This window comes from Cupriavidus pauculus, from assembly GCF_008801835.1.
Lineage (GTDB): Bacteria > Pseudomonadota > Gammaproteobacteria > Burkholderiales > Burkholderiaceae > Cupriavidus > Cupriavidus pauculus.
Genome location: NZ_VZOW01000040.1, coordinates 1 through 48636 on the forward strand (window position 1 = coordinate 1; position 48636 = coordinate 48636).

Consider the following 48636-nt stretch of genomic DNA (forward strand, 5'->3'; position numbering starts at 1 on the left):
CTGGGCCCGCAGCTGCCGCACCGGCCGCGCCAGCTGCCCCGGCTGCTGCCGCCGCCCCTGCCGAAGCCGCGCCCGCCGCAGCGCCGGCGCCGGTTCCCAATAAGGGCGATACCGCCTGGCTGCTGGTAGCCACTGCCTTCGTGATTCTGATGACGCTGCCGGGTCTGGCGCTGTTCTACGGCGGTCTGGTGCGCTCCAAGAACATGCTGTCGGTGCTGATGCAGTGCCTGATGATCTTTTCGGTGGTCTCGCTGCTGTGGGCCATCTACGGCTACAGCTTCGCGTTCACCGAAGGCAACGCATTCTTCGGCGGCGTGGATCGTCTGTTCATGAAGGGCCTGAACGCCGATGCGGTGACCGCAACCTTCAGCAAGGGCGTGGTGATTCCGGAACTGGTGTTCTTCGCCTTCCAGTGCGCCTTCGCGGCGATTACCTGCGGCCTGATCATCGGCGCCTTCGCCGAACGCGCCAAGTTCTCGGCCGTGCTGGTGTTCGTGGTGCTGTGGTTCACCTTCGCCTACATCCCGATGGCCCATATGGTCTGGTTCTGGCCGGGTCCGGACGCCTACACCGATGCCGCCGCCGGCGCTGCCGCCACGGCCAAAGCGGGCTGGCTGTTCCAGAAGGGCGCGCTTGACTACGCAGGCGGCACCGTGGTGCACATCAATGCTGCCGTGGCTGGTCTGGTCGGCGCGTTCATGTTCGGCAAGCGCATCGGTTTTGGCCGCGAAGCCATCCGTCCGCACAGCCTGACGTTCACGATGGTCGGCGCCTCGCTGCTGTGGTTCGGCTGGTTCGGCTTCAACGCCGGTTCGGGCCTGGAAGCCAACGGCGGCGCTGCGCTGGCCTTCGTCAACACGCTGCTGGCCACCTGCGCCGCAGTGGTGGCGTGGACCTTCGGCGAATGGATCGGCAAGGGCAAGCCGTCGATGCTGGGCGGCGCCTCGGGTGCGGTGGCTGGCCTGGTGGCGATCACCCCGGCTGCCGGCTTCGTCGGCCCGATGGGTTCGATCGTGATGGGTCTGATCGCCGGCCTGCTGTGCCTGTGGGGCGTCACTGGCCTGAAGCGCATGCTGGGCATGGACGATTCGCTGGACGTGTTCGGCGTGCACGGCGTGGGCGGTATCGTCGGCGCGCTGCTGACCGGTGTGTTCGCGGCGCCGAGCCTCGGTGGCGTGGGCATCTACGACTACGTTGCCAACAAGGTGGCCGACGACTACTCGATCGCCGGCCAGGTCTGGATCCAGTTCGAAGGCGTGCTGACCACCATCGTGTGGTCGGGCGTGGTGGCCCTGGTGGCCTACAAGCTGGTGGACATGCTGATTGGCCTGCGCGTGCCGGAAGAAGAGGAGCGCGAAGGTCTGGATATCACCTCGCACGGCGAGACCGCCTACGAAGTCTGATATCCGCGACAGTGTTGTGCTGGAGAGCTGATTGGGAATCTTCTCTCAGGAGTTTTGCCCCGGCCTTGCGCCGGGGCTTTTTTATGTCCGGCGCAATCTGTCCACATTGGCAGAGTCGACAGTCAAACACGTGTCAGTATTCGCAGGGTGCTTAAATCGGATCTTAAAAAGTCTCAATTGTCTTTGTCTGGGAGCGCGCATAGAGTGCCATTGAGGCAGTTTCCTCCACCTGCAGAACGCTCCCCGTATCTGTCAGGCCATTTGAAAGCGCGGCGCCACGCCGCGCTTTTTTTTGCGCCCAGCCATGCGCCCAGCCATGCGCCCAGCCATGCGCCGAGCCATGCGCCCAGCCGCGCCAGCGTTGGCCGTGTGGGGTTTGAAATCGGCGGATCGACCCCATATCCGCTTCCCCTGCCACCGGTCGGCGCATAAGGTTATGCAAGGCTCGTAAGCAGGCCGGAGGCCGTTCCCTTACAATCGGGGCGGACAATAAAGCTGATTCCTAGGATGGATATGGTCCCGCATCTCATCACCGCGCTGAACGGTCCGCTGCTCGAACTGGAAAAGAAGATCCTGGACGCGACGCCGTCCATCGAGCGCTGGTTCAGGCTGGAATGGCAGGAGCATACTCCGCCGTTCTATTGTTCCGTCGACCTGCGCAACGCCGGCTTCAAGCTGGCTCCGGTCGATACGAACCTGTTTCCGGGCGGTTTCAACAACCTCGCCCCGGAAATGCTGCCGCTTGCCGTGCAGGCCGCCATGGCCGCGATCGAGAAGATCTGCCCGGACGCCAAGAACCTGCTGCTGATTCCCGAACGTCACACCCGCAATATGTTCTATCTGCAGAACGTCGCGCGGTTGTCGCTGATCATGCGTCAGGCCGGGCTCAATGTGCGGCTTGGCTCGCTGTCGGAAGAAATCACCGAACCGACGCCGATCGAGCTGCCCGACGGCCAGACGCTGGTGGTCGAGCCGCTGGCGCGCCTGGGCACCAAGGGCCGCCGGCTTGGCCTGAAGGATTTCGATCCGTGTTCGATCCTGCTGAATAACGACCTGTCGGCAGGCATCCCGCCGATCCTCGAGAACATCAACGAACAGTACCTGCTGCCGCCGCTGCACGCGGGCTGGTCGACGCGCCGCAAGAGCAGCCACTTCGCCGCGTATGACGAGGTAGCCAAGAAGTTCGCCAAGCTGATCGATATCGATCCATGGATGGTGAACCCATACTTCGCGCGGACCTCCGGCGTGAACTTCCACGAGCGGATCGGCGAGGAAGAACTGGCCGATGCGGTGGAAGGCGTGCTCAAGAAGATCGCCAAGAAGTATCGCGAATACGGCATCAAGGAAACGCCCTATGTCGTGGTCAAGGCCGATGCCGGCACGTACGGCATGGGCATCATGACCGTGCGCGATCCGTCCGAGATCAAGGGCCTGAACCGCAAGGAACGCAACAAGATGAGCGTCGTGAAGGAAGGCCTCGAGGTCTCCGACGTGATCATCCAGGAAGGCGTGCATACGTTCGAAAAGGTCAACGAAGCCGTTGCCGAGCCGGTGGTGTACATGATCGACCGCTATGTGGTCGGCGGCTTCTATCGCGTGCACACAGGCCGTGGCAACGACGAGAACCTGAACGCGCCGGGCATGCATTTCGTGCCGCTGGCGTTTGCGCCGAACGGCATTCCGGACAGCCACGCCAAGCCGGGCGCGGCCGTGCCCAACCGCTTCTACATGTATGGCGTGGTGGCGCGGCTGGCGTTGCTGGCGGCGTCGGTGGAGCTGGAAAAGACCGATCCGAATCCGATCCTGTAACGCGCGGCGGGCCGCCCGCATGCCGCACGCCCCCGATCCGGCGCGCCCAAAGCCGCGCCGGACGTCTCTTACCTGACGCCACGAGCCATCATGCGCATCCTGTTCATTACCGATCCGCTGGAAACCTTCAAGACGTACAAGGATTCCACCTACGCCATGATGACCGAGGCGGCGGCGCGCGGGCACGAGCTGTATTTCTGCCTGCAATCGCAGCTGTCGCTGTCGGCCAACGTGGTGGAAGCGGTGGTGCGTCCGCTTGATCTTGTCGACGATGGCAAGGACTGGTTCCGGCTGGGCGAGGCCGCGCTGACGCCGCTGGCCACTTTCGATGCGGTGTTGATGCGCAAGGATCCGCCGTTCGACATGGAGTACGTCACCAGCACGTGGCTGCTGGAACTGGCGGAAAAGCAGGGCGCGCGCGTGTTCAACAAGCCGCAGGCCATCCGCGATCATTCCGAGAAGCTGGCGATCGGCCAGTTTCCGCAGTTCATCACGCCGACGCTGGTCACGCGTGATGCTGGCCGCATCCGCGCGTTCCACGCCGAGCACCACGACATCATCGTCAAGCCGCTCGACGGCATGGGCGGCATGGGCATCTTCCGCGTGGGTCCGGACGGCATGAACCTGGGGTCGATCGTCGAGACGCTAAGCGACAACGGCGCGCGCACGCTGATGATCCAACGCTACATCCCGGCGATCAAGGACGGCGACAAGCGGATCCTGCTGATCGGCGGCAAGCCTGTGCCTTATTCGCTGGCGCGCATTCCGCAAGGCAGCGAGATTCGCGGCAACCTGGCCGCCGGCGGCATCGGCCGTGCGCAGGAGCTGAGCGCGCGCGACCGCGAGATCGCCGAGACGCTGGCGCCGGGACTGTGGAAGCAGGGCCTGTTGCTGGTGGGACTGGATGTGATCGGCGACTACCTCACCGAGGTAAATGTGACGAGTCCGACCTGTTTCCAGGAAATCGCCCAGCAGACCGGGTTCAACGTGGCCGGCATGTTCATCGACGCACTGGAGCAGGCCGTCGCCGCCGATCGTCGCTGATCGGCGATCATTCGATGCTGGGGCGCCACAGTGCGGGCGTTCCGCATAAACACGCCGGGAGGCCGTAAGGCTGCCTGCTACAATTCGTGGCAGTCCAACGGATTCACCATCATGGCAGGAATATTAATTATCGCGCATGCGCCGCTTGCATCGGCGCTGCGCGATTGTGCTGCCCACGTCTACTGCGGGCAGCCGCCGCGGCTCGAGGCCGTCGATGTGGTGGCCGACGCCGATCCGGCCGCCGTGCTTGCCGAAGCGCGCCGCTGCCTGGAAGCCGTTTGCGAAGAGAATGGCGCGCTGGTGTTGACCGATATCTTCGGCGCCACGCCGGCCAATATCGCCGCCAAGCTCGCCGATCCGGGGCGAGTCAAGGTGCTGGCGGGCGTCAATTTGCCGATGCTCGTGCGGGCCATCTGCTACCGCACCGAAAAGCTTGACCAGTTGGCCACCAAGGCGCTCGCCGGTGGTGCCCAGGGCGTGCTCCAGGTGGGCACGACAACCGTCCAGAATCAAACCGCTAATCATCCCGACAAATATGCTGCAGAGGGACACCACCATCATCAATAAGCTCGGGCTGCACGCCCGTGCCTCCGCCAAGCTCACGCAACTGGCGGGCAGCTTCAAAAGCCAGGTAAAAATGTCCCGCAACGGTCGCCAGGTCGACGCCAAGAGCATCATGGGCGTGATGATGCTGGCCGCTGGCATCGGGTCGACGGTCACGCTGGAGACGGAAGGTCCCGACGAGCAGGAGGCGATGGACGCGTTGCTGGCGCTGATCGCCAACCGTTTCGGCGAAGGCGAATGAGCTCCGGCGCTACAAGCAGTATTCCTTAACGTTCCTGACGGAGCGGGTCATGCCCTTTGCCTTGCACGGCATTCCGGTTTCGCGTGGGGTCGCCATCGGGCGCGCCCACATCCTGGCGCCGGCTGCGCTCGACGTATCGCACTATCTGGTCGACGAAGACCGCCTCGACGCAGAAGTCGAGCGCCTGCGCGCGGCGCGCGCCACGGTGCGGGCCGAACTGCGCACGCTCAAGCGTGATCTGCCGCGCGAGGCGCCCGAGGAAATGGGCGCGTTCCTGGACGTGCACGCGATGATCCTCGACGACGAGGCGCTGTCGCGCGAGCCCGAGCAGTTGATCCTCCAGCGCCGCTATAACGCGGAGTGGGCGCTGACCACGCGCCTCGAGGAACTGATGCGCCAGTTCGACGAGATCGAAGACGAGTATCTGCGCGAGCGCAAGGCCGACATCCAGCAGGTGGTTGAGCGGATTCTCAAGGTGCTGGCCGGCGCACCGGTCCTGGCGCCCGCGCCGGTGCCCGCGCTGGCGCCGGACGGCGAGGCGGCGCCGGGCGTGATCGTGGTCGCCCACGACATCGGTCCGGCCGACATGCTGCAGTTCAAGCACACGATTTTCCACGGCTTCGTCACCGATCTGGGCGGGCGCACTTCGCACACGGCGATCGTGGCGCGCAGCCTCGACATTCCCGCCGCGGTGGGCGTGAAAAACGCCAGCGAACTGATTCGCCAGGACGACTGGATCATCATCGACGGCGATGCGGGCCTGGTCATCGTCGATCCGTCGGCCATCATTCTTGAGGAATACCGGCACCGCCAGAGCGAGCGCGCGCTCGAGAAAAAGCGCCTGCAGCGGTTGCGCCATATGCCGGCTGTTACGCTCGATGGGCTCGAAATCGAGCTGCTGGCCAATATCGAAATGGCCGAAGATGCCGGCGCCGCGCTGGCCGCCGGCGCGGTGGGCGTGGGCCTGTTCCGCTCGGAATTCCTGTTCATGAACCGGCGCGACGAACTGCCGGACGAGGAAGAACAGTTCCAGGCCTATCGCAATGCAGTGGAGGCGATGCACGGGCTGCCGGTCACGATCCGCACCATCGACATTGGCGCCGACAAGCCGCTGGACGGCATCACCAGCGATTTCGAAACGGCCCTCAATCCTGCGCTTGGACTGCGCGCGATCCGCTGGTCGCTGTCGGAGCCGACCATGTTCCTGACGCAATTGCGCGCGTTGCTGCGCGCGTCCGCGTTCGGCCCGGTCCGCCTGCTGATACCGATGCTCGCGCACGCCAGCGAGATCGACCAGACGCTCGAATTGATCGCGCAGGCCAAGCGCCAGCTCGACAGTCGCGGCCAGCCCTATGATCCCGGCGTCAAGGTCGGCGCCATGATCGAGATCCCGGCCGCCGTGCTGATACTGCCGCTGTTTCTGAAGCGCATGGATTTCCTGTCGATCGGCACTAACGACCTGATCCAGTACACGCTGGCGATCGACCGCGCCGACAACGCCGTGGCCCACCTGTACGATCCGCTGCATCCGGCGGTGCTGCATCTGATCGCGCGCACGATCCGCGATGCCAACCACGCCGGCGTGCCGGTGGCGGTGTGCGGCGAAATGGCCGGCGACCCCGCCATGACTCGTCTGTTGCTGGGCATGGGACTGCGCGAGTTTTCCATGCATCCGGCCCAGCTGCTGCGCGTGAAGCAGGAGGTGATTCACGCCGACTGCGAGCGCCTGCAAAAGGCCGTCGATCAGATCCTGGCCTGCTACGAGCCCGAGGAACTGGGCGCAGCGCTGAAGATGCTGACCACGTAACCCTTTGGTTTAAAGGGTTTTTTGCCGCGCCCCGAGGCATGGACGCCACAAATCGGCGCCGATAAGTGATGGATAAAATCCTTTGCAGAGGGTCGGTTGCCGGTGCTGTGCAGCGCGATTCCCTTCTTGTTTAATGGGAATTGTTATCATTTTCGATCTCTGATATTCTGCCTCTCATCGCGAACGGCATGCCGGTGCCGTCGCTGTCCGAGGAGGCTTTTGTGTACGTTTGCATTTGCAACCAGGTTACCGACCATGAGATCCATGGCGCAGCTCATCTTGGCGTGACCACGCTCGACGAGCTGGCCGAAACGCTCGGTGTGGGAACCTGCTGCGGCCGTTGCCGCGACTGCGCGAAACAGGTGCTGTGCGAAGGCGTGGCCGCCGTGCAGACCATGAAGGCTTCGAAAATCTCGACGATTCAGGTGGTCGAAATATCGACCTGTTCGTCTGCTGCGTCACATGCCATAATGGACGCTCGTGACCCGGCAGTCGCGAACGACCAGCGTACCGCGCTGGTCGCCTGACTCAGGAAGCGTTCCACCGAACAACGTGTGGTTTCAGAAGCGCGCCAGGATGTTCATCCGCGGCGCGTTTTTTCGTTTCCCGATATCACCACCATCCGAGGGCCGGGTTCGTTGTTGTCTGTAACCGGAGCCCCCGTATGAAAGGTGACAAGAAGGTCATCCAGCACCTGAACGCTCAGCTCAAGAACGAGCTGACCGCGATCAACCAGTATTTCCTGCACGCGCGCATGTATCGCCATTGGGGCCTGAAGAAGCTCGGCGATGTCGAATACAAGGAATCGATCGGCGAAATGAAGCACGCCGACCGCCTGATCGACCGCATCCTGATGCTGGACGGACTGCCGAACCTGCAAGACCTGCACAAGCTGCTGCTCGGCGAAGACACGCCCGAAATGCTCAAGTGCGACCTGAAGCTCGAGCAGACCGCGCACCAGACCGTCAAGGAAGGCATTGCGTACTGCGAATCGGTCGGCGACTACGTCAGCCGCGAAATCCTGGTCGATATCCTTACCGACACGGAAGAGCACATCGAATATCTGGAAACGCAGCTGGACCTGATCGACAAGGTTGGTCTGCAGAACTACCTGCAGTCCCAGATGGAGCCGGGCGAGCAATAAGCCTGGCTAGCCGCCGCCCGCCGCCTGCGTTTCCGGGCAGCGGATGGTTCGCGGCGTGGTGCGGATGGCGCCACGCTCACGCATCGGATGAGGCAATAACCTTTCTCATTCGGATTCTTGTCTCCATCCAGTCGTTTTTCGCTGACATTGGCGATCCCGCGAGGAGGGCTCCGACGCGGGATCGTCAGGATCCGGCAACGTTCCCCGGCCACGCGCCAGCCGCCTCCAGCCTCAGTGACTTTCCCCGCAGACCTCGCAGTCCGGCGTACGCGCCAGCCGCATCGTGGTCCATTCCATCGTCATTGCATTGACCATTAGCAGGCGCCCGGACAGCGTCTGGCCGACGCCGGCCAGCACCTTTAGCGCTTCGGCCGCCTGGACAGTGCCGACCATGCCCACCAGCGGCGCGAACACACCCATCGTCGCGCAGGCCGCTTCCGGCGCGGGCTCCGACGGAGGAAACAGGCAGCCGTAGCAGGGGGCATCGGTCTGGCGCAGGTCATACACGCTGACCTGACCGTCGAAGCGCAGTGCCGCACCCGATACCAATGGCTTGCGATGTTTCAGGCAGGCGCGGTTGACCGCCTGGCGCGTGGCGAAGTTGTCGCAGCAATCGAGCACCACATCGGCACCCGCCACAAGGCCATCGAGTTCGGCATCGCCGACGCGCTGCGACACCAGCTCGACATCGATATCGGGATTGATGCGCAGCAGACCTTCCCTGGCCGACTCCACCTTGGGCCGTCCGACATTGGCGGTGGTGTGGAGGATCTGGCGCTGCAGGTTGGTCAGGTCGACATCGTCGTCATCGACGATCGTGAGGTGCCCCACGCCGGCGGAAGCCAGGTAGGGCATCGCGGCCGCGCCAAGACCGCCCGCGCCGACGACCAGCACGCGGCCGGCGAGCAAGCGCTCCTGGCCTTCGATCCCGATCTCGTCGAGCAAAATATGGCGCGAATAGCGCAGCAGCTGGTTGTCATTCATGGGTCATCTGCAAACAAAAACGGCCCGCCGGTGCAATACCGCGGGCCGCAGGCAGCTCTCTGCAAGCGCCGCCGCCGCACCGTAGCGGGCGGCGGCGCGGCTTGATTACTTCTTGCCGGTCGGCGTGCCCAGCGGATCGCCCATCGGTGCGCTGGCGGGCGGCTGGCTGGCCGGCTGCTTGGACGGCGCGGGCTTAGCGGCCGGCTTGGCCGCAGGCGTCTTGCCGGACTTGCCTTCCTGCTTTTCTTCCTTGGTGTCGGGCTTGCCCGCCGTGCCGGTCGCTTCGAGGCGCGATTTGGAGCGCTGCACCGGCTTGCCGTCGAGCTGCGCGATCGCTTGCTGCAGCATGAAGTCGTCGGCCGAGCCAAATTCCACTGGCTTCTTCTTGCGTTCCTTCTCGCGCTCTTCCGGCGTCTTCTTGGCGTTTTCTTCCTCCAGGCGACGCAGTTCGTCGACACGACGTTGCTCGCGCTCGGCCATTTCGGGTTCTTCCGATTCCTGCTTGTTGTGCAGATGGCGCTCCGTGTCGATTTCGCGCGTGATCAGCGCGTCGTCCGGATCGCCTTCAGGGTTCTGGTCGACCGGGATATCGGGGCGAATCCCCTTGGCCTGGATCGACTTGCCCGACGGCGTGTAGTAATACGCGATGGTCAGCTTGATGCCGGTGTCGTTGGTCAGCGGACGCACGGTCTGCACCGAACCCTTGCCAAACGTGGTCTTGCCCATGATCAGCGCGCGCTTCTGGTCCTGCAGCGCGCCCGCCACGATTTCGGACGCCGACGCCGAATAGGCGTTGGTCAGCACGATCATCGGCAGCTTCTTGAACTGCGGCGGCAGGTCCTTGAGCGGATCCTCGTCGAGCGACGACAGCCGGTAGTTGTTGAACGACGCCTTGTAGACGCGCTTGGCGTCGGGCACTTGGCCGTTGGTGGAAACCACCGTCGCATCTTCGGGCAGGAACGCCGCCGCAACGCCCACGGCGCCCTGCAGCACGCCGCCACCGTTGTTGCGCAGATCCAGGATGATGCCCTTCAGATTCGGGTTCTTTTCCGCCATCTCCTTGAGACGACGGCCCAGATCGGACACGGTGCGTTCCTGGAAGCTCGTCAGGCGCACCCAGCCGATCGTGTTGTTGTCGAGCATCTTGGTCTTGACCGACTGCACGCGGATCTCCGCGCGCGTGATCGAGACCGGGAACGTGCGTTCCTCGCTCTTGCGGTAGATGGTCAGCGTGACCTTGGTGCCGGGCTCGCCGCGCATGCGCTTGACAGCCTGTTCCAGCGGCAGGCCGCGCACCGGCTTGTCGTCGATACGCGTGATCAGGTCGCCCGGCTGGATGCCGGCGCGGAAGGCCGGCGTGTCCTCGATCGGGTTGATGACCTTGACCAGGCCTTCTTCCTGCGAGATTTCGATGCCAAGGCCGGCGAAACGGCCGCGCGTGCCTTCCTGCAGCTCCTTGAAATCCTTCTCGTCGAGGTATGCCGAGTGCGGATCGAGGCTGGCGACCATGCCCTTGATGGCTTCGGTCAGCAGCTTCTTGTCGTCGACCGGTTCCACATACTCGCGCTTGATCTGCCCGAAGATGTCGGACATCAGCCGCAATTGGTCCAGCGGCAACGGCCCGGAGGCATTCTGGGCGGTGGCCGAAATCTGCAGCGTGGCCAGCACGCCGGCAACGACGCCGACTGAGACGAGGCTAATGTTCTTGAGCGTCTTACGCATGAGGGCAGCCTGAACGTGTGAGGATTTTCAAGGTGAAATCCGTGCTGGCCGGCGGGGCTGGCCGGCACGGATTTGACCGACAGTATAAGAGGGTGCGCAGAAAAAGACCTGCGGGCCACCTGCGCATGGTGTGGCTGGCCACACTGACGGCGCGCCTATCCGGACGGCAAACGGACCGGCGCGCGGGCGCACCGGTCGTCAGCCGGCCTTGCCCTGGTTGGCCACGGCCGCCAGCGACGCGGCGATCGCGTCCTGGTCGCCCAGGTAGTAATGGCGCAAGGGGCGCAGGTCGGCGTCAAGCTCGTACACGAGCGGCGTGCCGTTGGGAATGTTGAGGCCGACGATGTCGTCATCCGAAATCTGATCCAGGTACTTCACCAGCGCGCGAATGCTGTTGCCGTGCGCGGCAATCACAACGCGCTTGCCGGCTTTGATGTCCGGAGCGATCGATTCGTTCCACAACGGCATCACGCGGGCCACGGTGTCCTTCAGGCACTCGGTCAGCGGCACTTCGCTGCGCGGCACGTTGGCGTAGCGTGGATCGTTGAACGAGGCGCGTTCGTCGGTCGGCTCCAGCGCGGGCGGCGGGGTGTCATAGCTGCGGCGCCACACCAGCACCTGCGCATCGCCATACTTCTTGGCCGTTTCGGCCTTGTTCAGGCCGGCCAGCGCGCCGTAGTGGCGTTCGTTCAGACGCCATTCATTGCGCACGGGAATCCACATCAGGTCCATTTCGTCCTGCACGTGCCAAAGCGTGCGGATGGCGCGCTTGAGCACCGACGTATAGGCCACGTCGAAGCTGAAACCGGCTTCCTTGAGCAGTTGGCCGCCCTGCTTGGCCTGCGCGATGCCGGTGTCGGTCAGATCGACGTCGACCCAGCCGGTGAAGCGGTTTTCGAGATTCCAGGTGGATTCGCCGTGGCGGATAAGAACGAGCTTGTACATGCTGCTTCCGGGTAGTGAGTGACCTGCGGCGCCATGGTGCCACGCGACGGGGGCATGGGCGGCCGATAAATATCGGCGCTGGCGCGAAACCGCGTATTTTATAATGCCGCCGACCCAACCCAACGGAATGCCAACGTGAATTTCTTCGCCGACTATAACAACCTGGCCCTGATCGCGATCGCCGTGGTCTCGGGCGGCCTGCTGGCCTGGCCGCAAATCAAGGCCGGAACCGGCGGCAAGCGCGTCAATACGGCTGCGGCCACGCAGCTGATCAACAAGCGCAACGCAGTAGTGGTGGACATCCGCGATGCCGCCGAATTTGCCAAGGGCCATCTGCCGCAAGCGAAGAGTGCGCCACTTGCCGATATCGCCAACCGCGCCGCTGGTCTTGCAAAGGACAAGGCGACCCCCATCATCGTGATCTGCCAGACCGGCCAGCGCTCGGGCAAGGCCCAAGCAGCGCTGAAAGAAGCCGGTTACAGTGAGGTCTACGCGCTGGATGGCGGTATGGCCGCCTGGCAGCAGGCCGGCCTGCCGGTCATCAAGTAACGAAAACAGCCCCATTGAACAAGCAGTCGCGGCGCGGTACTGCCCTGGGCGGACCGCGCCGCTGTGTTTTGCTTTTTTTGCAGTCAAGGAGATCCCGCATGGCCCGCGTCGTCATGTACAGCACGGTAGTGTGTCCCTATTGCCAGATGGCCGAGCGCCTGCTCAAGCAGCGCGGCGTGGAAACGATCGAGAAGATCCTGATCGACCGCGAGCCGGGCAAGCGCGAGGAGATGATGAGCCGCACCGGACGCCGTACCGTTCCGCAGATCTACATCGACGAGACCCATGTCGGCGGCTTCGACGATCTGTCGGCGCTCGACCGCCAGGGCGGGCTGACGCCGCTGCTGGCCGCCTGACCCCGCCGCGGCGGTGCCGCGCGGCTAAGACGATTCTGATAGTGCCGGAGCCGGGTGAATTCGCCATCGGCGTCATGTACCATATGCGCTTTCCAAACAGCCGCCGGAGGCCTTCGCCGCCGGCAGCGCATGGCGCATCGCGCGCCCAAACCGATCCATCCGGAAGCCTTTCATGAGCGACCAGCAACAAGCCACCCAGCAGGAAGACCAGCCCTTCTTCAACATCCAGCGCGTGTACCTGAAGGACATGTCGCTCGAGCAGCCGAATTCGCCGGCCATCTTCCTCGAATCGGAAGCCCCGTCGGTCGAAGTGCAGGTGAATGTGGGCGCCGCCCAACTGCAGGAAGGCATTTTCGAAGTCGTCGTGACGGGCACCGTGACGACCAAGGTGCAGGACAAGGTCGCCTTCCTGGTGGAAGCCCACCAGGCCGGCATCTTCGATATCCGCAACGTGCCGGCCGAACAGCTCGACCCGCTGCTGGGCATCGCCTGCCCGACCATCCTCTATCCGTACCTCCGCGGCAACATTGCCGACGTCATCACGCGCGCCGGTTTCCAGGCCATCCACCTGTCGGAAATCAACTTCCAGGCGCTTTACGAGCAACGCCTGCAAGCCGCCATGCAGGAAGCGCAGGCCCAGGCTGGCGATTCCGGCATCGTGCTGCCGGACGGCAGCCAGGCGCGCCACTGATCGGAACTTCGGTTTCGATGTGTGCCAGACGGGGCTTCGGCCCCGTTTGGTGTTTCTGAAGTCCACGGGCGTCGCTCGTCCCGTACATACTGTCTTCATGACAGCGCAATTCGCCGAACTGCCATGAATCTGACCATCCTTGGCGCCGGAGCGTGGGGTACAGCGCTTGCCAGCCATGCCGCCTCCGACCATCGCCACGATGTGATGCTCTGGGGCCGCGATGCCGACCAACTGGCCACCATCGCCGCGACCGGCATCAATGTCGCGTACCTGCCCGGCGTGGCGCTGTCGGCGCGGCTGGTTTGCCAGCCCGATTTCGATCGCGCCGTCGATCACGCGCTTGCCGATCCCCAAGGGCTGCTGATCGTCGCCACGCCCGTCGCCGGGCTGCGCGAAATGACTCGCCGGCTGGCGGCGCGGCGCCGCAACGCGCCACTGTCGATGCTGTGGCTGTGCAAAGGCTTCGAGGCCGACACACACGCGCTGCCGCACCAGATGGTGCGCGAGGAACTCGATGCCCTGGGTATTGCGCAAGGGGACATCGAATTTGGCGTGCTGACCGGCCCCAGCTTTGCCAAGGAAGTGGCGCAGGGCTTGCCCTGCGCGCTGACGGTGGCCGGCACCGCGCATGTGCTGGCGGACCGCGCGCAGGCGGCGTTCCACCATCACGCCATGCGCGTCTATGGCAGCGACGATTTGATCGGCGTCGAAGTCGGCGGCGCGGTCAAGAATGTGCTGGCGATCGCCACCGGCGCGAGCGACGGGCTCGGCCTTGGTCTCAACGCGCGCGCCGCGCTGGTGACGCGCGGCCTGGCGGAAATGACGCGGCTTGGGGTGGCGCTGGGCGGCCGCTCGGAAACCTTCATGGGGCTGGCCGGCGTTGGCGACCTGATCCTGACGGCCACCGGCGACTTGTCGCGCAACCGCAAGGTAGGGCAGCAACTGGCCGCCGGCAAGACGCTGGAGCAGATCCTGCACGGACTTGGGCATGTGGCCGAGGGCGTGCGTTGCGCCAAGGCTGTCGCCGCGCTGGCGGCGCGGCATGGCGTGGAAATGCCGATCACGCGCGCTGTCTGCGCGGTCCTGTTCGAAGATCTGCCCGCCGCCGATGCCGTGGCGCGCTTGCTTCAGCGCGACGCACGCGATGAATGATCGTCGGATTTTTCTCACCCGCGCACAAACAACCTGAACAGTGCTTTCCCGCCGCCAAGCCATTCTTGCGCTCGTCGCATCCCCCGCAGCCGCGCTGCGTCCGGCGCAGGCCGTCGCCGATGACTGGCCCAGCAGGCCGATCCGCATGGTCGTGCCGTTTCCGGCGGGTTCGTCGCCGGACCTGATCGCGCGCATCGTCACGGAAAAGCTGGCGCTTGCACTGGGCCAGCCCATCGTGATCGAAAACCGCCCCGGTGCTGGCGGCAATATCGGCACGGGCGCCGTGGCCAAGGCCGCGCCCGATGGCTATACGTTGCTGTTCACCATTAACGGTCCGCTGGTCACCGCGCCTTCGCTGTACCGGCATCTGAGCTATGACCCAATGAAACAGCTGGCGCCGGTGACGCTGGTTGCCACGTCGCCCAATGTGCTGGCGATCGATGCGCGCCTGCCGGTGCACAGCCTCCGCGAATTCGTCGCGCTGGCCAAAGCCAAGCCCGGCGCGTTGAACTATGGTTCGGTCGGCAACGGCAGTGCAGCCCATCTGGGAATGGAGCAGCTCAAGGCAATGGCTGGCATCGACTTGCAACACGTGCCTTATCCGGGATTTCCGCAGATCACCACGGCCATGATCGGCGGCCAGGTGCAGGCCGGCTTCATGGTGCCTGCCATCGCCATGCCAATGGTCAATGCGGGCAAGTTGCGCCTGCTGGCCGTGACGTCGACCGGCCGCACGGCTGTGCTGCCGTCGGTGCCGACGGTGGCCGAATCGGGTTATCCGGGTTTCGAGGCGATCTCGTGGCAGGCCATTCTCGCGCCGGCCGGCACGCCTGCGCCGATCGTCGATCGGCTCTATCGCGAACTGGTGAAGATAATCGGCAGCGACGACGTGCGCGAGAAAATGCGTGCGCAATACTTTGTGCCGGCTGGCACCGCGCCGGCGTCGCTGCGCCAGACGATGGTCAGCGAGAAAGCGCGATGGGACAAGGTGATCCGCGCTGCCAATGTGCAGCCGGAAAATTGATCAGGCGCCGCCCGCGAATCCGTTCTGCCGCCAGGCTTCGAAGACCACCACGGCCACCGTGTTGGACAGGTTCAGGCTGCGATTGTTGGGCCGCATTGGCAGCCGGATGCGCTGTGCAGCCGGAAACCATTCGCGGCGCTCGGGCGACAGCCCGCGCGTTTCAGAACCGAACACGAACCAGTCGCCCGGGGCAAAGCTGACCTGACCGAACGGCGTCGAGCCATGAGTGGTCAGCGCGAACATGCGCGCCGGATCCGGTTGTTCGGCGGCCATCAGCGCGTCCCAGCTGTCATGCACGCGCATCGTTGCGTACTCGTGATAATCCAGGCCCGCGCGCCGCATGCGGGCATCTTCGAGCGGAAATCCCAGTGGTTTGACCAGATGCAACTGCGCGCCGGTATTGGCGCACAGGCGAATCACATTGCCGGTGTTCGGCGGGATTTCGGGTTCGACAAGGACGACGTTGAACATGGGCTGAGGACTCAAAAACCGGAGCGCAGCTTAACCCGTACGGCACCCGGTGTCACGGCGTGCGAAGTGCCGGCAGCGCCGTGACGCGCGCTACGCCGTGCGCCTTGAGCACCCGTGCGGCCTCGCGCAGGGTGGCGCCTGTGGTCATCACATCGTCGACCAGTCCAACGTGCCGCCCGACCAGCGATGCCGTGGGATGCACCGCAAACGCCCCCTGGACGTTCGCCCGGCGCGCATCCAGATCGAATTCGCGCTGGCTGGCTGTATGGCGATGGCGCACCAACGCAGTGGCCATGGCTGCGACGCCCAACTGCCGCGCAAGCGGCCGTGCGATTTCCCATGCCTGATTGAAGCCGCGCTCGGCCAGACGCGCTGGCGACAGCGGAATGGGGACGATCAAGTCCGGCGCGGCGCCGGATGCCTGCACACAGCCGGCCAGTTGCGCGGCGATCCAATGCGCGGCCGGCAATTTGGCGCCGAACTTGAGCCGCTGGACCAGCGCGTCGAAAGGATCGGCATAGTCGCCCAGCGTAAGCGTTGCGTCGATGGGGTCGTCGTCGGCGCAAACGCCGCAGTGGCCTCCGCCGGGTAGCGCGCAGCGCGGACATCTGGGCGCGGCGTGTCGCAAGGCGCCGGCGCAGGCCGCGCATACGACATCGCGCTGGACCGCCGCGCACAACAGGCAGGCTGATGGCAGCAAGGCCGACCATATCGACAGCCGCCCCGTCGCGGTGGGCGGCGCCGCTTCCGGCGTCACGCGCGCGACTGCATTCCGTGCCCGTTCCGGCGCCGCCTTGCGCGTGGGCTGCGCGCCGGCAGCCATCGGCGGGCGCGCGTATACTTCGGGTCCGGTCGGCCCGCGGTGCGTGCGACGACCGTCCGAAGGTGCGACACTTTGCCGCACTGTCCGCCGATTGGTTTCTTTCCGTCCTGCTTGTCCGTGTCCCTGCATGCCACCGATTCCCCTGATGCCTGGTTGCCGCCCGCGCGGCTGACCCGGCTTGCTTTCGACCGCCGCAGCCCGCGCTTCGGCCAGCTTGATTTTCTGCTTGGCGAGATTGGCCAGCGCATGCAGGAGCGCATGGAGGTGGTCAAGCTGTCGCCGCGCCGCGCGCTCGATATCGGCTGCGGGCATGGACAGGGTCTCGCGGGATTGCGTGCGCGGTTTCCCGACGCGCAGATCGCCGGTCTCGATATCTCCGGCGCGATGCTCCAGCAGGCGGGACAGCGCGATCCGCAGCGCCGGCCCGGCTGGATCGGACGCCTGCTCGGCAAGCGTCCGATGTTCGACCTGGTGCAGGGCGATCTTGCCACATTGCCGTTTGGCGCCGCCAGCTTCGATCTGTTGTGGTCCAACCTCGCGTTGCACTGGCATCCCGAACCGCACCGCGTGTTTCCGGAGTGGCATCGTGTGGCTGCCGACGATGGGCTGGTGATGTTCTCGCTGTTCGGCCCCGACACACTCAAGGAATTGCGCGCCGCGTTCGCGCAGGTCGATCTGGATGCGCATACGCTGCGCTTCGTCGACATGCACGACATTGGCGACATGCTCGTGCACAGCGGCTGGTCCACCCCTGTGATGGACATGGAAACGCTGACCGTCACTTACGAATCGGCTGAAACGCTGTTGCGAGAAGTGCAGGCGTTCGGCGGACTGCGCCGCCCGGGCAACGCGGGTTTGCGTGGCAAGGGATGGCGCCGGGCCGTGCTCGCGGCGCTCGATGGTTTGCGCAACGCCGATGGCGTGATCCCATTGACGTTCGAGATTGTCTACGGCCATGCATGGAAAATTCCGCCGCGTGGCAAGCAGGCGACGGACGATCTGGGGCGCGCGATTATTCCGGTCGACAAGATCGGGCGGGCGCGGCCACGCAGCTGACGGCGCGCGACATCGCGTTTGCCGCCCCGGTTGGCCGACAATCGGGGCGCATCGTTTGTGTTGCCTATCGGCAGCGCTTGCCTGATGCACAAAAAAATCGGGAAGGCAAGCACTGCGGTCAAATCCTATGTTGTTCAGGTATGCGAAGCGCCATATAATGGGCCGGTTTGTCGCAGTGGTCCCCTGGCACAAGAACGCATCCGGAAGGCACTACGCACGTGCTTGCCTGACGCGGGTTTCGTCCCGGGTGTGCATCCGATGCAGAGTGGTTGGCGATGCAAGACTTGGGTATCGCATTCCAGACGGCAGTAGGTGACTCCGGCGGAAATCTCGACGGACGCACCCCCTTGCCGAGCAACGACTGGCTGATGAAGCGCAATTGCTCGCTCTCTCCACGCCAGGTCGGCTGGTTCTACTTCTCCATCGCATGTTTTTCCATGTCCATCGCGGCGTTTCTTGTCGCCTGGCATGGGGCCTGGCTCGTGTTGCCGTTTGCCGGCCTGGAACTGATCGGGCTGGGGATTGCCCTGCTGGCGTATGCGCGCCATGCGGCGGATTATGAACGCGTGAGTGTGACCGACGGCATGCTGGTCGTGGAGACAGCCAGCGCCAGTCGGGTCACGCGGGAAGTATTCAATCCACAGTGGGTGCGGATTGAACTGGGTGAATCGTTCCGGGCGCTGGTGGTCTTGCGGTCGGGCAAGCGCACCGTGCGGGTGGGGTGTCATCTGGACCCGTACCGGCGGCGCAAGTTCGCGCAGGAGCTCGCGGCGGCCTTGCATGGCGTTCCGATCGGACGCGATGCGGGGCAGGGCGGGGACAGATTTGAATCTGTAAATTGGGTAGATAAACAATGAAAATGTGGAAGAAGGCATCCGCAGCATGTCTGGCAGGCGCGTCCCTGCTTGTCAGCCAGGCGGCCTCCGCGGTCAGTGACATGCCGGGCGGCCCCGCCGTGCGGCAACTTAATCTGGCCGAACCCGTTACAAAAATCGCCGAACAGATTCACTGGCTGAACTGGATGATGCTGATCATTTGTACTGTGATCTTCATCGCCGTGTTCGGCGTGATGTTCTATTCCATCTTCAAGCATCGCAAGAGCAAGGGCGCCAAGGCCGCGTCGTTCCACGAAAGCATCACCGTGGAAGTGATCTGGACCATCGTGCCGTTCCTGATCGTGATCGCGATGGCGCTGCCGGCCACCAAGACCGTGGTGGCGATGAAGGACACCACCAATTCGGACATCACGATCAAAGCCACCGGCTACCAGTGGAAGTGGGGGTATGACTACCTCAAGGGCCAGGGCGAGGGCATCTCGTTCGTGTCCACGCTGACCACGCCGCGCGAGCAGATCAACAACCAGCAGGAAAAGTCGAACACCTACCTGATGGAGGTGGACAACGAACTGGTGGTGCCGGTCAACAAGAAGATCCGCATCGTCACCACCGCCAACGACGTGATCCACGCCTGGATGATTCCCGCCTTCGGCGTGAAGCAGGATGCGATTCCGGGCTTTGTGCGCGACACCTGGTTCCGCGCCGAAAAGACCGGTATCTATCGCGGACAGTGCGCAGAGCTGTGCGGCAAGGAACATGCGTTCATGCCGATCGTGGTGCGCGTGGTGTCCGAACCCGAATACGCGAAGTGGGTCGACGACAAGAAAAAGCTGATGGCGGCCGCGGCGGACGATCCCAACAAGACCTGGACGCTCGACGAAATCAAGGTGCGCGGCGAAAAGGTCTACGCGGCGAATTGCGCGGTCTGCCACCAGCCGACCGGCAAGGGCGGCGGCGCGTTCCCGGCGCTTGACGGCTCGAAGGTCGTCAACGGCCCGAAGGCAGGCCAGATGCATATCCTGCTCGAAGGCAAGGGCGGCATGCCGTCGTGGAAGCAGTTGTCGGACACCGAGCTGGCCGCGGTCATGACGTACACGCGCAACAGCTGGAGCAACAAGACCGGCGAAGTAATCCAGCCGGCGGACTTCTCGCAGGCGCGCGCCGGCAAATTCCCGGAAGGCGGCGGCGCACAAGCCGGCGCCGGCGATGCGGCGCCCAAGGCCGCCACGCCGACCACGTCCAACGACAAGCAGGCCAGCCTCGCGGGTAACCGCGTCGCAGGCTGACCCGCGGCAGCCCCGCATTCAGGAATTGATGGAGTCATTGCGATGAGTACCGCTACCCCGGAGACACTGGGCCATCCGCACGACCACGCGCACGATCATGGTCACGATGACCACGCGCACGATCATCCGCACGGCTGGCGACGCTGGCTGTTTGCGACCAACCACAAGGATATCGGCACGCTGTACCTGCTGTTCGCGTTCACCATGCTGCTGTCCGGCGGCGTGCTGGCGCTGCTGATCCGCCTGGAGCTGTTCGAGCCGGGCCTGCAGTTCTTCCGTCCCGAACTGTTCAACCAGTTCACCACGATGCACGGTCTGATCATGGTGTTCGGCGCGATCATGCCGGCGTTCGTGGGCTTCGCGAACTGGATGATCCCGCTGCAGATCGGCGCATCGGACATGGCCTTCGCGCGCATGAACAACTTCAGCTTCTGGCTGATGCCGCCGGCCGCGCTGATGCTGGTCGGCTCGTTCTTCGTGCCGGGCGGCGCCACCGCCGCGGGCTGGACGCTGTACGCGCCGCTGTCGGTGCAGATGGGCCCGGGCATGGACCTGGCAATCTTTGCCATGCACATCATGGGCGCGTCGTCGATCATGGGGTCGATCAACATCATCGTCACCATCCTCAACATGCGCGCGCCGGGCATGACGCTGATGAAGATGCCGATGTTCTGCTGGACCTGGCTGATCACCGCCTACCTGCTGATCGCCGTGATGCCGGTGCTGGCCGGCGCCATCACGATGGTGCTGACGGACCGCCACTTCGGCACGAGCTTCTTCTCGGCCGCCGGCGGCGGCGACCCGGTGATGTACCAGCACATCTTCTGGTTCTTCGGGCACCCCGAGGTGTACATCATGATCCTGCCGGCGTTCGGCATCATCTCGCACGTCGTGCCTACCTTCGCGCGCAAGCGCTTGTTCGGCTACAGCTCGATGGTGTACGCCACGGCGTCGATCGCGATCCTGTCGTTCATCGTCTGGGCGCACCACATGTTCACCACTGGCATGCCGGTGACTGGCCAGCTGTTCTTCATGTACGCGACGATGCTGATCGCGGTGCCCACGGCCGTGAAGATCTTCAACTGGATCGCCACCATGTGGCGCGGTTCGATGACGTTCGAAACCCCGATGCTGTTCGCGATCGGCTTCATCTTCGTGTTCACGATCGGCGGTTTCACCGGCCTGATGCCGGCCGTGGCGCCGATCGACATCCAGCTGCAGGACACCTACTTCATCGTGGCGCACTTCCACTACGTGCTGGTGGCGGGCTCGCTGTTCGCGCTGTTTGCGGGCTTCTACTACTGGGGGCCGAAGTGGAGCGGCTTCAAGTATGACGAGATGCGCGGCAAGATCCATTTCTGGGGCTCGCTGATTTTCTTCAACGTCACCTTCTTCCCGATGCACTTCCTGGGTCTGGCCGGCATGCCGCGTCGCTATGCCGACTATCCGACCCAGTTCACGGACTTCAATGCCGTGGCGTCGATCGGTGCGCTGGGCTTCGGCCTGATGCAGGTGTACTTCTTCTTCGCCGTGGTACTGCCGTCGTACCGTGGCGGCGAAGCTGCCGGCGACAAGCCGTGGGATGGCGCGGAAGGCCTGGAATGGACCGTGCCGTCGCCGGCGCCGTTCCATACCTTCGAAGAACCGCCGTTGGTGAAGTAATCGCACTCACACAGGCCGGATGCGTCGCGCATCCGGCCAATCCGATCCGCACATCATGCAGCCCTCAGTAAAAAGCCCGTCGCAGCAGGAGCGACAAGCCAGCCAGAAAGCCGCCAACCGGCGCCTGGGCTGGATCCTTCTGTCGATCGTGATGGTCTTTTTCCTGGGATTCGTTGCCAAGATGAAATTTCTTGGCGGCTGAAAGCCGAAGAGAAGAATGAACTAGCAGGAGACTGGCGTGGACGCGCAGGACAGGGCTATCGAGAAGCGCTTCAACCGCGGCATGATGTTTCGCCTGCTGGTGGTGGTGACGTTGATGTTTGGCTTTGGCTACGCGCTCGTGCCGCTGTACAAGGCGATCTGCGACATTACCGGGCTGAACGTGGTGACCACGCGCGACCTCTACGGTGCCAGCGCGGTCAAGAATACGCAGATCGACAAGAGCCGCACGATCACCGTGGAATTCGATTCCAACGCGCGCGGGCCGTTCGCGTTCCGCCCCGTGAAGCATTCGATGGAAGTGCATCCGGGCGAGTTGACGACGATCGTCTACGAAGTGGCAAACGGACAGGCGCGCGATATTTCGGCTCAGGCGATTCCGAGCTACGCGCCCAAGCAGGCCACCGAGTACTTCAAGAAGGTGGAGTGCTTCTGCTTCAAGCAGCAGACGCTCAAGGCAAAGGAAGCGCGCGAAATGCCGGTGGTCTTCGTGATCGATCCGAAGCTGCCCAAGGATGTGAAGAACATCACGCTGTCGTACACCTTTTTTGAGGTGGGCACGCCGGTAGCGCAGGCGCCGGCAGCCGGCGCGGCCGATGGCGCGGCAGCGCAGCAGGGAGGCTGAGATGGCGATCGACGATCCGGTGCATCGCAAGGCATCGTTTGCGCAGACGGTGCGCGCGGTGTTGTGGTCGTTCATTGGGCTGCGCAAGGGATCGGAACATGAATCCGACATGGCGCGGCTGAACCCGGTGCATGTGATCATCGCTGGGTTGATTGCGGCGGCAGTGTTCGTGACGGTCCTGATCCTGATCGTGCGCGCCGTGGTCAGCCAGGCATAGCAGGGCAGCAGATACAAAGCGAGCACGCCGCCGGCCAGATGTCGGGGCCGGACGCGCGGATAAACATGAATCGAGACTTTGAGCTGGAGATAGAAGAATGAGTGCGAATCGCGCAAACGCCCCGTACTACTTCGTGCCGGGCCCGTCGCGCCATCCGATCACGGCGGCATTCGGCCTGCTGATGACCGGTGCGGGAGCCGCCGGTTGGGTCAACGGGCAACCCTGGGCGCCGTATCTGTGCGGCTTTGGCCTGCTGTGGTTCCTGTTCGTGCTCAAGAGCTGGTTTGGCGACGCCATCGGCGAATCCGAAGGGGGCAAGTACGGCAAGAACATCGACGTGTCGTTCCGCTGGTCGATGGGCTGGTTCATCTTTTCCGAGGTGATGTTCTTCGCGGCGTTCTTCGGCGCGCTGTTCTATGCCCGCACGATCGCCATGCCGTGGCTGGGCGACCTGAACAACAAGATCATCTGGCCGGACTTTGCCGCCGTATGGCCCAACACGGGTCCGGCCGGCACTATCGAGAGCTTTCAGGTGATGGGCCCGTGGCCGATCCCGACCATCAACACGGCACTGCTGCTGACCTCCGGCGTGACGCTGACCTGGGCGCACCACGCGCTGCTGGCCGGCAAGCGCAACCAGGTAATCCAGGGCATGGTGCTGACGATCCTGCTCGGCGCGATCTTCATGTGCCTGCAGGCCTACGAATACATCCACGCGTACCACGAGCTGAACCTGAAGCTCACCTCGGGTGTCTACGGTTCGACGTTCTTCCTGCTGACGGGCTTCCACGGCTTCCACGTGACGATGGGCGCGATCATGCTGGCGGTGGTGCTGGGCCGCGTGCTGAAAGGCCATTTCACGCCGGAACATCATTTCGCCTTCGAAGGCGCCGCCTGGTACTGGCACTTCGTGGACGTGGTATGGCTGGGTCTGTACGTGGTGGTGTACTGGTTGTAATGCACGATCGCCGCTGCGGCGGCGATGCAGTTCCAACAAGAAGCGCCGCGGGAGACATCCTCAGCGGCGCTTTGTTTTTTGCGATACGGCGGCCGGTTCAGGGCGCCATCTGGATGCCGGTGCTGTGGATCCAGCCCATCCAGTGCGCAAACAGGATGAACAGGAACAGCGCCACCGAAAAGCCGACGCGCAGCATCAGCGAGCGCATCATGTTGGGCGTGCGGCCGCGGTCGCGCATCATGAAGAACAGCGCGGAAGCCAGGCTGCCGATGATCAGGATGAAGGCGACGATGATGACGAAGCGCATGAGGGGAGCCGTTTTGGTAGGCGCTCATTATCGCACCGTGCCTGCGCGGGTGAACCCGTGATGACCCGCACGCTCTGGCGCGCGCCGGGCCCGGTGCCGTTGCTGGCCGCGCTGCTCGTCATCGCGGTGACCTGCGCGCTGGGCAACTGGCAGTTGCGGCGCGCGCATGAACGGACCGACCGGGCCGCGCGGCAGGCGGCGCTGGCCGCGCAGCCTCCGCTCGATCTGCGCGGCGACACTGCCGACGCGTCGCGCCTGGTCGATCGGCGCGTGCGCGTGCGCGGCGCCTTCGATGCGGCCCACACCGTGTTGCTGGACAATCGCCCGCATGGTAATGGATCGGACAGCCGCGCGGGATTTCTGGTGCTGACGCCGCTGCGTCTGGCCGGCGGCGGCGGCGTGCTGGTGCTGCGCGGCTGGCTGCCGCGCGATGCGCAGGATCGCACGCGCATCGCACCTTTCGACACGCCGACCGGCGAGATCGAGATCGAGGGGACCGCCCTGGCAGGCGTGCCGCGCGTCTTTGGTCTCGGCCACGATCCTGCAGCGGAGGCCGGCCGCAAGATCCGTCAGAATGTCGATCTTGCCGCCTTTGCGCATGAGATTTCAACGCCACTGGCGCCTGTGGTGGTGGAACAGTCCACCGACCTCGGCGACGGCCTCGCGCGCGACTGGGCCCCGGCCGACTCGGGCGCGCAGCGCAACTACGGCTACGCCGCACAGTGGTTCGGCCTGGCAGCGCTGACCGCGGTGCTGGTGGCCGTGCTGGGCTGGCGCCGCGCGCGGCGCGAATCCGCAACGGCAAGCAACTAACCGAACGATGAACGTACAGACCAATTCCATGCCGCAGCAAGATCCCTCGGTCACGCCCGAATCGCGTGGCGACGCCCGTATCGATGCGCGCACGCGTCGCGGCCGTCTGCAAATGCTGATGTTGCTGCTGGTGTGCGCATCGCCGGTGCTTTTCTCGTATTTCACCTATTACGTGATCAAGCCGAGCGGCGGCAGTACCAACTATGGCGCGCTGATCGATCCGCAACGCCCCATGCCGGCCGCGCAACTGATAGACGAGCGCGCCCAGCCGCAACCGCTGACCGCGCTGCGCGGCAAATGGCTGATGTTGATGACCGATGCGTCTGCCTGTGACGAGGCCTGTGCGCGCAAGCTGTTCACGATGCGCCAGATCCGCGCAGGGCAGGGCGAAGACCGCGAACGGATCGTCCCCGTCTGGCTCATCCCGGACCAGGGGCGTGTGGACGAGCGGCTGTCCAACGCCTACAACGAACCCTATGCGGGCGTGCGTTTCATGCGCATGGATCGCGCGGCGATCGCGCAATGGCTGCCCGCGCAGGATGGCGGCCGCATCGAGGACACGATTTTCCTGGTCGATCCGATGGGCAACCTGATGATGCGCTGGCCCAAGGATCCAGACCCGAAGAAGATGAGCGGCGATCTCAAGAAGCTGCTCAAGTATTCCCGCATCGGCTGATGCATTGACTGATTGACCGGCTGTTCCGAAATGCTGCTCCAGCTCGCCATCATTGGCATCCTGATCGCCCTGTTGCCGCTGTCCTATGTGATGGTGCGCGGCAGCCGTGACAAATATCGCAAGCTCGTGTGGATCACGGCGTTCCTGACGCTCGATCTGATCATGTTCGGCAGTTTCACGCGCCTGACCGATTCGGGCCTTGGCTGCCCGGACTGGCCGGGCTGCTATGGCCATTCCAATCCGCATGCGGCAATGGAGCCGATCCGCGCGGCCGAAACGGCCTTGCCGAGCGGCCCGGTGACGCTGGTCAAGGCATGGATCGAAATGATCCATCGCTATTTTGCGATGGCAGTGGGCGTACTCATCATCTCGCTGATGGTGCTGGCATGGGTCAGGCGGCGCGAACTGAGGCAATCGCCATGGTTTCCGACCGGCGTGTTCCTGTTGGTTTGCGTGCAGGGCGCGTTCGGCATGCTCACGGTGACGATGAAGCTGCAACCGATCATCGTCGTCACGCACCTGCTGCTGGCGATGGCGCTGCTGGCGTCGTTGATTTGGCTCGGGTCGCGCAACGATCCGCCGCATGTGGTGGCGCGCGAGGCGGCGTCGCTGCGCGGGGCCGGACTGCTGGCGATCGTGCTGCTGGTGATCCAGATCTTTCTGGGCGGCTGGGTCAGCACCAACTATGCGGTGCTGGCCTGCACTGACTTTCCGCTGTGCAATGGGCAGATCATCCCGGAAATGGACTTTCGTCATGGCTTCACGCTATGGCGTCAGCTTGGCATGACCGCCGACGGCGATTACATTCCGCACGCGGCCCTGGTGGCGATCCACTGGGTGCATCGCGGCTTCGCCTTCGTGGTGCTGGGCTACCTGCTCTGGTTTGGCCTGCGGGCGCGCCGTATGACCGGTCTGACGCGCCACGCCACATGGCTGCTGGGCGTGCTGGCGCTGCAATTGGCCACGGGCCTGTCCAACATCGTGTTCGACTGGCCGCTGGTGGCAGCGGTCGCCCATAACGGTGGAGCAGCCCTGTTGCTGATGCTGTTGCTCCGTCTCAACTACAATATCGGCCTCGCGACCCGCTCCGCAGGCGCCGCAGCCCAACCGTCCGTTGCCGCGCGCGCCACATGAAGGACAAGATGCCCCCCGTGGTTACAGCTACCCACTCCCATTCCTCCGTGGGCCGATTGCTTCACCTGGCCCGCCAATACGCCGCCCTGACCAAGCCGCGCGTCACGCAACTGGCCGTGTTCTGCGCGATCATCGGCATGTTCCTGGCCACGCCGGGCATGGTGCCGTGGTCGGTGCTGATCGGCGGTGCCGCCGGCATCTGGTTGCTGGCCGGCGCGGCGTTCGCCATCAACTGCCTGGTGGAACAGAAGATCGACGCGCTGATGCGCCGCACCGCATGGCGGCCGTCCGCCACCGGTGAAATCAGCACGCCTCAGACGCTGGTCTTCTCGGCCATCCTGGGCGGCGCGGGCATGTGGCTGCTGCACGTGTTCGCCAATGACTTGACGATGTGGCTGACCTTCGCCACGTTCCTCGGTTACGCGGTGGTCTACACGATCCTGCTCAAGCCCGCCACGCCGCAAAATATCGTCATCGGCGGACTGTCCGGCGCCATGCCGCCCGCGTTGGGCTGGGCGGCCGTGGCAGGCACGGTGCCGGCCGAGGCGTGGTTCCTGGTGCTGATCATCTTTACCTGGACCCCGCCGCATTTCTGGGCGCTGGCCCTGTATCGCCGCGCCGACTACGCCAAGTCCGGCCTGCCGATGCTGCCGATCACGCACGGCGAGCGCTACACGCTGTTGCACATCCTGCTGTACACGCTGGTGATGATCGCCGCCACGCTGCTGCCTTTCGTCTACGGCATGAGCGGCTATATCTATCTGGTCGCCGCTTTGGGGTTGGGGCTGGTGTTCCTCGGCTACGCCTGGAAGCTGTTCCGCAACTATTCGGACCAACTGGCCCAGCGTACCTTCCGCTATTCGATCCTGTACCTGTCGCTGCTGTTCGCGGCGCTGCTGGTCGATCACTACTTCAAATTCGTGCCGCAGGCCTGATGCGCCGCCTGCGGCATCTTGCCGCGCCCGAAGTCGAGGCTGACGCGATCGGCGATACTTTCGGGCGAATCCCTCTTCCCGACACTGCCCGCATGCCGAATTCCGCCTCAGGCTTCTTTGCCACTTTCCGCCGCTTGTGCCTGCTAGCGCTCTGCGCCGCGCTGCTGGGGGCGTGCGGTCAATCCAAGCCGTCGTTCAAGAACGTCGATATTTCGGGCGCGTCGGATTTCGGCCAGGATTTCGCGCTGCAGGATCCGACTGGCAAGACCCGCAGACTGGCCGACTTCAAAGGCAAGGTGGTGCTGATGTTCTTCGGCTACACGCACTGCCCCGACGTTTGCCCGACGACCATGGTCGAGCTCAAGCAGGTGATGGAAAAGTTGGGGCCGGATGCCGACAAGGTACAGGTGCTGTTTGTGACGGTCGATCCCGAGCGCGACACGGCGGCCCTGATGGCCCAGTACGTGCCGGCCTTCGATCCGCGCTTCCTGGGTCTGCGCCCCGCCGATGAAGCCGCGCTGAAGAAGGTGACGAAGGATTTCAAGGTCTACTACGCCAAGGTGCCCGGCACGTCTCCCGAAAACTATACGGTGGACCACTCCGCCGGCAGCTACGTGTTCGACCAGAACGGTCAGTTGCGCCTGTTCCTGCGCCACGGCCAGGGCCCCGAGCCGATCGCGCATGACCTCAAGGCGCTGATGTCCTGAAGCGGCCGGCAGGGCCGCGATGTCCAGCCCGGCGCCCGATGAGCGGCCCCATACGCCGCCTCACAAAGCAAAAACGCCGGTCGATCGACCGGCGTTTTTCGTCTGGCAAGGGCAAGGATCAGGCAAAAGCGGCCAGCGCACCCTTCATCTTCTTCATCGCAGCCGATTCGATCTGGCGGATCCGTTCGGCCGATACGCCGAATTCGTCGGCCAGTTCATGCAGCGTGGCGCCGCCCGAGCCGTCGTCGTTCACGTCCAGCCAGCGGGCCTCGATGATGCGGCGGCTGCGCGGGTCCAGCTTGGTGAGCGCTTCCTCCAGGCCTTCTACCTGCAGACGGTCCTGGCGCTTGGCCTCGAGCACCTTGGTGGGCTCGTTGTGGTTGTCCGCGAGATAGGCGATGGGAGCGAATTCTTCCTCGCCATCGTCGATCTGGCCCTCAAGCGCCATATCGCCACCCGACATGCGGGTTTCCATCTCCATCACTTCTTCGGGCTTCACATTGAGCTCGCGCGCCACGGCTTCAATCTGCTCGGGCGTGAAAGTGTGGGCGCCCTGCTTGTGACTGCGCAGGTTGAAGAACAGCTTGCGCTGGGCCTTGGTGGTCGCCACCTTGACCATGCGCCAGTTCTTCAGCACGTACTCGTGGATCTCGGCCTTGATCCAGTGCATGGCATACGACACCAGCCGCACGCCCTGTTCCGGGTCGAAGCGCTTCACGGCCTTCATCAAGCCGATATTGCCTTCCTGGATCAGGTCCGCATGGGGCAGGCCATAGCCCAGGTACTGGCGGGCGATCGACACCACCAGGCGCAGGTGGGACATCACCAGACGGCGGGCTGCATCGACCGAATCGTTGTCGCGCAGATCGCGCGCAAGGCGAAGCTCTTCCTCGGCGGTGAGCATCGGAATACGATGGACGGCCTGGATATAGCTGTCCAAATTGCCCAGCGTGCCCGGAAACGTCAGCGCAAAGCTGTTCGCGGCAGCACTCTTGGGCGCCGTCGGCAGACGGCGGGAAACCTGGGTTTGATCGGCAGACATGACTGCGTTCACTATGACTCCTTTCGCATCCGGCGGTGGGTTGCCGGTGTGCCCCCTCTGGGACACGCATTGCAACGCATATTAGCACTCGAACCGGACGAGTGCTAAGTTAGAGGAGCTACAAGGTTGATAGTTCCAGCTCATCGAAATCTATTTTCGCATAGCTTCTCACATGGCCCTCCCAAAGTCAGATTCCAGATCCCATAAGGGCTGGCGGGCCAGAGCCGGTCAACAGGAAGTTTAGAGGGCCATTCCGTCCATCGGTTTCATACGAATTCACGTCAAATTCGGGATGAAGAATTGCTGGATTCGCTACACTGAAGTTGTTTCGCCGCCTCATTTCCGGAGATGCCTTCATGTCTGCTATCGAACACTTGCTAAAGCCGCACGTGCGGGACATTGGCGAGTTCACAGTTCGCCGCCTGTTGCCCGCCGCCACCACCCAGACGGTAGGGCCGTTTATTTTTTTCGATCATATGGGGCCCGTCGCGATGGAGCCGGGACAGGGCATGGATGTGCGCCCGCATCCGCATATCGGTCTGGCGACGGTCACATACCTGTTCGAGGGCGAAATCATGCATCGCGACAGCCTGGGCAGTGAACAGGTGATCCGTCCCGGCGACGTGAACTGGATGACGGCGGGGCGCGGCATCACCCACTCCGAACGCTCGCCGACGGCTGCGCGCGAGGCGGGACCGCGCTTGCATGGCATCCAGACCTGGGTGGCGCTGCCGAAGGCGCATGAGAACGATCCGCCGTCGTTTCACCACCATCCTGGCGCCACGCTGCCCAAGCTGGAACTGCCGGGCGTGCGCATGACGGTGATCGCCGGCGATGCATTTGGCGCCGAGTCGCCGGTGCGCGTGTACAGCCGCACGCTCTATGTCGCCATCGAGATGGATGCCGGGGCAAGCCTGGTGATCCCGCCCGAACACGTGCAGCGCGGCGTGTACCCGGTGGACGGCAATCTCGAGCTCGATGGCGAAACGCTGCCCGCCGAACACCTCGTGGTGCTCACGCCGGGCGAGCAGGTGACGCTTACGGCGACCATTCCGTCGCGCGTGATGTTGCTGGGCGGCGATCCCACGGACGGCCGGCGCTTCATCTTCTGGAACTTCGTGGCCAGCAGCAAGGAAGCGATCGAGGAAGCCAGCCAGCGCTGGCAGGACGACCAGTTTCCCCATGTGCCGGGTGAGACCGAGCGGATTCCGCTGCCGGTCCGCAAATAGTGCCAGGTCCACCGCGCGGCGGATGGCCGCCGGGGCCGACCGGAAAGCCTGGGCGCGACGCTAGACCGGGCTGGCCCAGGCCACGCGGGTGGCCTGCTTCAGGCATTCCTTGATCGTGTCGATCTGCGTGACGATGGGCGCGGGCACAGGCACCGTGCCGTCGAGCACCTTGCGGATCCACGCCGCGGTGTCTGCCACATCGGTGCCCGCGGGGAGTTCGGGGACCTCGCCGATCGATCCGCTGGTCGGGTCGACCATGGTCCGCTGGTGCCCATCGTGCAGCCAATCGATGCGGCCGCTGCGGCGCGCATCGGCGACCACTTCGCCCTCGGTGCCGCGCGCAAGCAGCACGTTGGCGGGCTCGTGCGAAAAATAATCGGTGAGCGTTTCGCGATATTCGGGGTGCGTGTAGCTGTAAAGCCGCAGCGCCTCGGCCGGCGTGTGCGCGCCCACCGGCTGCAACATCTTGACGATCGTGTGCGACGAATTGCGCAGGCCGATGATCGCGCGCTTGTCGAGCAGCGTCGACAGCGCCGGCGACAACACATCGATCGGCAACACCGCCAGCGGATGCGAGGCATCGCGCAACTGGTCCTGCGCGGCGCGCGTGGTGGCGCACAACGGCACGCCCAATGCCTCGAACAGCGCCATACTGGTCACGCGGCCATGAAACGCGCGCGAGCCGTGCACCAGCGTCGGCACCCCGTCGCGCGCCAGCAGCAGCGCCAGCAGCGGCACCAGGTTGGGCTGCTTGCGTGCGCCGTTATAGCTGGGGATCACCACCACGGGGCGGTCGGGCGGGGCGGCAAGCGGCAGGCAATGTCGATGCGCCGCCTCGAGCATCCCGGCCAGCTCGTGCGGTGCTTCGCCCTTGATGCGGTACGCCATCAGCACGGCGCCCAGTTCGATATCGGACACGCGGCCCGCCAGCATCGCGTCGAACAAGGTCTGCGCATCTTCGCGCGGCAGCGCGCGGGCGCCATTGACGCCGCGTCCGATTTCCTTGATGTACCTGGCGGCCGAAAATGGCGCGGCGGGGGTGGTGGTCATGATCGTGCCGGATTCGTGGGGTTGGGGTTCATGATAGCGCCAGCCGCATTGCTTCGGCCAACGCCACCGCTCCGCACCGTCGGGCTTGCATGGCCCGGACCCCGCCCGGACGGCCTCAGGCCGCTTCCTGCAACGCCGGATTGCGCTGCTTGCGATACAGGAAGTCCAGCACGGCGGTGCGGCACGCGTGATACGTCCGGTCGTCGGCAAGTGCCACGCGATCGCGCGGCCGCGCAATATCGACGCTGAGGATTTCCCCGATCGTGGCCGCGGGGCCGTTGGTCATCATGACGATGCGGTCCGCCAGCAGCACGGCTTCATCGACATCGTGCGTGACCATCACCACCGTGCTGCGCGTGCGGGCGACAATCTTGATCAGTTCGTCCTGCAGATGAGCGCGCGTCAGCGCATCGAGCGCGCCGAACGGCTCATCCATCAGCAGCACCTTCGGCTGCATGGCCAGTGCGCGCGCGATGCCCACGCGCTGCTTCATGCCGCCCGAGATTTCATGCGGATATTTGTTCTCGGCATGGGTCAACCCCACCAGCGACAACGTGTCGTGCGTGCGCGCCTTCAGCTGCGCCTTGCTTTCGGTGGCGCCAAATACGCGCTCGACGCCCAGGTGAACGTTCTCGAAGCATGTCATCCATGGCAACAGCGAATGGTTCTGAAACACCACCGCGCGTTCCGGCCCGGGCCCGGAGATTTCGCGCCCCGCGCAGATCAGCGCGCCGGTGCTTGGCGTGGTCAGCCCCGCAAGCAGATTCAGCAGCGTGGACTTGCCGCAGCCCGAGTGTCCGATCAGCGTGATGAACTCGCCTTCGGCAATCGACAGGTTGATGTCGCGCAGCGCAACAAACGGGCCCTTGCGGGTCTTGAAGGTTTGCCCGACGTCTTCGATGCAGACGAATTTTTCCATGATGTCCATCCCGCTCAGGAGTTGCCGTAACTGAAGCGGCGCGCCAGCGCCAGTAGCAGATGTTCGAGCACCAGGCCAACCACGCCGATGATGAAAATGGCGATGACGATGTGCTCGACCTTGAGGTTGTTCCACTCGTCCCACAGCCAGAACCCGATGCCGGTGCCACCAGTCAGCATCTCGGCCGCGACGATCACCAGCCACGCGGTGCCAATCGACAGCCGCACGCCGGTCAGCATGTAGGGCAGCACGGCCGGGAACAGCACGCTGCGGAAGATCTTCCACTCCGAAAGATCGAGCACGCGCGCCACGTTCAGGTAGTCCTGCGGAACGCGCGTGACGCCCACCGCGGTGTTGATGATCATCGGCCAGATCGAGCAGATGAAGATGGCCCAGATCGCCGCGGGATTGGCGGCTTTGAACAACAGCAGGCCGATCGGCAGCCACGCCAGCGGTGACACCGGACGCAGCAGGCTGATGACCGGCGCGGCCATCGCGTTCAGGAACGCAAAGCGCCCCAGCAGGAATCCCGCGGGAATGCCGATCACCGCAGCCAGGCCGAAGCCCGCGGCCACGCGCGCCAGCGACGCCAGGATGTTCCATCCCACTCCCTGGTCGTTGGGGCCGTTGCGATAGAACGGATCGGCAAACAATGGCACCGCGGCATCCCAGGTGGCGCCTGGCGTCGGCAATGACGGGATCAGCGTGGCGATGCCGTGCCACACCAGCAGGAACAGCACGAAGCCGACCAGCGGCGGCACGCATTTCAGCACCATGGCGGCCAGCGCGGCGCGGCGCGCGGCCTGCTTTTCCTGCGCCGCCAGCTCGACCGCGCGGCGGCGCGTCTGTTCCTTGGCGTCGGTGTCGATCATTTCCACGGGGGTGTCGGCACGCATGGCAGGACCTTCCGAAGAAGTTTGGGCGATGGCATTCACGGCAAGCTCCGGTAATGGGGAGTGGCCCGTCGCGCCCACGCAGGGCGTCGATGGGCCACGATGAACCGATGGGTCAGGCCTTGATCTTGAAACCGTCGGCGTAGGCCTTCGGGTCGCGGGTTGCGTCCCAGGTCACGCCGTCGATCAGTTTGGCGCTACGGAAATCGCTCTTGGGCAGCGGCACCTGCGCGGCGGCGGCGGCCTGCTTGTACACGTCGATGCGGTTCACCTGCCTGGCCACGGCGAGGTAGTCCGGATGCTCCTTGAGCAGCCCCCAGCGCTTCTGCTGCGTCAGGAACCACATGCCGTCCGACAGGAACGGATAATTCGCCGCGCCGTCCTGGTAGAACTTCATGGCATCCGGATCGTCCCAGGTCTTGCCCAGGCCATTGCTGTAGCGGCCCAGCATGCGGTCCAGAATGATGTCCATATCGGTGTTGACGTACGACTTTGCGGCGATCGTCTCGGCGGTCTTGCGGCGGTTCGATGCAGAGGCGTCGATGAATTTCGACGCTTCGAGGACTGCCGCGGTCATCGCGCGCGCCGTGTTGGGATTTTTCTGCACGAAATCTGCGGTGGTGCCGAGCACCTTTTCCGGGTGGTCCTTCCAGATCGCCTGGGTGGTTTCCGCCGTGAAGCCGATCTTGTCGGCAATTGCGCGCGCGCCCCAGGGCTCGCCCACACAAAACCCGTCCATGTTGCCCACACGCATGTTCGCCACCATTTGCGGCGGCGGCACGGTGATCGCCTTGGCGTCCTGCATCGGATTGATGCCGTTGGCGGCCAGCCAGTAGTAGAGCCACATCGCATGCGTACCGGTCGGGAAAGTCTGCGCGAATACGTACTCGCGCTTTTCCTTTGCCATCAGCGCTTTCAGGCTGGCGCCGTCGCGCACGCCCTTTTCGGCCAGTTTCGACGACAGCGTGATGGCCTGGCCGTTGTGATTCAGGTTCATCAGCACCGCCATGTCCTTCTTGGGGCCGCCGATGCCGAGCTGCACGCCGTACACCAGGCCGTACAGCACATGCGCGCCGTCGAGTTCGCCATTGACGAGCTTGTCTCGCACGGCGGCCCACGACGCTTCCTTGCTCGGCGTGATCTTGATGCCGTACTTCTTGTCGAGCCCGAGCGTAGACGCCATGACCACGGATGCGCAGTCGGTCAGCGGAATGAAGCCGATCTTCACCTCGGTCTTCTCGGGCGCATCGGAGCCGGCAGCCCATGCGCCGCTGCGTACCAGCGGATCGACCAGCGTCATCACGCTGGCGCCGGCGAGGGTCGCCAGCGCGCGCCGGCGGCCGTGGCTCGCGGGCGTGACGTCGGCCGCAGCCTGCTCGGCGGCGGTGGGCTTGGCAACTTTGAGGCGAGAGGGCATTGCGATGGCTCCGAAAAAGAAAAGCGTCCCGAGCCGCGGCCCACCTTCGCCAGAAAGTAGGGTGCGAGTCAGGACGCCGTTGTCCGATGCATCGCGATCATCGTTGAGCGCGTGCACACAAGTTGTTGGTTCCAGTCACTGCGCGGCCGTCGTTGGCCGTGTCCTGCCTAACGCAAGCGCTGTGCCATGCGCGTGGCGGTGCACAATGCGCGCGCCGCGAAGGCGGATTCCCACTTGGAAGGCGCAAAGCTTGTCGACGGTGCCGACGCGGACCCGGGCCGGGGCATGCACCGATCCAGCCCTTTCCGAAAACGTGCGTCCGGCGGCGGCGGCCTCGCGCCAGAGTTGTGCACTGCACCGGGCGCGTGCGCACGCGCCGGGGCGCGCAGCCGCTTTCTGCGAGATCAGCCCATCACATCGATCACGCGCTGGGCTGCTTCCACGAGCTTGATGCCGCGTTCCATGGCCATCGACCGCAGCCGCTTGTACGCCTCGTCCTCGCTGATTTCGCGGGTCTGCATCAGCAGGCCCTTGGCGCGCTCAACCGTCTTGCGCTCGGCCAGTTTGAGCTTGGTGGCATCGAGTTCGGCGCGCAGCTGCTGGTCGAGCTCGAAGCGCGCATAGGCGACGTCCAGAACCGTCTTGACGCGCTCGGCGCGCAGGCCGTCGACGATATAGGCCGTGATGCCGGCCGACAGCGCCGCCTTGATGCGTTGCGCGTCGTCGTTGTCGGTAAACAGCACGATCGGCCGCGGCGCGTGCTGGGTGGAAACGCAGACATGCTCGATCGTGTCGCGCGCCGCCGACTCCGACGCGATGATCACCAGATCGGGCTGCGAGGCCGCGATCACGTCTGGCAGGCGCAAATCGGCGTCGACGGTCTGCACTTCGGTGAAGCCGGCGCGCGCCAGCCCCGCGCGGATCGTTTCCATGTTGAGCGGATCGACGTCATGCGGGTCCCGCACGAGCAGGATCCGCAGCGTGCGGGACGCGGCGGCCGGCGGTGCGCTGGGCGAGGGGGGCGGATGGCGGCGGGTCATGGCGGTCGCTTGTTTGCGATGCAACACGCAAGATTCGGGCCGGGTTTGCCTCCCCTGTATGCCGCCGTATTCAAGGTGTATGCTTTGGCCCTGCCGCGTCTCACCCCCCGAATGCGCAGGCGCGGCATCCCATCGAAAAAGAGAAAGCTGGAGATTTGGATGACCGAGTTCGTATTTGCCCCACAAGCCCCCGTTGGTGTGCCGGTGCGAGGCAGCAACGCAAGCTTCCCCGTGCGTCGCGTCTATTGTGTGGGCCGCAATTACGCCGCGCACGCCCGTGAAATGGGCTCGGACCCCGATCGCGAACCGCCGTTCTTCTTCTGCAAGCCGTCTGACGCGGTCAGCTATGTCGCCGACAACACCGAAGGCGCATTTCCCTATCCGCCGGGCACCAGCAACTGCCACTACGAAGTAGAACTGGTGGTCGCCATCGGCAAGGGCGGCAAGGACATTCCGGTGGAACAGGCCGCCAGCCATGTGTACGGCTATGCGATCGGCCTGGACATGACGCGCCGCGACCTGCAGAACGAATCGAAGAAGACTGGCCGCCCCTGGGAAACCGGCAAGGCCTTTGACAAGTCCGCGCCGATCGGTCCGATCGTGCCGGTGTCCGTGATTGGCCATCCGGAGAAGGGCGCCGTGACGCTGGCAGTCAATGGTGTGGAAAAGCAGCGCGGCGATCTGTCGGATCTGATCTGGTCCGTGCCGGAAATGGTGTCCTATCTGTCCAGGCTGTTCGAGCTGCAGCCGGGCGACCTGATCTACAGCGGCACGCCCGAGGGCGTTGGCCCGGTGGTGAAGGGCGACGTCATGCAGTGTCACATCGCCGGTGTGGGCGACCTGACCGTGAAGGTGGTGTGACGCGATGCTGGAGCTCTACAGCTACTTCCGTAGCTCGGCATCGTTTCGCGTACGGATCGCGCTGAACCTGAAGGGCCTGCCCTACACGTACAAAGGCGTGCATCTGCTCAAGGATGGCGGCATGCAGTTGAAGCCGGCGTACCGCGCACTCAACGCCGACGGCGTGGTGCCGACGCTGGCGGTCGACGGCAAGCCGCTGATCCAGTCGATGGCGATCATCGAATATCTGGACGAAACGCATCCGGAGCCGGCGCTGCTGCCGAAGGATCCGTTCGATCGCGCCGTGGTGCGCGGCCTCGCGCAGGAAATCGCGTGCGAAATCCATCCGCTGAACAATCTGCGCGTGCTGAAGTATCTGAAGCACGAACTGAAAGTTGCGGAGGAGGCCAAGGACGCCTGGTATCGTCACTGGATCGAACAGGGCTTTGCATCGCTGGAGGTCAATCTGGCACAGCTTGGCCGTGTGGGACGCTACGCGTTTGGCGACACGCCGACGCTGATCGACCTGTGTCTGGTGCCGCAGGTGTTCAATGCGCAGCGTTTCAATATCGACGTGGGTGCCTACCCGACGATTGCGAAGATCCATGCCGCGTGCATGGAGCTGGACGCCTTCCAGAAGGCGGCGCCCGGCGCGCAGCCCGATAGCGAATAGCAATAGGTAATGCGCGCGGCGCTTGCGTGCTTCGGCAGCGATGTATCGAAGGATGCAAGCGCCTATTGGCGATGCGTGCGGGCAGGAGCGACGCGCCGTCCGATCGGCGCCACAGGCAACGTCTGGTACAGCCGAATGCGTTTTGGCGCGATGGGGCCTCGGACAATGACTTCCTCTGTATAGCGGGCGCAATGCATGGCATAGCTGGCGCGCGCCTCGCAGAAAAAGTATCGCTCCGAAGGGTGGATCGCTTTCAGGTATTCGGCAATTAGCGGCGACTTCAGATTCATATCCGTCCACCGATCGAAGCTTTCATAGTGCATGTTTGCACTGAGCCTGGGATAAGTGAATCCAAGGCTGGTTGTGACCTCGATGTGCTCGAGCTTTCGGATGTCGATCTGGTAGGCGTAGACAGGACAGTCACGGAACAGCTCGTCGTCCGGGAATATTGAATGTTGATACGACGGCTGCTCGACGCGTTCGCCACTGCGCCCAAGAATTCTCTCCATCGCATAGGAAATCAGGCCGAGCACCGACTTCGCTGTGTAAACCGTATTGTGGCCATATATCTGATTGTCCCAGTCGTTGGGGCTGCCGGTGATGCCGTCGCGAAGAATGATCTCCGGGCCTCTGGTGTCCAGCCGATATACGTTGTGAATTGCCATCGTTGATACAGACTCCGCAAATAATCAAATATCAGCAATTTCCGAATTGAATAAGCCGTGAAATTGCTCTTGTTGCGTAAAGCGGATCCGCTGTCGCGCAACGCGGGAGATGATTGGTTGCGCGGGTCATCATGGCAATGACCGTTTTCCTAATTTGCGCGGGCTGTCATCATCAACCGGCGCCTGCATTGTGCTGGCGCCGATTGATAGGTCGCGTCTACCGTGTCGGCTTACCCTAGCAGTGCCTCAGCGAATTCTTCGGCATTGAAAGGCTGCAGGTCTTCCACCTTTTCGCCCACGCCGATGAAGTACACGGGCACTGGACGTTGCCGTGCGATGGCCGCCAGGATGCCGCCCTTCGCGGTGCCATCCAGCTTGGTCACGATCAGGCCGGTCAGGCCCAGCGCGTCGTCGAACGCTCGCGTTTGCGACAGCGCGTTCTGGCCGGTGTTGGCGTCGATCACGAGCAGGCACTCGTGCGGCGCGGTTGGCATGGCTTTGCCGATCACGCGCTTGACCTTCTTTAACTCTTCCATCAGGTGCAGTTGCGTCGGCAGCCTGCCGGCGGTGTCCGCCATAACGATGTCGATCTTGCGCGCGCGTGCGGCATTCACGGCGTCGAAGATCACGGCGGCCGGGTCGCCGCTTTCCTGCGCCACGACGGTCACGTTGTTGCGCTCGCCCCAAATCGTCAGCTGTTCGCGCGCGGCGGCGCGAAACGTGTCGCCAGCGGCCAGCAGCACGGACTGGTGGTACGACTGGAAGTGCTTGCAGAGCTTGCCGATGCTGGTGGTCTTGCCCGCGCCGTTCACGCCCGCAATCATCATCACCAGCGGTTGCTCGCGGCCAAGCTCCATGGTCTTCTCGAGCGGCTTGAGCAGTTGGACCAGCAGATCCTTCAGCGCGCTCTTCACGCCGTCGGCGGTTTCGATGCGTTCGGCCTTCACACGGCGGCGCAATTCGCCCAGCAGATACTCGGTGGCCTCGACGCCGGCGTCGGACATCAGCAGCGCGGTTTCCAGTTCCTCGAAAAGCGCCTCGTCCACCTTCACGCCGACGAACAGCACGCCAATGTTGCGGCTGGTCTTCGACAGGCCGGCCTTCAGCCGCGACATCCAGCCACGCTTGGCTTCGGCCGAGGGCGGCGGCGGCGGCGTCAGTTCCATTTCCTCGATCACCGGCGGTACATAGGCTACCGGCGCGGGCGGGGGCGGTGGAACCTGGGCCGGCACCGGCACCGGCACCGGCGTTGGCACTGGAACGGGCGTGGGTGCCGGAGTTGGAACGGGGGCAGGCGCAGGGATCGGCGCAGGGATCGGCGCCGGCGACGGAACTGGCGCGAGCACAGGTGTCGCGGCGGGAAGTGCTGCAGGGGCGGCGGTCGGCGTCGCCTCGGCCGCGGGAGCGGGTGTGGCTGCCGGCGGCTCGGCGGGCGCAGGAGCCGGGTCGGCCTTGCGCTTCTTCCAGAAACTAAACATTGGGAAAGGGGTCAATACCCCGGTAGAATCAATCGCCAAAATTCTAGCAGACGGGGTCGCATGAACCATTGCGCTGACTTGTCCGGGCCGGACGCCAACCGCGCCGAGCCGATTTGCACAAACGCCGGTTTTTTTTCGCGGCGCATGATTTCTACAGTTGCCGCCGTCCTGTTTGCCGGTCCATTGGCTGGCATGGCCGTCGCGCAGACATCGGCGCAAGGCGCCGCGCAGCCCACGCGCGCCACCACGCCGCAGGGGCCGCCCACGGGCATGGCCAGCGCCGGACAGGTGGGCCAGACCGAGGCCAACACTACGGAATTCCGGCTGTCCAACGGCATGCGGGTCATCGTCAAGGAAGACCATCGCGCGCCGACCGTCGCGCATCAGATCTATTACCGCGCTGGCGGCACCGATGAAGTCAGCGGCACCACCGGCGTCGCCCACATGCTCGAACACATGATGTTCAAGGGCACGCCGAAAGTGCCCGTGGGCGAGTTCTCGCGCCAGATCGCATTGCTGGGCGGACGGGAAAACGCGCTGACCAACCGCGACTTCACGCTTTACTACCAGCAGATCGCCAAGCAATACCTGCCGAAGATGATGGAGCTGGAGGCCGACCGCATGGCCAACCTCATCATCAAGAAGGAAGAATTCGAACGCGAGATGAAGGTGGTGATGGAGGAGCGGCGGCTGCGCACCGACGACTCCCCCCGCGGCACCGTCTATGAGCAGCTGCTGGCCACGGTCTACACGGCCATGCCGTACCGCCATCCGGTGATCGGCTGGATGGACGACCTCGTCAACATGCGCGTCGAGGATGTGCAGAACTGGTACAAGACCTGGTACGTGCCCAACAACGCGCTGCTGATCGTGACCGGCGACGTCAAGGCCGCCGAGGTGCGGGCGATGGCCGAGCACTACTACGGCAAGCTCAAGCCGCGGCCGCTGCCGCTGCGCAAGACGCAACTCGAAGCCGAGCAGAAGGGCATTCGCCGCATCTGGGTGAAGGCGCCAGCGGAAAACCCGTACATGGTGATGGCCTACAAGGTGCCGCGCCTGCACGATGTCGAAAAGGACGTCGATCCGTACGCGCTGGAAGTCCTGTCGGCCGTACTCAACGGTTACGACAATGCACGCCTGACGCGCGAACTGGTGCGCGAGCAGCGCCTGGCCGACGATGTCAACGTGGGCTACGACAGCATCAATCGCAACGAATCGATCTTCGTGCTCGATGGCACGCCGGCCAACGGCCATACCACCGATGAAATCGAGAAGGCGTTGCGCGAGGAGATCCAGCGCATCGCCAGAAACGGCGTTTCGGAGGAAGAGCTCAAGCGCGTCAAGGCGCAGGTGGTGGCCGGCCAGATCTACAAGCGCGACTCGGTATTCGGACAGGGCATGGAGATCGGCGTGGCCGAGATCTCGGGCATTTCCTGGCGGCAGATCGATCGCATGCTCGACAAGATCAAGGAAGTCACGCCCGCCCAGGTGCAGGCCGTCGCCAACAAGTATTTCAACGACGACAACCTCACCGTGGCGACGCTGCTGCCGCAACCGATCGATCCCAACAAGCCCAAGACCGCAGCGCCCGAAGGCCTGCGTCACTGAGGAGCAACGATGTCCCTGTCCGTCATGACGATTGCGTCCCCACGCCTGTTGCGCCGCCTGGCCGGCGCCGCCTGCGCGGCGGCCGCTTTGCTGGCCGGCACCGTTGCGCACGCCGCCATTCCGATCGAAAGCTGGACGGCTTCCACGGGCGCCAAGGTGTTCTTCGTGCCGAGCCCATCGATCCCGATGCTCGACGTCAATCTCGATTTCGACGCCGGCAGCCGCTACGACCCACCCGGCAAAGCCGGACTTGCCACGCTGGCCGCCGCGCTGCTGGACAAGGGCGCCGGCGCGCAGGATGGCCAGCCTGCGCGCAATGAAGCGCAGATTGCCGACGCCTTTGCCGATACCGGCGCCGATTTCGGCGGCGCGGCGGGCGGCGATCGCGGCGGCATCGGCTTGCGAACGCTGACCGCATCGCCCGAACGTGAGCAGTCGCTCCGTCTGGCCGGGCAGCTGATCAAGGCGCCGACGTACCCGGAAGCGGTGGTGGCGCGCGAGAAGCAGCGGCTGATCACGGCGATCCGCGAGGGCGATACGCGCCCCGGCGTGATTGCCGACAAAACGCTGTCCAAAGCCATCTATCCGTCGCATCCGTACGGCATTTCGGCCACGCCGGAATCGGTCGGATCGATCACGCGCGATGACCTGGTCAAGTTCTGGCGCGACAACTATTCCGCCAAGCGCGCCGTGATCACGTTGATCGGCGCGATCGATCGCAAGCAGGCCGAGCAGATTGCCGAGGATCTGACGCGCGGTTTGCCGGAGGGCGTCGCGTCGCCGAAGCTGCCGGACGTGCAGATGTCGATCCCGGCTAGCGAAAAGCGTATTCCCCACCCCGCGCAGCAGGCCAGCGTGGCGCTTGGGCAGCCTTCCATCGCCCGTGGCGATCCCGATTACTTTGCGCTGCTGGTCGGCAACTACGTGTTGGGCGGCGGCGGCTTCAGTTCGCGGCTGACCGATCAGGTGCGCGAGAAGCGCGGACTCACCTACGGCGTGGACAGCTATTTCGCGCCGTCCAAGCAGCCGGGGCCGTTCAGCATCACGCTGCAGACGAAGAAGGAAAACACCGATGAGGCGCTTGGCCTGGTGCGCAAGATCCTGGCCCAGTTCGTCGCCGACGGCCCGACCGACACCGAGCTGCGCGCCGCCAAGGACAACCTGATCAACGGTTTTCCGCTGCGCATCGATAGCAACCGCAAATTGCTGACCAACGTCGCGAATATTGGCTGGTACGGCCTGCCGCTCGACTATCTGGACACCTGGACCGCGCAGATCAACAAGGTCACCCGGGATCAGGTCCGGGCTGCGTTCCAGCGTCATGTGCACCCTGACGCCATGGCCACGGTCATTGTCGGCGGCCCGGAAAAGTGACGATTACTACCTGACTGTGGGCCCGGCCACGCCGCTTTGCTGTATCGCGGCGTGGCAGGCTCTACAATCACGGCATGAATTCGCAATCCCGACCTTCGCCCGCACCGCGCGGGCGAACTTCTGTGCCCCGCCAGGCGCCTGCGCAGGTGCGTATCATCGGCGGCCGCTGGAAACGCTCGCTGCTTCCCGTACTGGAAGCCGAAGGGCTGCGCCCGACGCCCGATCGCGTGCGCGAGACGCTGTTCAACTGGCTTGGCCAGGATCTGACCGGTTTGACCTGTCTGGATCTGTTTGCCGGCTCCGGTGCGCTGGGCATCGAAGCCGCGTCGCGCGGCGCGGCCGCGGTGACGCTCGTCGAAGCCAATCCCCGCGTAGTGCGCCAACTGCGCGACAACCTGTACCGGCTCGACGCATCGCAGGTGAAGATCATCCAGGCCGATGCGTTTGCCGCTGCGGCGCAAATGCCGGCAAACAGTGTTGACGTGGTGTTTCTCGATCCTCCCTTCGCGGAAGACTGGATCGGCCCCGCGCTCGAGCATGCGGCGCGGCTGACGCGGCCAGGTGGGGTGGTCTATGTCGAATCCGACAAGCCGTTGATCGGCGCCGATGCTCCTGTGCCGGCCTCGCTCGAAATCATCCGCCACGCGCGTGCCGGCGCCGTTCATTTCCATCTGCTACAGCACCGGAGTGCAAACGGCGCGGATTGAGGCCGAGTCGTATGATGACCGCCAGGCGGTTTGCCGCGCCGGCCAAGCGTTTGCGGGTCTGCTGCATTGCCGCAAGCAAGCCATCGCGCGGCCTTCCAAATACTGCATTTGGGGTTACACTACGCCGCTGCTGATTGTCCAACGCCCGTCACGCAAGCACTTGAAAGCGGCCCCGTTTGCGGGCCGGCAACGGGCAGCCCCTAAGGAGGAAACATGGTCGTCGCCGTCTATCCCGGTACTTTTGATCCCATGACCCGGGGACACGAGGATCTCGTTCGTCGTGCGTCGAACATCTTCGATGAACTCGTGGTCGGCGTGGCGCACAGCCCCAACAAGCGCCCGTTCTTCTCGCTTGAGGAACGCATCGGCATTGCGCGCGAAGTGCTGGGCCACTATCCGAATGTCCGAGTCGAAGGTTTCTCAGGGCTGCTAAAGGATTTCGTCCGCAAGAACAATGCGCGCGTGATTGTGCGTGGGTTGCGTGCAGTGTCGGATTTCGAATACGAGTTCCAGATGGCCGGCATGAACCGCTACCTGCTGCCCGACGTCGAGACGATGTTCCTCACGCCGTCGGACCAGTATCAGTTCATTTCGGGCACCTTCGTGCGCGAGATTGCGGTGCTCGGCGGCGACGTCAGCAAATTTGTCTTTCCCTCCGTGGAGCGCTGGCTTCAGGAGAAGATTGGCAAAGCGGAATAAAATAGAGCCTTCGACTCCGTCGACGTGGCCAGTCCGGGCGCGGGCGGGTTGCAGGAAGGAAATATCATGGCGCTACTGATCACCGACGACTGCATCAATTGGTCTGTAAGTGATTCTCATTTAACCGTCATGGCACAAGGCTTTTACGCATTTCCAATTGCTCAGAATCATGTTTTGCAACTCAACCGCAACACTGAGTCCAAAACATGGCAACGTTCTCCGAACGCAAAGGAACTTGGCAAGCCAAGGTAGTTCGTAAGGGTTTCCCGACCCAGTACAAGTCTTTCGACACAAAGGCAAAAGCTCAGGTGTGGGCACGAGCCGTCGAAGTGGCTATGGATAACGGGACGTGGGGCGATCCTGCTGGGTCGGCTGACGTAATATTTGGCGATCTGTTAAAGCGTTATCACGAGTCAGTAACCCCCACTAAACGCAGTAGAAGCAGCGAAAGCTATCGTCTTGCCAAACTGAGACGGCGCAAAATCGCTGACTACAGTATGCGCAACCTTACGACTCACGTGCTGGGTGAGTATCGTGACGAGCGTTTGAAAGAAGGGGCAACTAGCGCAACTGTTTGCCGTGAGTTGGCCAGTATCTGCGCGGTTATTACTCACGCCCAACGTGAGTGGGGTCTAAAGCTTGGCAACCCGGCCAAGCTAGTTAAGAAGCCACGCCTTCCCCCAGGTCGAAATCGCTCACTCAAACCGCACGAAATTGAGCGCTTGCTGCAGGAGCTACATCCCGAAGCTCACAAACGCAGGCACCCGCTATTACATCCGGTGGTGCAGTTTGCGCTCGAAACAGCGATGCGACGCGGAGAGATCTTGAATCTAGTGTGGCGCAATGTCGACTTTGGGCAAAGGACTGCCTTTCTGCCCCTAACCAAAAACGGCAAAGCCAGAACTGTCCCGTTGAGCAGTCGTGCAGTTGAGATTTTGGGCAGTTTGCCTCGCACGGATGAGACGCTGGTGTTCCCAATTTCCGATTATGCCCTTGAGTGCGCTTTTGTTCGTGCCTGCAAGCGTGCAGAAATCGAGAACTTCCACTTCCACGATTTGCGCCACATGGCTACTACGGAGCTGTCCAAGAAGCTGCCGAATGTGATCGAGCTTGCTAGTGTGACCGGGCATTCAAATGTGCAGATGTTGAGCCGTTACTACCACACGACAGCGGCGGACTTGGCGCTCAAGATCGGCTAATACCTGGCCCTACTTCGGAGGGGGCAACGCCAGCTTGACGGCAATAGCCACCGCCCGTACCGTAAATGACCTGTAGAGCACGCTGCGGAGGGCACGGAATGCTTAATTTCTTGTTGGACGTTTTGAAGACTGTGGCCACGAAGTCGAGTTCGTCGCCAGGAAAAATGGGGGCTATCAACTATGGCCCGAGCACGATTTCTGGCGATCACGACCATCGCTATAACACGGGCGGCGATCGTACGCCTGCACAGAAGGCGGCGGACGCAGCCAAGAAAAAGAAATAAGCAGCAGAGCAGTGACAGCAACGAAAGGCCGCATTTGCGGCCCTTCGTGTATGTGTGTGCGCTGATCTACTCGATAGCGCGAATGATGCACGTACCCGCTGGACAATACCGCCGCTGCGGGGGATGCTGGTCATGTGCCATGCCGTACAATTTCGCTTCGAACGCAAACAAGAACAGTAGTGAGGGGTTGCGGCAATGGCAATCGTTAAAATCGCACCGGCAAGACCGACCGTTCCGGGTGTTGAACACGTAGTCCGAGCCATCAAGGGACGCGTATCGATGCCAGTCCTTCGGGACAGTATCAAGGCCGCGCGCCTCAAAACTGGATCAGCCTGGGACGATGTAATCGGAGCGGCAAATGAGCCGACCAATGGACCGAAGCTGACCCAGTTTCTGTGGGACTACTATCAGGAACACATTATCGCCGGTGAGCGTTATGTGCAGCTCTACGAGCTGGACACGCCGACCCGCGATAAGGTCTTGAACACGCTTGCTCATGCAGTCGTAACCCCTTCCGACTTCTCCGCAACATATCCGCTTCCGCTGCAACCACCGCAACTGAATTCCGGCCCAAAGGTGCCGACCTTAGTAGAGGTCCGCTCGTTGCCAAACGGTGACTATGCACTGGTTTATTGTTCAGTGCGCTCGCACGACGTCCGCGAAACTTACGACTTCAACCAACTACCCGCGTTGGTTCAAAAGACTTACGCCGGCATTGACGAACTGATCACAGTAAAGAAGACCTACTTCCAAGCTTTTGATGTGGTCGTTGTGCGGTCGACTCTTGATAGGGTAGAAATTTGCATCGACCATCCCAAGAAAGGTATCGCAAAGACCCTAGATAACACGGTTCTAGAAGTGTTCCGAGAAGCGAGTCTAAACATCCCAGACTTGCAGCGTGTATATCAGTCCCAGCCGACCAACGTGTTTGGTGCACTGAGTGGCATCTACTTCGAACCGAAAGAAGGTACGGTACGGTTGCTGTCATTCCGTACGATGACCACCGGTTCGCGAAAAACGGAAAAGATGATGAAGTCCTCTGACGATCTGCGCTCGGAAGATTTCCATCAGGCGGGAGCTGTGGCTGTTGACAACAAGTTTAAACCTTATGAACTTGTCGTCGATTGGGAGTCGAAGATTCCGGTCGGCCAATATCAAATTGCCATGCACGCTCATTTCAGAGAGCTGTCATCCCCAGATCCGCAATTGAATGGTTTTTTTGCCCTTGCGGACACCAATCAGCTGATGACGCTTGCTATCAACAAGATAGTTAAGTTTCTTTGAATGCCATGCTACCGGCTACGAAGAGCGACGTCCTCAGAGAGCTAACCGAAATTTGGGGTGACGGGCCTGAGGCTCAGATCGGTGAGAAGATACTCCACTTCATATCGGAACATCTGAACAGCCGCTATCTCCCGTTGTCGAGCTTTTTCTCATTTGTTGGAAGCAAGAGCCCCGAAGAAAAGCGAATCGTAGTCAAAGTCGTCAACTATTTTTCAGGTGCGGGCATACAGCTTCTGGACCTTCAATTCGAGTACATCGATGAGGAAGATTCGCTTCTGCTTGACGCCGAACAAGCGCAGTTAGCATCCGAGAGAAAGATTAACCCTATTACTGGCGATTTCGACGCCGACTTGCACGTCAAACTTTTTGTGTGCTTCGCTCCCTCCGAAGTAGCAAGGAGGGCTCTGGTTAAATGAATGCTCTCCCGAACATCTCGCTGACTGACTATGTTGCATTGATAAAGAACGACCCCATCCAGTCCGCTAGCATCCATCGTCAGTTCACTAGTTCCTACGATCAGTTCATTGAACTGTTCTATCAGACGCTTGACTTCACTATCGCGCTTATCGAGGAGAACCCCCAGTTCCAACAAGATCGTTCTGAAGATGAGCTGACCGATCAAATTGTCCGTTCGCTAAAGATCGCCGGTTATGACGTGACCCAAGGAACTACCGGGGGGGGCAATAAGGACATTACCGTCAAGTGGCGCAATCCAATGTGGAGTTGGATCGGTGAAGCTAAAATATACAAGAGCATCGCGTCGCTGCGTGAGGGGTTCCTGCAGCTTATTACGCGCTATAGGACAAGTGACCCTCGACATACGCAAGGCGGATTGATTGCTTATACATTCCGTCCCAAAGCCGCCCAACTGCTAAAAGAGTGGATGGATGAGGTCGTTACAGTGCCCGAGGCAGAGGGCATCAAAGTCGAGCAATGCAATATCAAGAGAGACTTGGCCTATATAACCATCCATGACCATGTGGCGACAGGCTTGCCTTGTCGCATTCGGCATGTGTCCGTAGCGCTTTACTTCCTGCCGCAGGACAAAAGCGGACGTACCGCAAAGAAGTACGCCAGACGGAGAAAAGCAGCGACTACTGCAAACTAGTCATAGATGTTGGGGCGTCCCCCGACATCTTTTCTGCGCCTCTCTAACCCAATCACCAGGCATTGCGCCTTTGGCGCCGAACGTCAGGGAGGCCCGATACCCTCAAGCGGGCTTCTGCTGAATCTTGTTCAGCTTTTGCTGCGCCTTCTGAACTTTCAGTCGCTGATCCGCGACCTGTGCCTGTTTGGTCGCACGCTTTGCGCTTTGCTTCTGGGTGTCGACGCTTTTCTGCTGGCTCTTGAGATTGACGCCGCTAACGATTTCGATGAGTCTCATGGCTGATTGCCTCCTTTCCAGTATTTAGGGAGAGGAAACTCGAGTCGTGCGGTAGGCAGTAATACCATTTCAGGCAGCGATACCAAATGGATGATATCGCTGCCTGGGAAGTCAGCGCTTGATCATGAAGCCGGAGCGCATCGTTTCACTGGCAGCCTCGATCTGCGCATCCAGTTCACCAGCGGCGACAGCGGCCTTTAGCGCGTCGAGTGTTGGGATCAGGTTGTCGGTTGAACCGACTTCGACGGCCGTTTTTCCCTTGGCCAGCTCCAGCACCCTGGCGCCATAGCGTACTTGCAGGCAGAGCTTGCCGTTCTCTGCGGCAAACCACCATGCACGAACTCGCTTTGCAGTTTCGATGCTGCGCCGTTCGCCAGTTTCAGCGTCCTTGACTGAACGGACACGTGTCGGTTGAAACGACACTCCCTCCCGCTGCGCCTTTGCAAGCTCCGTCTGTTCCCAGATTTTTGCGATCAGGCGGTTACGGCGCTGTACGATTTGCGGTACAGCATTGGGGCGCTTCGCGGCGATGAGTTTCAGATTGTTCAGGCCAGACATTTCTGCGTAAGCGCCCGGTGAACCCGTCTTGAAGGGAAGCAGGAGAGCAAGGAGCATCGTGTCCATCTAAATTCTTGGTGGACACGTGAACACTATCGAAGAGAGCGCACCAGCGCGACGCCGACGTCGGCAC

General features: G+C 63.1%; 55 protein-coding genes. 39 read left to right on the plus strand and 16 right to left on the minus strand.

What is annotated here, in order from left to right; genetic code table 11:
* From amt to bfr, 8 genes are all read left to right on the plus strand, one after another.
* Positions 1 to 1403, plus strand: a 1403-nt coding sequence (gene amt / locus F7R19_RS25745; protein WP_282959946.1) for an ammonium transporter, incomplete at its 5' end; no start/stop codon positions are given.
* A gap of 513 nt (positions 1404 to 1916) precedes the next feature.
* Positions 1917 to 3212: a glutamate--cysteine ligase gene (gshA, locus tag F7R19_RS25750; RefSeq protein ID WP_061957274.1), complete on the plus strand. Its 1296-nt coding sequence runs from the start codon at positions 1917 to 1919 to the stop codon at positions 3210 to 3212.
* Positions 3213 to 3302: 90 nt separating this feature from the next.
* The gene (gene gshB, locus F7R19_RS25755; RefSeq protein ID WP_150982470.1) at positions 3303 to 4256 is read left to right on the plus strand and encodes a glutathione synthase; all 954 of its coding nucleotides are present in this window, start codon (positions 3303 to 3305) and stop codon (positions 4254 to 4256) included.
* Positions 4257 to 4367: 111 nt separating this feature from the next.
* Positions 4368 to 4823, plus strand: a complete 456-nt coding sequence (locus F7R19_RS25760; protein ID WP_061957273.1) for a PTS sugar transporter subunit IIA — start codon at positions 4368 to 4370, stop codon at positions 4821 to 4823.
* Entirely contained in the window at positions 4792 to 5061 is a 270-nt protein-coding gene (locus F7R19_RS25765; protein ID WP_061957258.1) for an HPr family phosphocarrier protein, read from the plus strand. Before F7R19_RS25760 ends, F7R19_RS25765 begins: the two co-directional genes overlap by 32 nt.
* A 49-nt stretch (positions 5062 to 5110) precedes the next feature.
* Positions 5111 to 6868 (plus strand): phosphoenolpyruvate--protein phosphotransferase, encoded by a 1758-nt coding sequence (gene ptsP, locus F7R19_RS25770; protein ID WP_150982471.1) that lies wholly within the window; start codon positions 5111 to 5113, stop codon positions 6866 to 6868.
* 221 nt (positions 6869 to 7089) lie between these two features.
* The gene (locus F7R19_RS25775) at positions 7090 to 7395 is read left to right on the plus strand and encodes a (2Fe-2S)-binding protein (protein WP_061957272.1); all 306 of its coding nucleotides are present in this window, start codon (positions 7090 to 7092) and stop codon (positions 7393 to 7395) included.
* A 137-nt stretch (positions 7396 to 7532) separates the two neighbouring features.
* On the plus strand, positions 7533 to 8012 hold the full coding sequence (gene bfr / locus F7R19_RS25780) for a bacterioferritin (RefSeq protein ID WP_061957256.1): 480 nt from the start codon (positions 7533 to 7535) through the stop codon (positions 8010 to 8012).
* Positions 8013 to 8243: 231 nt separating this feature from the next.
* Here the strand turns inward: bfr and F7R19_RS25785 are convergent, their stop codons facing one another.
* The 3 genes from F7R19_RS25785 to gpmA form a co-directional block, all read right to left on the minus strand.
* Entirely contained in the window at positions 8244 to 8996 is a 753-nt protein-coding gene (locus F7R19_RS25785; protein WP_150982472.1) for a HesA/MoeB/ThiF family protein, read from the minus strand.
* 105 nt (positions 8997 to 9101) lie between these two features.
* Positions 9102 to 10718, minus strand: coding sequence for a S41 family peptidase (locus tag F7R19_RS25790; protein WP_061957254.1), 1617 nt, complete (start codon positions 10716 to 10718; stop codon positions 9102 to 9104).
* A gap of 198 nt (positions 10719 to 10916) precedes the next feature.
* Entirely contained in the window at positions 10917 to 11663 is a 747-nt protein-coding gene (gene gpmA / locus F7R19_RS25795; protein WP_061957253.1) for a 2,3-diphosphoglycerate-dependent phosphoglycerate mutase, read from the minus strand.
* Between the two features lie 135 nt (positions 11664 to 11798).
* Here gpmA and F7R19_RS25800 point away from each other — a divergent pair, with 135 nt between their 5' ends.
* The 5 genes from F7R19_RS25800 to F7R19_RS25820 all read left to right on the plus strand — a co-directional run bounded on the left by F7R19_RS25800 (position 11799) and on the right by F7R19_RS25820 (position 15435).
* Positions 11799 to 12212, plus strand: a complete 414-nt coding sequence (locus tag F7R19_RS25800) for a rhodanese-like domain-containing protein (RefSeq protein WP_150982473.1) — start codon at positions 11799 to 11801, stop codon at positions 12210 to 12212.
* A gap of 98 nt (positions 12213 to 12310) precedes the next feature.
* Positions 12311 to 12568: a glutaredoxin 3 gene (gene grxC, locus F7R19_RS25805; RefSeq protein ID WP_061957251.1), complete on the plus strand. Its 258-nt coding sequence runs from the start codon at positions 12311 to 12313 to the stop codon at positions 12566 to 12568.
* Between the two features lie 172 nt (positions 12569 to 12740).
* A complete protein-coding gene (secB, locus tag F7R19_RS25810) occupies positions 12741 to 13259 on the plus strand; it encodes a protein-export chaperone SecB (RefSeq protein ID WP_061957250.1) in 519 nt (172 codons plus the stop codon).
* A 123-nt stretch (positions 13260 to 13382) separates the two neighbouring features.
* Complete coding sequence (locus F7R19_RS25815) at positions 13383 to 14411, plus strand: NAD(P)H-dependent glycerol-3-phosphate dehydrogenase (RefSeq protein WP_150982474.1); 1029 nt, start codon at positions 13383 to 13385, stop codon at positions 14409 to 14411.
* Between the two features lie 40 nt (positions 14412 to 14451).
* Entirely contained in the window at positions 14452 to 15435 is a 984-nt protein-coding gene (locus F7R19_RS25820) for a Bug family tripartite tricarboxylate transporter substrate binding protein (RefSeq protein WP_150982475.1), read from the plus strand.
* On the opposite strand, the gene trmL is transcribed toward F7R19_RS25820, so the two are convergent.
* Together trmL and F7R19_RS25830 are read right to left on the minus strand one after the other, a co-directional pair.
* On the minus strand, positions 15436 to 15906 hold the full coding sequence (trmL, locus tag F7R19_RS25825) for a tRNA (uridine(34)/cytosine(34)/5-carboxymethylaminomethyluridine(34)-2'-O)-methyltransferase TrmL (protein WP_061957247.1): 471 nt from the start codon (positions 15904 to 15906) through the stop codon (positions 15436 to 15438).
* A gap of 52 nt (positions 15907 to 15958) precedes the next feature.
* Positions 15959 to 16729, minus strand: coding sequence for a ComF family protein (locus F7R19_RS25830; RefSeq protein WP_223505640.1), 771 nt, complete (start codon positions 16727 to 16729; stop codon positions 15959 to 15961).
* Positions 16730 to 16846: 117 nt separating this feature from the next.
* On the opposite strand from F7R19_RS25830, the gene F7R19_RS25835 reads away from it, so the two are divergent.
* The 8 genes from F7R19_RS25835 to F7R19_RS25865 all read left to right on the plus strand — a co-directional run bounded on the left by F7R19_RS25835 (position 16847) and on the right by F7R19_RS25865 (position 23588).
* Positions 16847 to 17785 (plus strand): methyltransferase domain-containing protein, encoded by a 939-nt coding sequence (locus tag F7R19_RS25835; protein ID WP_061957245.1) that lies wholly within the window; start codon positions 16847 to 16849, stop codon positions 17783 to 17785.
* 275 nt (positions 17786 to 18060) lie between these two features.
* The gene (locus F7R19_RS25840) at positions 18061 to 18642 is read left to right on the plus strand and encodes a DUF2244 domain-containing protein (protein WP_084004015.1); all 582 of its coding nucleotides are present in this window, start codon (positions 18061 to 18063) and stop codon (positions 18640 to 18642) included.
* Positions 18639 to 19907, plus strand: coding sequence for a cytochrome c oxidase subunit II (gene coxB / locus F7R19_RS25845; protein ID WP_150982476.1), 1269 nt, complete (start codon positions 18639 to 18641; stop codon positions 19905 to 19907). The genes F7R19_RS25840 and coxB overlap by 4 nt, the downstream gene beginning before the upstream one ends.
* Positions 19908 to 19949: 42 nt before the next feature.
* A complete protein-coding gene (gene ctaD / locus F7R19_RS25850; RefSeq protein ID WP_061957243.1) occupies positions 19950 to 21569 on the plus strand; it encodes a cytochrome c oxidase subunit I in 1620 nt (539 codons plus the stop codon).
* A 55-nt stretch (positions 21570 to 21624) separates the two neighbouring features.
* The gene (locus tag F7R19_RS29915) at positions 21625 to 21771 is read left to right on the plus strand and encodes a cytochrome oxidase small assembly protein (protein WP_167585487.1); all 147 of its coding nucleotides are present in this window, start codon (positions 21625 to 21627) and stop codon (positions 21769 to 21771) included.
* A gap of 36 nt (positions 21772 to 21807) precedes the next feature.
* Positions 21808 to 22413, plus strand: coding sequence for a cytochrome c oxidase assembly protein (locus tag F7R19_RS25855; RefSeq protein WP_150982477.1), 606 nt, complete (start codon positions 21808 to 21810; stop codon positions 22411 to 22413).
* A gap of 1 nt (position 22414) precedes the next feature.
* A complete protein-coding gene (locus F7R19_RS25860; protein ID WP_061957240.1) occupies positions 22415 to 22630 on the plus strand; it encodes a DUF2970 domain-containing protein in 216 nt (71 codons plus the stop codon).
* Positions 22631 to 22727: 97 nt separating this feature from the next.
* Complete coding sequence (locus F7R19_RS25865; RefSeq protein ID WP_061957239.1) at positions 22728 to 23588, plus strand: cytochrome c oxidase subunit 3; 861 nt, start codon at positions 22728 to 22730, stop codon at positions 23586 to 23588.
* 97 nt (positions 23589 to 23685) lie between these two features.
* On the opposite strand, the gene F7R19_RS25870 is transcribed toward F7R19_RS25865, so the two are convergent.
* Positions 23686 to 23895, minus strand: a complete 210-nt coding sequence (locus tag F7R19_RS25870; RefSeq protein WP_061957238.1) for a twin transmembrane helix small protein — start codon at positions 23893 to 23895, stop codon at positions 23686 to 23688.
* Between the two features lie 60 nt (positions 23896 to 23955).
* On the opposite strand from F7R19_RS25870, the gene F7R19_RS25875 reads away from it, so the two are divergent.
* The 5 genes from F7R19_RS25875 (at position 23956) to F7R19_RS25895 (ending at position 28160) form a co-directional block, all read left to right on the plus strand.
* Positions 23956 to 24708 carry an SURF1 family protein gene (locus F7R19_RS25875; RefSeq protein WP_150982478.1) on the plus strand — a complete coding sequence of 251 codons (753 nt, stop codon included), beginning with the start codon at positions 23956 to 23958 and terminating at the stop codon, positions 24706 to 24708.
* 28 nt (positions 24709 to 24736) lie between these two features.
* A complete protein-coding gene (locus F7R19_RS25880) occupies positions 24737 to 25384 on the plus strand; it encodes an SCO family protein (RefSeq protein WP_223505642.1) in 648 nt (215 codons plus the stop codon).
* Between the two features lie 30 nt (positions 25385 to 25414).
* Positions 25415 to 26518 (plus strand): COX15/CtaA family protein, encoded by a 1104-nt coding sequence (locus F7R19_RS25885; RefSeq protein WP_061957236.1) that lies wholly within the window; start codon positions 25415 to 25417, stop codon positions 26516 to 26518.
* Between the two features lie 8 nt (positions 26519 to 26526).
* On the plus strand, positions 26527 to 27453 hold the full coding sequence (gene cyoE / locus F7R19_RS25890) for a heme o synthase (RefSeq protein ID WP_084004016.1): 927 nt from the start codon (positions 26527 to 26529) through the stop codon (positions 27451 to 27453).
* A 92-nt stretch (positions 27454 to 27545) separates the two neighbouring features.
* Positions 27546 to 28160: an SCO family protein gene (locus F7R19_RS25895; RefSeq protein ID WP_061957270.1), complete on the plus strand. Its 615-nt coding sequence runs from the start codon at positions 27546 to 27548 to the stop codon at positions 28158 to 28160.
* Between the two features lie 118 nt (positions 28161 to 28278).
* Here F7R19_RS25895 and rpoH read toward each other — a convergent pair whose 3' ends face one another.
* Positions 28279 to 29214 carry an RNA polymerase sigma factor RpoH gene (gene rpoH, locus F7R19_RS25900; RefSeq protein ID WP_150982479.1) on the minus strand — a complete coding sequence of 312 codons (936 nt, stop codon included), beginning with the start codon at positions 29212 to 29214 and terminating at the stop codon, positions 28279 to 28281.
* A gap of 344 nt (positions 29215 to 29558) precedes the next feature.
* Here rpoH and F7R19_RS25905 point away from each other — a divergent pair, with 344 nt between their 5' ends.
* Positions 29559 to 30431, plus strand: coding sequence for a pirin family protein (locus tag F7R19_RS25905; RefSeq protein ID WP_061957233.1), 873 nt, complete (start codon positions 29559 to 29561; stop codon positions 30429 to 30431).
* 60 nt (positions 30432 to 30491) lie between these two features.
* On the opposite strand, the gene ybiB is transcribed toward F7R19_RS25905, so the two are convergent.
* From ybiB to F7R19_RS25930, 5 genes are all read right to left on the minus strand, one after another.
* Positions 30492 to 31481, minus strand: a complete 990-nt coding sequence (gene ybiB / locus F7R19_RS25910; protein ID WP_061957232.1) for a DNA-binding protein YbiB — start codon at positions 31479 to 31481, stop codon at positions 30492 to 30494.
* Positions 31482 to 31596: 115 nt separating this feature from the next.
* Complete coding sequence (locus F7R19_RS25915) at positions 31597 to 32400, minus strand: ABC transporter ATP-binding protein (RefSeq protein ID WP_061957269.1); 804 nt, start codon at positions 32398 to 32400, stop codon at positions 31597 to 31599.
* Between the two features lie 14 nt (positions 32401 to 32414).
* Positions 32415 to 33335 (minus strand): nitrate ABC transporter permease, encoded by a 921-nt coding sequence (ntrB, locus tag F7R19_RS25920; protein ID WP_061957231.1) that lies wholly within the window; start codon positions 33333 to 33335, stop codon positions 32415 to 32417.
* Positions 33336 to 33408: 73 nt separating this feature from the next.
* The gene (locus tag F7R19_RS25925; RefSeq protein ID WP_061957230.1) at positions 33409 to 34710 is read right to left on the minus strand and encodes a CmpA/NrtA family ABC transporter substrate-binding protein; all 1302 of its coding nucleotides are present in this window, start codon (positions 34708 to 34710) and stop codon (positions 33409 to 33411) included.
* 404 nt (positions 34711 to 35114) lie between these two features.
* Complete coding sequence (locus F7R19_RS25930) at positions 35115 to 35750, minus strand: ANTAR domain-containing response regulator (RefSeq protein ID WP_150982480.1); 636 nt, start codon at positions 35748 to 35750, stop codon at positions 35115 to 35117.
* A gap of 159 nt (positions 35751 to 35909) precedes the next feature.
* On the opposite strand from F7R19_RS25930, the gene F7R19_RS25935 reads away from it, so the two are divergent.
* Together F7R19_RS25935 and maiA are read left to right on the plus strand one after the other, a co-directional pair.
* Positions 35910 to 36611, plus strand: coding sequence for a fumarylacetoacetate hydrolase family protein (locus tag F7R19_RS25935; RefSeq protein ID WP_150982481.1), 702 nt, complete (start codon positions 35910 to 35912; stop codon positions 36609 to 36611).
* Positions 36612 to 36618: 7 nt separating this feature from the next.
* A complete protein-coding gene (maiA, locus tag F7R19_RS25940) occupies positions 36619 to 37263 on the plus strand; it encodes a maleylacetoacetate isomerase (RefSeq protein WP_211922795.1) in 645 nt (214 codons plus the stop codon).
* 62 nt (positions 37264 to 37325) lie between these two features.
* Here the strand turns inward: maiA and F7R19_RS25945 are convergent, their stop codons facing one another.
* Positions 37326 to 37928: a hypothetical protein gene (locus F7R19_RS25945; protein ID WP_150982483.1), complete on the minus strand. Its 603-nt coding sequence runs from the start codon at positions 37926 to 37928 to the stop codon at positions 37326 to 37328.
* A gap of 230 nt (positions 37929 to 38158) precedes the next feature.
* Positions 38159 to 39406 carry a signal recognition particle-docking protein FtsY gene (gene ftsY, locus F7R19_RS25950; RefSeq protein WP_150982484.1) on the minus strand — a complete coding sequence of 416 codons (1248 nt, stop codon included), beginning with the start codon at positions 39404 to 39406 and terminating at the stop codon, positions 38159 to 38161.
* Between the two features lie 192 nt (positions 39407 to 39598).
* On the opposite strand from ftsY, the gene F7R19_RS25955 reads away from it, so the two are divergent.
* From F7R19_RS25955 to F7R19_RS26000, 10 genes are all read left to right on the plus strand, one after another.
* A complete protein-coding gene (locus F7R19_RS25955; RefSeq protein ID WP_407648868.1) occupies positions 39599 to 41014 on the plus strand; it encodes a M16 family metallopeptidase in 1416 nt (471 codons plus the stop codon).
* Between the two features lie 9 nt (positions 41015 to 41023).
* Positions 41024 to 42388, plus strand: coding sequence for a M16 family metallopeptidase (locus F7R19_RS25960; protein ID WP_061957225.1), 1365 nt, complete (start codon positions 41024 to 41026; stop codon positions 42386 to 42388).
* A 74-nt stretch (positions 42389 to 42462) separates the two neighbouring features.
* The gene (gene rsmD, locus F7R19_RS25965) at positions 42463 to 43095 is read left to right on the plus strand and encodes a 16S rRNA (guanine(966)-N(2))-methyltransferase RsmD (RefSeq protein WP_211922794.1); all 633 of its coding nucleotides are present in this window, start codon (positions 42463 to 42465) and stop codon (positions 43093 to 43095) included.
* A gap of 213 nt (positions 43096 to 43308) precedes the next feature.
* Positions 43309 to 43794, plus strand: a complete 486-nt coding sequence (gene coaD, locus F7R19_RS25970; RefSeq protein WP_011515175.1) for a pantetheine-phosphate adenylyltransferase — start codon at positions 43309 to 43311, stop codon at positions 43792 to 43794.
* Between the two features lie 66 nt (positions 43795 to 43860).
* The gene (locus tag F7R19_RS25975; protein ID WP_150982487.1) at positions 43861 to 44046 is read left to right on the plus strand and encodes a hypothetical protein; all 186 of its coding nucleotides are present in this window, start codon (positions 43861 to 43863) and stop codon (positions 44044 to 44046) included.
* Positions 44001 to 44993: a site-specific integrase gene (locus F7R19_RS25980; RefSeq protein ID WP_150982488.1), complete on the plus strand. Its 993-nt coding sequence runs from the start codon at positions 44001 to 44003 to the stop codon at positions 44991 to 44993. Before F7R19_RS25975 ends, F7R19_RS25980 begins: the two co-directional genes overlap by 46 nt.
* A gap of 98 nt (positions 44994 to 45091) precedes the next feature.
* Positions 45092 to 45277 (plus strand): hypothetical protein, encoded by a 186-nt coding sequence (locus tag F7R19_RS25985; protein ID WP_150982489.1) that lies wholly within the window; start codon positions 45092 to 45094, stop codon positions 45275 to 45277.
* A 195-nt stretch (positions 45278 to 45472) separates the two neighbouring features.
* The gene (locus F7R19_RS25990) at positions 45473 to 46561 is read left to right on the plus strand and encodes a hypothetical protein (protein ID WP_150982490.1); all 1089 of its coding nucleotides are present in this window, start codon (positions 45473 to 45475) and stop codon (positions 46559 to 46561) included.
* Positions 46558 to 46977: a hypothetical protein gene (locus F7R19_RS25995; RefSeq protein ID WP_150982491.1), complete on the plus strand. Its 420-nt coding sequence runs from the start codon at positions 46558 to 46560 to the stop codon at positions 46975 to 46977. The genes F7R19_RS25990 and F7R19_RS25995 overlap by 4 nt, the downstream gene beginning before the upstream one ends.
* Positions 46974 to 47669 (plus strand): hypothetical protein, encoded by a 696-nt coding sequence (locus F7R19_RS26000; protein WP_223505644.1) that lies wholly within the window; start codon positions 46974 to 46976, stop codon positions 47667 to 47669. Before F7R19_RS25995 ends, F7R19_RS26000 begins: the two co-directional genes overlap by 4 nt.
* Before the next feature lie 102 nt (positions 47670 to 47771).
* Here F7R19_RS26000 and F7R19_RS29920 read toward each other — a convergent pair whose 3' ends face one another.
* Both F7R19_RS29920 and F7R19_RS26005 read right to left on the minus strand, forming a co-directional pair.
* The gene (locus F7R19_RS29920) at positions 47772 to 47945 is read right to left on the minus strand and encodes a hypothetical protein (protein ID WP_170292656.1); all 174 of its coding nucleotides are present in this window, start codon (positions 47943 to 47945) and stop codon (positions 47772 to 47774) included.
* A 111-nt stretch (positions 47946 to 48056) separates the two neighbouring features.
* Complete coding sequence (locus F7R19_RS26005; RefSeq protein ID WP_150982493.1) at positions 48057 to 48503, minus strand: DUF6641 family protein; 447 nt, start codon at positions 48501 to 48503, stop codon at positions 48057 to 48059.
* Positions 48504 to 48636: the final 133 nt, after the last annotated feature.

Bases quoted from the DNA above. Each gene is read 5' to 3' on its own strand.
- F7R19_RS25785 (WP_150982472.1), bottom strand. From the start codon at position 8,996: ATGAATGACAACCAGCTGCTGCGCTATTCGCGCCATATTTTGCTCGAC.
- F7R19_RS29920 (WP_170292656.1), bottom strand. From the start codon at position 47,945: ATGAGACTCATCGAAATCGTTAGCGGCGTCAATCTCAAGAGCCAGCAG.
- F7R19_RS25955 (WP_407648868.1), top strand. From the start codon at position 39,599: ATGGCCGTCGCGCAGACATCGGCGCAAGGCGCCGCGCAGCCCACGCGC.
- F7R19_RS25915 (WP_061957269.1), bottom strand. From the start codon at position 32,400: ATGGAAAAATTCGTCTGCATCGAAGACGTCGGGCAAACCTTCAAGACC.
- ptsP (WP_150982471.1), top strand. From the start codon at position 5,111: ATGCCCTTTGCCTTGCACGGCATTCCGGTTTCGCGTGGGGTCGCCATC.
- trmL (WP_061957247.1), bottom strand. From the start codon at position 15,906: ATGTTCAACGTCGTCCTTGTCGAACCCGAAATCCCGCCGAACACCGGC.
- F7R19_RS25860 (WP_061957240.1), top strand. From the start codon at position 22,415: ATGGCGATCGACGATCCGGTGCATCGCAAGGCATCGTTTGCGCAGACG.
- F7R19_RS25760 (WP_061957273.1), top strand. From the start codon at position 4,368: ATGGCAGGAATATTAATTATCGCGCATGCGCCGCTTGCATCGGCGCTG.
- F7R19_RS26000 (WP_223505644.1), top strand. From the start codon at position 46,974: ATGAATGCTCTCCCGAACATCTCGCTGACTGACTATGTTGCATTGATA.
- F7R19_RS25985 (WP_150982489.1), top strand. From the start codon at position 45,092: ATGCTTAATTTCTTGTTGGACGTTTTGAAGACTGTGGCCACGAAGTCG.
- grxC (WP_061957251.1), top strand. From the start codon at position 12,311: ATGGCCCGCGTCGTCATGTACAGCACGGTAGTGTGTCCCTATTGCCAG.
- F7R19_RS25930 (WP_150982480.1), bottom strand. From the start codon at position 35,750: ATGACCCGCCGCCATCCGCCCCCCTCGCCCAGCGCACCGCCGGCCGCC.
- F7R19_RS25870 (WP_061957238.1), bottom strand. From the start codon at position 23,895: ATGCGCTTCGTCATCATCGTCGCCTTCATCCTGATCATCGGCAGCCTG.
- F7R19_RS25975 (WP_150982487.1), top strand. From the start codon at position 43,861: ATGGCGCTACTGATCACCGACGACTGCATCAATTGGTCTGTAAGTGAT.
- gshB (WP_150982470.1), top strand. From the start codon at position 3,303: ATGCGCATCCTGTTCATTACCGATCCGCTGGAAACCTTCAAGACGTAC.
- F7R19_RS25880 (WP_223505642.1), top strand. From the start codon at position 24,737: ATGCCGCAGCAAGATCCCTCGGTCACGCCCGAATCGCGTGGCGACGCC.
- F7R19_RS25925 (WP_061957230.1), bottom strand. From the start codon at position 34,710: ATGCCCTCTCGCCTCAAAGTTGCCAAGCCCACCGCCGCCGAGCAGGCT.
- F7R19_RS25765 (WP_061957258.1), top strand. From the start codon at position 4,792: ATGCTGCAGAGGGACACCACCATCATCAATAAGCTCGGGCTGCACGCC.
- ybiB (WP_061957232.1), bottom strand. From the start codon at position 31,481: ATGACCACCACCCCCGCCGCGCCATTTTCGGCCGCCAGGTACATCAAG.
- ftsY (WP_150982484.1), bottom strand. From the start codon at position 39,406: ATGTTTAGTTTCTGGAAGAAGCGCAAGGCCGACCCGGCTCCTGCGCCC.
- F7R19_RS25935 (WP_150982481.1), top strand. From the start codon at position 35,910: ATGACCGAGTTCGTATTTGCCCCACAAGCCCCCGTTGGTGTGCCGGTG.
- F7R19_RS25830 (WP_223505640.1), bottom strand. From the start codon at position 16,729: ATGGCTGCCGGCGCGCAGCCCACGCGCAAGGCGGCGCCGGAACGGGCA.
- F7R19_RS25875 (WP_150982478.1), top strand. From the start codon at position 23,956: ATGACCCGCACGCTCTGGCGCGCGCCGGGCCCGGTGCCGTTGCTGGCC.
- F7R19_RS25790 (WP_061957254.1), bottom strand. From the start codon at position 10,718: ATGCGTAAGACGCTCAAGAACATTAGCCTCGTCTCAGTCGGCGTCGTT.
- F7R19_RS25980 (WP_150982488.1), top strand. From the start codon at position 44,001: ATGGCAACGTTCTCCGAACGCAAAGGAACTTGGCAAGCCAAGGTAGTT.
- rsmD (WP_211922794.1), top strand. From the start codon at position 42,463: ATGAATTCGCAATCCCGACCTTCGCCCGCACCGCGCGGGCGAACTTCT.
- secB (WP_061957250.1), top strand. From the start codon at position 12,741: ATGAGCGACCAGCAACAAGCCACCCAGCAGGAAGACCAGCCCTTCTTC.
- F7R19_RS29915 (WP_167585487.1), top strand. From the start codon at position 21,625: ATGCAGCCCTCAGTAAAAAGCCCGTCGCAGCAGGAGCGACAAGCCAGC.
- F7R19_RS25815 (WP_150982474.1), top strand. From the start codon at position 13,383: ATGAATCTGACCATCCTTGGCGCCGGAGCGTGGGGTACAGCGCTTGCC.
- coaD (WP_011515175.1), top strand. From the start codon at position 43,309: ATGGTCGTCGCCGTCTATCCCGGTACTTTTGATCCCATGACCCGGGGA.
- F7R19_RS25895 (WP_061957270.1), top strand. From the start codon at position 27,546: ATGCCGAATTCCGCCTCAGGCTTCTTTGCCACTTTCCGCCGCTTGTGC.
- F7R19_RS26005 (WP_150982493.1), bottom strand. From the start codon at position 48,503: ATGTCTGGCCTGAACAATCTGAAACTCATCGCCGCGAAGCGCCCCAAT.
- F7R19_RS25840 (WP_084004015.1), top strand. From the start codon at position 18,061: ATGCAAGACTTGGGTATCGCATTCCAGACGGCAGTAGGTGACTCCGGC.
- F7R19_RS25990 (WP_150982490.1), top strand. From the start codon at position 45,473: ATGGCAATCGTTAAAATCGCACCGGCAAGACCGACCGTTCCGGGTGTT.
- F7R19_RS25960 (WP_061957225.1), top strand. From the start codon at position 41,024: ATGTCCCTGTCCGTCATGACGATTGCGTCCCCACGCCTGTTGCGCCGC.
- cyoE (WP_084004016.1), top strand. From the start codon at position 26,527: ATGCCCCCCGTGGTTACAGCTACCCACTCCCATTCCTCCGTGGGCCGA.
- F7R19_RS25885 (WP_061957236.1), top strand. From the start codon at position 25,415: ATGCTGCTCCAGCTCGCCATCATTGGCATCCTGATCGCCCTGTTGCCG.
- bfr (WP_061957256.1), top strand. From the start codon at position 7,533: ATGAAAGGTGACAAGAAGGTCATCCAGCACCTGAACGCTCAGCTCAAG.
- F7R19_RS25945 (WP_150982483.1), bottom strand. From the start codon at position 37,928: ATGGCAATTCACAACGTATATCGGCTGGACACCAGAGGCCCGGAGATC.
- coxB (WP_150982476.1), top strand. From the start codon at position 18,639: ATGAAAATGTGGAAGAAGGCATCCGCAGCATGTCTGGCAGGCGCGTCC.
- gshA (WP_061957274.1), top strand. From the start codon at position 1,917: ATGGTCCCGCATCTCATCACCGCGCTGAACGGTCCGCTGCTCGAACTG.
- F7R19_RS25905 (WP_061957233.1), top strand. From the start codon at position 29,559: ATGTCTGCTATCGAACACTTGCTAAAGCCGCACGTGCGGGACATTGGC.
- gpmA (WP_061957253.1), bottom strand. From the start codon at position 11,663: ATGTACAAGCTCGTTCTTATCCGCCACGGCGAATCCACCTGGAATCTC.
- F7R19_RS25865 (WP_061957239.1), top strand. From the start codon at position 22,728: ATGAGTGCGAATCGCGCAAACGCCCCGTACTACTTCGTGCCGGGCCCG.
- ctaD (WP_061957243.1), top strand. From the start codon at position 19,950: ATGAGTACCGCTACCCCGGAGACACTGGGCCATCCGCACGACCACGCG.